Genomic DNA, 57671 nt, shown 5'->3' on the forward strand with positions numbered 1-57671 from the left:
ACAAGGGGCGAACATTGAAATTGGGAAATTGCAAAAGCTGAAAGAGTTTGATTTATCCAGCAAAGAAGTACAAGCCATTTTAAAAGAACGCTACGGAGACAACATTCCATCCGAAGAAATTGTAATATCTCCGCAAAGCATTTTTGAAAGTGATTTACTAGAAACAGTTAAGGATACTTACTAACACCTTTCTTTATTACTTTATTACTTTATCCCTTAGTTACTTAGTTTTTTCTTCCCTTTCTCCTCAATCCACTTCGACATGTACTTTGTACTACCTAAAGTATGATGCATCAACATGGCTCCAGTGAAATTTTTCAACCGATGCTGTTGGAGATTTTTTTGCAGAAATAGTATTTGTTCAATCAATTTCGCTCCGTGAAATTCTTTTGAATAAAAATTATTGATGATTTTAATTCCATTGTCCTGAGATTTCTGCCAAAGCGCTTTCTCTGTATATAATTTCACTGCTGCAGCCGCAAATTCTTGTGGGGTATTTGCAACGATTCCGTTCCATTCAAAAGACCCATGCATTCCTTCTGCTCCAATTTCCGTTGTTACACTTGGCGTTCCGCACTGCATCGCTTCTACTAATTTCCCTTTTATTCCTGCACCGAATCGTAAAGGAGCCAAACACACCTTTGCTTCTTTCACTACCTGCATTGCATCTTCTGCTCTGCCTTTAATCATGAAGCCTTCTTTTACATTATTTAATTCATTTACCTTTTGAGAAGCGTATGCACCGTAAACATTTAACTGAGCTCCTGGCAACTGCTTTCGTATCAACGGCCAAATTTCTTCTTTTAGATATTGAACTGCATTCCAATTGGGTTCGTGAATAAAATTTCCGATGGTGATAAAATGATTTCTTTCTTCAAACAACGGCCACTTTTTTTGTGTCACCTCATCAATTTTATTTAACAAAAAAGGAACATAATGTAAAAGCGAAAGATCAACTTTAAAATAATCTTGCAAGAGTTTCATTTCGAAATCGGAAATAATCAACGAAGTGTCAGAACGAAGAATACTAGCAATTTCGCGCTTGGCTGTATCGGAAAACAAATCTTCAGTGGTAAATGGTCGTTTTTCTTTGAATGCCAATTGGCGGGCTTGGCGGAGACAATGTAAATCAATCGTATCTAAAACTCTCAGGGCATCTGGAGCATTTTCTGCTACCCGCCAACCAAATTGTTCTTCAATCATAAATCGATCAAAAATCACAATGCTTGGATGTAGTTTCAAAATAAACTCATCAAAACTTTTGTTATTCAACTCGATTTTCACTTTTTCTATTCCCAACGTTTGAACATCAAAAGCATATTCACTATCACTTGAAGCTGAAGCGAACGTGATTTTATAATTTTGTTTTTGAAACAATTCGATTAATTGCAACGTTCGACTACCTGCCGCAGAAGAATTTGGCTCAGGCCAAACGGTTCCTATAATTAAAATTTGCTGAGATTGAACCATAAATCATGTTGAATTCATTAAAAAGCTGAACAAATCTAAAAAAAATGCCTGAATACCATTTTTATGAAGTATTTAAAGCCAATAAACTTCATTATCAGCTCAAATGTTTTATATTCGTTAAAACATACAACAAGATGTTAAAAGCCGTCACTTCCATTCTACTTTTTTTTAGCATTACCAATGCTTTAGGACAAACCAAATGGACAAACAAACACTTGTTTGAACAAAAGAATTTTATTGAAAACAAAAGCCAGTTTGACGACAAAAAACTCCCTAACAACGAACTGGTTCGTTTCTCTGCCCATATAGATGGGGTAGAATTTTGTTTTACCAACAGTGGGTATACAATCATAAAAATAGAGCGAATCAAAAAAAACACACAAGAAAAATCCGGAACAGGAAAAGACATAACCACTGAGGAAAAAGAAAAAAAAGAGCTTCAACAACAAATTAATGAATTATTTTATGAATTAAAGTTTATTGACATTAATCCTAATTCAATGATTATTGCTGAAAACAGAGTAAGCAATTACTACTCATATTCTGATCTTAAAAGTGAAGGCAAAAAAGGAACAATCATAGCGAATGCCTTTACTAAACTAACTTACCGGGACATCTATCCTTTTACGGATATTGTTTTTGAATTTCCAAAAGATTCGAGTGGAATTAAATACAGCATATATCTTCATCCAGGAGCTGATGTTGAAAGAGTAAAAATGCTTTTACCAGAAAACTCCAAAGCAAAAATCATAAAACATAACTTAGAAATAAACTCCCCTATTGGAAAAATTATAGATCATAAACCCATTTCTTTTTCAGCCAAAACAAAATCATTCATAAAAAGTAAATTCACTTTGTCGGGTAATCAAATCGGATTTAAAATTGACAACAGCAACAAAAGTGAAACAATTGTAATTGATCCATGGACCGTGACTCCTGTCTTTGCCAGCTCAAATGACGCATATGATATTGACTACGACAATGCAGGAAATGTTTATGTGCACGGTGGAATATTTGCAGGAAATCCCATTTTGTTGAAATACAATCCAAGCGGTGTATTGGTTTGGACCTATACAGCTACATTATTTAATTCGGGATACGACTATGGTGATTTTGCTGTTGACAGAAGTTCAAACAGCATTTATGTTGTGCAAGGTTTTAGATCAAGTGGCGCTCAAGTTGTAAAAATGAACTCAAGCGCTCTTGTCATGGCCGTGTATAGCGGACATGCATTGTTTTCAGAAATGTGGAGAATATCATTTAGCAGATGTAATCAACAAGCTGTAATTGCTGGAGGAGGAATAACGAGTCCCACTTATCAAACTTGCTATTTAGATACTAATTTAACTAGTCTATCAATGGTACAATATGTTCCAACATTAAATGCAGGCCATGATGTAAATATGCTCGCACTCGACAACTATGGTAATTGTTATCAAATAACAAACAAAGCAGGTATTTCAGATGGAATATTTGAAAACCAATTAGTTAAACTTCCACTACCAACTCTAATGCCCACAACTTATAACGTAAGTACTAATTATGCACTTTTTGAAGGCGCATCCAATATGTTCTATGGAGGAAGTCTTTTCAATGCAAACGGATATAATGGATTAACAACTTCTAACACCATTGTGTATTCATATGATAGTTATGTATTAAAAAAATGGGATGGTCCAACTGGAAATTTATTGGTTTACAAACGAATTAGCTTTCCTCCTGGTGGTGATTCTATGAAAGTATTTTGGGGAGGTCTTTCAGCAGATGATTGCGGAAATTTATTTTTGGCAGATAACGATACTGTTCATCAATATGATGCTACATTGACATTGATAAATTCATATCCTATGTCGGGTGTTATAACCGATGTTGTATTAAACAACAGTGGCGAATTATATGTTTGCGGTTTAGGGTTTGCTACAACACTAACCCCAACTGGACTCATTAATTGTACAAGTGGTGGCACCTTGGGGCTAACCACAACAACAACCGATGCCACCTGCATATCGCCTGGTTCTGCAACAGCGACTGTTACAGGTGGAAGTCCTCCTTACAACATTGTTTGGAATACTTCTCCTCCTCAATATGGAACAACCATTACTGGTGTTCCTCCAGGAACGTATATCGTTACAATAACTGAAAGTTCATGTTTTTCTGAAACTTTAACTGATACAGTTACAATTGGGGCAACAGGTGGTGCATTTTTTTCTACGCCATTCATTACTGAAGGTTGTGTTGGCTTAGTCAATAATGGTGCAATTACCGTTACTCCAACTGGCGGGGTTTTGCCATACACTTATAGTTGGTCAACGGGTCCAGGCGACACAACAAATACAGTTACTGGATTATCTCCTGGGACATACACTTTAACAATTACAGACAGCGCTGGATGTACGAATACGTATCCCGCTTTGGTTGTTGACACTGCTTCAGGAGTAAATATTTCTTTTGGTGGCGCAATCAATTGCAACAGCGACACAACAACTTTATCAATTATTTTATCGGGAGGTTCTCCTCCATACGGAGTGAATTGGACAACACCTGTTTCAACGGGAACAACTATATTTGGTGTTACAGCGGGGAATTTTGCTGGAACTGTAACCGATGCTAGTGGATGCGTTCAACCTTTTACACATACACTTACAGAGCCACCACCTTTTATTGCCAGCTCTACGTCTTCTTTTAATTGTGCTGTTCCAAACTCAGGAATAATCACTGTAACTGCATCAGGAGGAAGCAATCCTCCTTACACTTATTCGTGGACAGGTTTTCCGCTTAACACAACAAACACAAACACAAATTTACCACCAGGAACATATACAGTAACTGTGACTGATAGTAACATGTGTGTAATTACTTTGGTTGACACAATTGAAAATTATTCTCCATTAATTATTAATGGAACAACAGTGAATGCATGTTATGGTGGATCAAATGGCTCTATAACTGCAATTCCTTCTGGTGGGATAGGAGGCTCTTATTCCTATACTTGGTCAGTACTCCCAGTTGTGAATACAAGTACACTTTCACCCGTAACTTCAGGAACATATTCTGTTACCGTTACGAGTGGTTCTTGTTCTGCATTAGCATCCTTCTTTGTTGACATGGATCCAATTGTTGACACCTTAAGAATGATTACAAGTTATTGCAAAGGCGAAACAACAGCCAATATAACAATAGGAGGAACTACTCAAGAACCTTACAATTGGATGACTTTACCAGGCATCAATATACCTGGGGCAACACAAAACAACTTTACCGGAAATGTAAGCATGCTTAATACATATCTTGTAATGTGGTGGCTAAATGGATGTAGATATCTTACCACGAATATTGATAGCACCGTATTCCCATTCTTATTTGCTACAACTCCGACAAATGTATTTAGCCCAAACAATGATGCAAATAACGATTTGTTTTTCCCTTTCGTTGAACTGACCAATTCTGCTGGAGTGAATTATTATGAAGAGTATCATCTTCAAATTTTCGATCGTTGGGGTAAAAAAGTTTTTGAAACAAATTCATCAGAAAAAGGGTGGAATGGAATAACTATCAAAAATAAAAAGCAGATGCTGGTGTTTATTTTTGGATTGTAACCGGGAAAACCAACTGCCACAGCAAGGAATTTGAAGAGAAAGGATTTGTGGAATTGGTAAGATAAAAACAAAACGCGCCAAGTCATTTCGCTTCGAGTTTTTTGTTCACAAACTTAATTTTGTGTGAATATTGAATCAAATGGTAAACGAAAATCGCAACCCGTTTTATATTCACTACAACCATAAGCTGCTTTGCCTTTAAGCAATGTCCCCTTTTTGCACTTCGGACAAATACCAGGCTTCGTTTCAGCAACAGTAGCCTTTTTAGCTTTGGGTACTTTAGCTTGTGCTTCTTCGAATTCTACATTAAAAGAATCTGTCAGTTTTAATATTCCATCTTTTTTTATGCCCCCAGCGGTGAAGCCTTTTATCACTGCTGTTTTCTTCTTTTCCAAAAGCGATTTTATTTGCGCTTCTGTTAATTTTTTTCCCATCAACTCAAAAGGCACTTTCATGTCGCAACCATTTTTATAGTTACTGCAACCAAAAGCGGTCTTCCCTTTTAACATCGTGCCGGATTTACATTTCGGACATTCAATTTTTTCATCCTTCTCCAACACAGCGGCATGTGATGCAATGGTAATACGTTGTGCAGATTCACTTCTTACTTGCACCACCAAATCGCTCACCATTTGTTTCATTTCTGTTAAAAATGCTTCTGCTTGGTATTCTCCTTTTTCAATCTGACGCAATTTAAACTCCCACTTACCCGTCATCTCAGCCGACTTCAAAATTTCATTGTTAATCACACGAATCAATTCCATTCCTGTGATGGTTGGAACAATATTTTTTCGTTCGCGCTTGATATAATTTCTGCGAAACAACGTTTCAATAATTGCAGCACGCGTGGAAGGACGACCAATCCCATTGTCTTTCATCAAGTCGCGCAACTCTTCATCTTCCACTTGCTTTCCTGCTGTTTCCATCGCTCTCAGCAATGTTGCTTCAGTATATGCTTTTGGCGGAGATGTTTTTCCTTCTGATAAAAACACTTCATGTGCTCCTGATTCACCTTGAACAAACTCAGGAAGAATTTGTGTTTTTTCCTCCTCCTCTTCACCTACCGATTCTTTTCCGTAAACAGTTCTCCAACCGTCAAACAAAATTTGTTTCCCGGTGGCTTTAAATTCAACCTCCTTCACTTTTCCTAATACCGTTGTATTCGACACTTCGCAATCCGGATAAAATGCAGAGAGAAATCTTTTGGCAATTGTATCATACACCAATGCCTCATTCCCCATCAATCCTTGCGCTTTCACATCGGTTGGTATAATCGCATGATGGTCAGTAACTTTTTTATCGTCAAATACTTTTGTAGACTTTCGAATTTCGCTTCCCAGCAATGGTTTTACTAAGGCTTGATAATTGACCATACTGTTCAAGATTCCCGGAATCTTCGGATACATGTCATTGGGTAAGTAAGTAGTATCAACACGAGGATACGTCACTAATTTTTTCTCGTATAAATTCTGAATAATTTTCAACGTATCATCCGCGGAGTAACCAAATTTTTTATTGCATTCCACTTGCAAGGATGTTAAATCAAACAAACGAGGAGAAGTTTCTTTTCCCTTTTTAATTTCTACGGAAGTAATTTCAAAAGGAGTTTCTTTGATGGACGCTAAAAGACTTTCACCTTTCTGTTTTTCGTCTCCTTGAAAACGATCCAATTGTGCATTAAAAATAACCTCTCGGTATTTTGTTTTTAGCTCAAAAAAAACAGCCGATTTAAAAGCATTTATTTCCAACTGACGACTCACAATCATTGCCAAGGTTGGCGTTTGAACACGACCGATTGAAAGCACTTGTTTCCCGTTTCCGTATTTTACTGTAAACAAACGAGTCGCATTCATCCCTAACAACCAATCAGCAGCAGCACGTGAATAACCAGCAAAATATAAATTCTCGTATTCCTTTCCTTCTTTTAATTTTGTAAACCCTTCACGTATAGCTTCTTCTGTCAAGGAAGAAATCCACAGGCGCTTTAAAGGCTTTTTACAATTTGCTTTAGAAAATATCCAGCGTTGAATCAATTCTCCCTCTTGCCCGGCATCACCACAGTTAATCACTTCGGAAGCATTTTCAAAAAGTGTGGAGATGGTATTGAATTGTTTTTCAATTCCTTTGTCGTTTTTTACTTTTATTCCAAATTTTTGAGGAAGAATGGGAAGCATATTTAAATTCCATTCCCGATAAGCAGAATCATACTCGTGTGGTTCTTTCAATTCACATAAGTGTCCGAAACTCCAAGTTACCTGATAACCATTCCCTTCATAATAGCCGTCTTTGCGCTGTTTAGCGCCCAATATTTCTGCTATTTCTTTTGCTACACTTGGTTTCTCTGCAATACACACTTTCATCGGAACTCACCCCAACCCTCTCCTTGGAAAAGGAGAGGGAGATGGATTTTTTTATTTTCATCAAAAATAACAAGTGCTTTGATTTTATTCAGAAAATGATGTGACGTTTTATTAACAAAACTTTTGGTTTAAGATTTGTTATGCTATTTTTACAATTGATAAAAAACCTCACCATGACCTCTTCTTAAAAAGTTGAGGGAGAAAAAAATGAAGATTATGAAAAAATTACTTTTAGCATTTACATTATTACTTGTTGCAACTGCCGGTTTTGCAAAAAAAGATAAAAAACCAAAATTGGAGCCGGGTTTATATGCCGAAATCACAACCAACAAAGGTGTTATTCTACTTGCATTAGAATTTGAAAAAACACCACTCACTGTAGCCAATTTTGTCGGCTTAGCAGAAGGAAAAATCAAAAACACTGCTAAAAAAGAAGGAGTTCCCTACTATGATAGTTTAAAATTTCACCGAGTGATCCCAAACTTTATGATACAAGGTGGAGATCCTGCCGGCAACGGAACTGGTGGCCCAGGCTATAAATTTAAAGATGAAATACATCCCGACTTAAAACACACAGGACCCGGAATCCTTTCCATGGCGAATGCTGGCCCAGGAACAAATGGCTCACAATTTTTTATTACCCATGTACAAACAACTTGGCTAGATGGAAGACATACTGTATTCGGACATGTTGTAACCGGTCAAGATGTTGTTAATTCTATTAAACAAGGAGATATGATTATCAAAGTAAAAATAATACGCAAAGGCAAAACTGCAAAAAAATTCAAGGCAGATAAAGTATTTGCAGAACTCAACAAATAAAATGATTGCTACCATTGAAATCAGTATGTATGCCTTAACCGATGGTTATGAGCAAAAAGTAATTGACTTTATACAACGTGTAAAACAAAATAAAAATATCCGCGTTGAAGTAGGCGGATTAAGTACAATGCTTTATGGAGAGTACGAAGTTTTGATGCAGGTTGTAAAAGATGAAATGAAATACGATTTCGAAAATGGAAAAGCAGTATTTCTATTAAAAATTGCAGGTAGTGAATTAACGAAAGAAAAACTCCCTACTATTTTGAAATAAAATTGTTCAAAAAAAATAAAAAACATGAATAGAAAAATCATTTTATCCATCCTAGCAATTGCGACAATCTCAATTGCATTTATACCAAAAGCAGGGGTTATTGGCACAGTATTTCCTGCAATGGAATGCGAAGACTATAATGGTAAAGCAGTAAACTTACCTGTTGATACCAAAGGAAAATACACCTTACTTTGCATTGCGTTCAGCACAGCTGCTGAGCCCGATTTAAAAACTTGGATTAATCCGATTTACAATAAGTTTATTGGAAAAGTAGATGCATCAAAAGCAGATGTCTTTGATGTGCATGTTGATTATGATGTGAATTTATATTTTGTTCCAATGTTTACAGGATTTAATAAACTGGCAAGCAGCAGCTCAAAAGACAAAATAAAATCGAAGACAGATAAAGAACTTTGGCCATATTTGCTTTTTTATGATGGAGGAAAAACATACAAAGACGAATTGGACTTCAAAAAAAGAGATATTCCGTATTTCTTCGTTTTAGATAAAACAGGGAAAGTGGTTTATACCACTTCCGGTAAATATGATGACAATAAGTTGGAGAAAATTGTCGATATATTCGAAGAAAATTAAATTAAAACAAATTCAGAAAACACTCTTACTTCTAAGAGTGTTTTTTTTATGCTCATTTTCTAGAAAAAAAACAAAATCTTATTTCCTTTTGTTTAGTAGCACATTTTCAAATTCGACAGGTGTTTGAAGAGCTTTTCAAGGCTAATAAAAGCACCTTTGGCAAGTACATAAAACTCCCAATATTCCTTACTCATCGGTTTGATTGCATAATTCATCGATTTTATTGCTATTTATTGAGATAATCTTCTATATTTGAATGCGATACAATTATATGGAAAAACAACTACCTACTCATTTTTTGTTTTTTTCGTTTTTATTCAAATTTCAGCCATCTTTAAATAGAATTGGATGCACATTTTTGTTCCCTAAATTTTATTCAAACGGTTTCCAGAATATATATCTACCATTAACAATTTACTATTGCTTGATTATTTATGCTAATTAAGAGATTAGGACTTTTTATTGGTTTCTTTTTATTCATAGGGCTTTCCTACGGACAGCTTCCCGGCTATTCCTTTTATAAAATTCTTACAATCAATGCAGCACAAGTTGGAGCGGGGGGCCCTTTTATAGACTTTCCTGTTTTAGTTAGTCGTACAGATTTAGATTTAAGAGTAGTTGCAAGTGGTGGAGATGTGCGCAACGCAAATGGCTACGATATAAAATTTACAGCAGCAGATGGAATCACACCTCTGGACCATCAGCTGGAATTGTACGTTCCTACAACAGGTGAATTAGTGGCGTGGGTGCGCGTACCTTCCGTTGCAGGTGGTACTGTCATTCGTATGTATTATGGAAATACGGCTATTGTTGCCGACCAATCTGTTACAACCACTTGGAATGCACAATACAATGCCGTGTGGCACTTACACAACGATGTTCCTTCAGCCTTGGATGCCACAGCCAATACGCATACCATGACGAATGTGGGCTCTGCAAATTTAACTGGAGCTACACGAAAAATTGCTGACGGTCAAACTTTTGTTGCCGGTAATTCTCTAACACGTCCGCCTGATCCAACGTTGGTCATACCAGGAAATGTAACATTAGAAGGTTGGGTTAGAATGACTACAATACAAGCAGGCATAAAAGAAAATGTAATTTTCGCTTGTGGAGGAGGAACAGAAACTGCGGTAGATAATTATTCCTATTACTTTTCAATTGATGCCACAACATTAAGACTTCGAACCTACTGGGAATATGGTGCAGGAACAGACAAAGATATCATTTCAACTGTTTCTTCTGGCGTTGCCACTGGAACATGGAGACATATTGCAATGGTTAGGGACGTAACAGCCAATAGTGTTCGTTTTTATGTTAACGGAGTTCTTAGTGGCGCTGCTGTTGCCTATTTAGGAACGGAAGACCCTACTGGTGGTGGATCCAATACCTTTAGAATTGCACAAGATCCAAATACAACTGCACAAGATTTTATTGGTTCTTTGGACGAACTCCGAATTTCAAATGATGCAAAACCAGCTGGTTGGTTGCTAACCAATTACAACACCATGAATACGCCAGCAACCTTTTTTGCGGTAGGTGCTGAAATTTGTGTTAATCCAACCACTTCAGCAGCTGGTCCTGACCAATCCATTTGTGCATTAACAACGGCAACACTTGCAGGGAATGCACCAACAGTTGGCGCTGGCGTATGGTCAGTAATTGCCGGGGGGGCAACTGTAACCACTCCCACATCTCCAACTTCCGGTGTCACTGGATTAGCTTTAGGAGCAAATACTTTTAGATGGACGATTTCAAATAGTTCAGGAACGTGTGTTGCATCAACGGATGATATTACAATTACCGTTTACGCAAACCCTACAGCCTCTGCTGCTGGTCCAAACCAAAGTTTGTGCAACACACCAACAGCTACTTTAGCAGGAAACACACCAATTGTAGGAACTGGAGCATGGTCAGTTATTGCTGGATCTGCAACAGTCACCACACCTACCTCTCCAACCTCAGGTGTTACAGGACTTACAACAGGAGTAAACACTTTCCGTTGGACAATTTCGAATGGAACGTGCGTTGCATCAACAGATGATATTACAATCACAAACTATGCAAATCCTACAACATCCGCTGCTGGTCCTGATCAAGCTGTATGTGGTCCAACAGCAACATTGGCAGGGAATAGCCCTTCTTTTGGAACAGGAGTTTGGACAGTACTTGCAGGATCAGGAATTGTTACAACTCCTAGTTCGCCAACATCCGGAGTCACCGGTTTAAGTCCGGGTGTAAATACATTCCGTTGGACAATTACAAATGGAGTTTGTGCTCCATCTATTGACGACATCACAATTACAAGTGATCCGGTTCCCACAACTGCAGCTGCAGGACCCGACCAATCTGTTTGTGCAACGGCTGTAGCAACACTGGCCGGAAACGCACCTACAACAGGAACAGGTGTTTGGACTGTGGTTACCGGATCAGCAACCGTTACCACGCCTTCTTCACCAACATCCGGTGTTACAGGATTAAGTTATGGAACCAATACATTCCGATGGACCATCTCAAATGGTGTTTGTGCGCCATCAGTAGATGATATTATTATTACGCGCTATGATGTTCCTACCATTGCAGATGCAGGATTCGATCAAACCGTTTGTGCTACTTCTGCAACATTGGCAGGCAATACACCAATTGTTGGCACAGGAGTTTGGACGGTTATCTCCGGAGGTGCAACAATCACAACACCAACATCACCAACATCTGGAGTGACCGGATTGAGCGTTGGTGTTAACACCTTTCGTTGGACGATTTCGAATGGAATATGTACTCCTTCCACTGATGACATTATCATCAATCGATTGGATTTTCCTACAACTGCTGCTGCTGGTCCCGACCAAGTTGTTTGTTCGCCCAATGCCACTCTTGCAGGAAATACACCAACCGTTGGAACAGGTGTCTGGACCGTCATCGCTGGTGGAGCAACCATAACAACACCTACATCACCAACATCAGGAGTAACTGGTTTAAGTATTGGAGTGAATACGTTCCGTTGGACCATCACCAATAGTACCTGTCCAAGCTCTGTGGATGATGTTACAATTAATCGTGATGCCGCTCCAACAACTGCCAATGCGGGAACAGATCAAACCGTTTGCGCAACAACTGCTACTCTTGCAGGGAATCTTCCAGCTATCGGAACAAGGGTTTGGACGGTAATTGCAGGAACCGGAAGTGTAACATTCCCTTCTGCACCAGGTTCACCGGTTACAGGTTTAAGTGTAGGTGTAAATATTTTCCGCTGGACGATTTCGAATGGCGTTTGTCCACCTTCAACTGATGATGTAACCATTACTCGTTTACCATTTCCAACAACTTCGGCAGCCGGACCTAATCAAACATTGTGCACAACCACTGCAACACTTGCCGGTAATTCTCCTACTGTAGGAACCGGAGCATGGACAGTGATTGCTGGCTCCGCAACCGTTACAACTCCGACTTCACCTACTTCCGGAGTGACCGGATTAAGCTTAGGAGTTAATACATTCCGTTGGACCATTTCAAACAGTATTTGTACACCATCTGTTGATGACATCACCATATTCCGTGACACTCCACCAACTGTTGCTGCTGCAGGTCCGAATCAAACAATTTGTGCTTCAACTGCAACACTTGCAGGAAATACACCTACCGTTGGAACCGGCACTTGGACGGTGATTGCCGGTTCTGGTACAGTAACAACGCCTTCATCTCCAACTTCTGGAGTCACTGGTTTGAGCATTGGAGTAAACACCTTCCGATGGACCATTTCAAATGGTACATGCGCCCCGTCTTTTGATGACATTACTATTAATGTTGATCAAAACCCAACCGTTTCAAATGCCGGTGCCGATAATACTTTTTGCAGTGCTTCCTCTTCCTTAAATGGAAACACACCAATTCTTGGAACAGGAATTTGGACCGTTTTTTCTGGGGGTGGATTTGTTACCACACCAAGTTCTCCAACTTCCGGAGTAACAGGATTAACAGTTGGAACAAATACATTTGTTTGGACCATTTCAAACGGAACTTGCCCCTCATCCATTGACTCGGTGAGTCTGATTATTGACCCTTTACCAACTGTTGCCAATGCCGGATTTGATTCTACAATTTGCTCCACTGCTTCCGTTTTAAATGGGAATATCCCAATTATTGGATCCGGAATGTGGACTATCACTGCAGGAACAGGAACACTTACATCCACCACCTCTGCAACACCTGGTGTGAGTGGATTAAGTATTGGAGCGAACACCTTCGTATGGACCATTTCGAATGGAACTTGTCCTCCATCTGCAGACAATGTTACCATCACCGTAGATCCAGTTGCAACAATATCAGCTGCAGGACCTGACCAAACAATTTGTTCGACCACCGCAACACTTGCAGCAAATACACCTCTTGTAGGAACTGGTATATGGTCAGTGATTGCTGGCAGTGCAACAGTTACAACTCCATCTTCACCAACATCAGGTGTTACTGGTTTATCCGTTGGAGTAAACACCTTCCGTTGGACCATTACAAGTGGCGTTTGTACACCTTCCATGGATGATATTACTATTACCCGCGATGCAACTCCGACTGTTTCCGCAGCAGGTGTTGATCAAAATGTTTGTGCAACAACAGCTACACTTGCAGCAAATACACCACTCGTAGGTACTGGTGTATGGACCGTTATTACAGGCGCAGCAACAGTAACCACACCATCTTCACCAACATCAGGGGTTACCGGATTAAGTGTTGGTGTGAATACATTCCGTTGGACCATTTCAAACGGAATATGCGCTTCTTCAACAGATGATATTACAATCAACCGCTTTAACATACCTACCACAGCTGCTGCCGGACCAGATCAAGTTCGTTGTGCGACAACTGCGACACTTGCCGGGAATACTCCAACAGTTGGAACAGGAGCATGGACCGTTATTGCGGGTGGAGCAACGGTTACAACACCTACTTCTCCAACATCCGGAGTTACAGGATTATCAGTGGGTGTCAATACATTCCGATGGACTATTTCAAATGGGGTTTGTACTCCTTCTACTGATGATGTTACAATCACTCGAAATGCTAATCCGACCTTATCTAATGCAGGTCCGGATCAAAGTGTTTGTACATTAACAGCAACACTTGCCGGAAACACACCGGTTGTCGGTACAGGCGCTTGGACAGTTCTTGCCGGTGGCGCAACGGTTACCACCCCTACTTCACCAACGTCTGGAGTTACTGGATTATCCGTTGGAGTTAACACTTTCCGTTGGACAATTTCAAATGGAGTTTGTACTCCATCTACAGATAATATCACAATAACTCGTTTTAATTTCCCGACTGTGGCCACCGCTGGACCTGATCAAACACTTTGTGTAACAACCGCTACTCTTGCAGGAAACACACCTACTGTTGGAACGGGCGCATGGACAGTGATTGCAGGGACTGGTGTTGTGACAACACCTATATCTCCTACATCTGGAGTTACGGGATTAAGCTTTGGTGTAAACACATTTAGATGGACCATCTCTAATGGTGTATGTACACCAACAACTGATGACATCACGATTTTCAGAGATACACCACCAACCACCTCCGCGGCAGGAGTCGATCAAACTGTTTGTGCAACGTCAGCTACTCTTGCTGGAAATAATCCAGTGGTAGGAACAGGCGCATGGACCGTAATCACTGGTAGTGGAGTCGTGACAACACCCTCATCACCATCATCCGGAGTAACAGGATTAAGTGTCGGTGTTAATACATTCCGATGGACCATCTCCAATGGTACCTGTTCACCATCTATTGATGATGTGATTATTAATCGCTTGGATTTCCCTACTGCTGCTGCAGGACCCGATCAAACAATTTGTGCAACTACTGCTATACTTGCTGCTAACACGCCAATCATAGGAACGGGTGCATGGACAGTGATTGCTGGTACTGGAGTGGTGACAACACCAACTTCACCTACTTCCGGTGTGACTGGATTAAGCTTAGGAGTCAATACATTCAGATGGACCATCTCCAATGGAGTGTGTACACCTTCTACTGATGATATTACCATTTTCCAAGATACACCACCTACAACTTCAAATGCAGGAACAGACCAAACCGTTTGTGTTACAACAGCTACACTCAACGGAAATGCTCCGATTGTTGGAACAGGTATTTGGACGGTTGTAGCGGGTAGTGCAACTGTTACTACTCCTACTTCACCTACTTCCGGTGTTACCGGATTAAGTGTTGGTATCAATACATTCCGATGGACAACCACCAATGGAACATGTCCGCCTTCTATTGATGACATTACTATTAATCGCTTGGATTTCCCTACCACTGCAGCTGCAGGACCGGATCAAACATTGTGTACAACCACTGCTACACTCGCAGCAAATACTCCTGCTATTGGAACAGGCGCATGGACGGTGATTGCTGGAACCGGAGTAGTGACAACACCTACATCGCCATCGCCAGGTGTTACTGGGCTTAGCTTAGGAGTGAATACATTCCGTTGGACCATCTCCAATGGTATTTGTACTCCATCCATTGACGATGTAACCATCTTCCGTGATACACCACCTACAACTTCAAATGCGGGAGTAGATCAAACAGTTTGTACAACCACTGCGACACTTGCGGGGAATGCTCCTACGGTCGGAACTGGATTTTGGACAGTGGTAACTGGAACAGGAGTGGTTACCACTCCAACTTCACCTACTTCAGGGGTTACCGGATTAAGCTTTGGAACCAATACTTTCCGATGGACCATCTCCAATGGAACCTGCGCTCCATCAGTGGACGATATTGTTATCGATCGTTTGCTTTTCCCTACTACAGCGGCAGCTGGACCTGATCAAACTTTATGTACAACCACCGCTACACTTGCCGGAAACAATCCAATTGTTGGAACAGGTGTATGGACAGTGATTGCGGGAACTGGAGTGGTGACAACACCTACATCACCTTCTTCAGGTGTTACTGGATTAAGTTTTGGTGCGAATATTTTCCGATGGACCATCTCTAATGGTGTATGTACACCTTCTATTGATGACATTACTATTTTCCGTGATACACCACCTACTGTATCGAATGCAGGAATTGACCAAACGGTTTGTTTAACTTCTGCTACCCTTGCAGGAAATACACCGGTGGTTGGAGCAGGAACATGGACCGTTGTTACCGGTAGTGCAACAGTTACCACCCCATCATCACCATCATCCGGAGTAACAGGATTAAGTGTTGGAGTCAATACTTTTGTTTGGACCATTTCAAATGGAACATGTGCTAATTCATTCGATTCGATTACAATTAATCGTTTGGATTTTCCTACTCCAGCTGCCGCAGGTCCGGATCAAATTGTTTGCAGTGATACTGCAACATTAGCGGCTAATACTCCTATTGTTGGATCAGGATTCTGGACAGTAATTGCTGGATCTGGCGTATTTTCCACTCCTACTTCTCCTACTTCCGGAGTTACAGGAATGATACTTGGGGCGAACACTTTCCGCTGGACAACTTCGAATGGACTTTGTACTCCTTCAACAGATGACATAACCATCAATCGACTTGTAACTCCTACTGTTGCATTAGCCGGACCAGATCAAACAATTTGCTCAACAACAGCAACACTTACCGGAAACACACCGGTTATTGGCTCTGGTGCATGGACAGTGATTGCCGGAACTGGAATTGTTACAACACCTACTTCAGCCACCTCAGGAGTAACAGGAATAAGCTTAGGATTTAATACATTTGTTTGGACCATAACAAGCGGAAGTTGTCCGATAACAACAGACACTGTTGTGTTTTATCGTTTAGATTTCCCTACCGTTGCAACTGCAGGTCCGGATCAAACATTGTGCGCAACAACTGCTACACTTGCTGCAAACACACCTATTGTCGGAACAGGATCATGGACAGTGATTGCAGGAACCGGAGTGGTGACAACACCAACATCTCCAACATCCGGTGTTACCGGATTAAGTTTTGGAGTGAATACGTTCCGATGGACCATCTCCAATGGGGTATGTATACCATCCTCTGACGACATTACTATTTTCCGCGATACACCACCTACAGTTGCTGCAGCTGGAGTGGATCAAACTATTTGTGCAACGAGCACAACACTTGCCGGAAATACACCTGTGGTAGGAACGGGACTTTGGACAATCGTTGCAGGTAGTGCAACCATCACAACTCCTACTTCACCAACATCCACACTTACAGGATTAGGAGTAGGAACAAATATTTTTGTTTGGACCATCTCCAATGGAACATGTGCTAATTCATTCGATTCGGTTACAATTTTCCGTTACGATTTCCCTACCGTTGCAACGGCTGGTCCGGATCAAACCTTATGCGCAACCACTGCTACACTTGCTGCAAACACACCTGTAGTTGGAACAGGTGCATGGACGGTGATTGCTGGAACCGGAGTGGTTACAACACCTTCATCGCCTACATCAGGAGTTACCGGATTAAGTTTTGGAGTGAATACGTTTAGATGGACCATCTCTAATGGTGTGTGTACACCTTCCACTGACGATATTACTATTTTCCGCGATACACCACCTACAGTTGCTGCAGCTGGAGTGGACCAAACCATTTGTGCAACGAGCACAACACTTGCCGGTAATACACCTGTGGTAGGAACGGGACTTTGGACCATCGTTGCAGGTAGTGCAACCATTACCACTCCTACTTCACCAACATCAACACTTATAGGATTAGGAGTAGGAACAAATATTTTTGTTTGGACCATATCCAATGGAACATGTGCTAATTCATTCGATTCTGTTACAATTTTCCGCTTTGATTTCCCTACCGTTGCAACGGCTGGTCCGGATCAAACCTTATGCGCAACCACTGCTACACTTGCTGCAAACACACCTGTAGTTGGAACAGGTGCATGGACGGTGATTGCTGGAACCGGAGTGGTAACAACACCAACATCTCCAACATCCGGTGTTACAGGATTAAGTTTTGGAGTGAACACATTTAGATGGACCATCTCCAATGGGGTATGTACACCATCCACTGACGACATTACTATTTTCCGCGATACACCACCTACTGTTTCTAATGCAGGAGTGAATCAAACCATTTGTGCTACAAGTACTGCACTTGCCGGAAATACACCTGTGGTAGGAACCGGACTTTGGACCATTGTTGCAGGCAGTGCAACCATCACCACTCCTACTTCACCAACATCCACACTTACAGGATTAGGAGTAGGAACAAATATTTTTGTTTGGACCATCTCCAATGGAACATGTGCTAATTCATTCGATTCTGTTACAATTTTCCGTTACGATTTCCCTACCGTTGCAACGGCTGGTCCGGATCAAACATTGTGCGCAACCACTGCTACACTTGCTGCAAACACACCTGTAGTTGGAACAGGAGTATGGAGTGTAATTGCAGGAACTGGAGTTGTAACAACACCATCTTCACCAACATCAGGAGTTACAGGATTAAGTTTTGGAGTGAACGTTTTCCGTTGGACCATTTCCAATGGGGTATGTACACCATCCACTGACGACATTACTATTTTCCGTGATACACCACCTACCGTTTCTAATGCAGGAGTGAATCAAACCATTTGTGCAACAAGCACAACACTTGCCGGAAATACTCCAGTGGTAGGAACCGGACTTTGGACCATCGTTGCAGGTAGTGCAACCATTACCACTCCTACTTCACCAACATCCGGACTTACAGGATTAGGAGTAGGAACAAATATTTTTGTTTGGACCATCTCCAATGGAACCTGTGCAGCATCAGTTGATTCTGTGACGATTTTCCGTTTCAATTTCCCTACACTTTCTGCTGCAGGACCAAACCAAACGGTGTGTTCAACAACAGCAACACTTGCAGGAAACACACCCATTGTTGGAACAGGAGTTTGGACTGTATTAGCAGGAACAGGAGTTGTTACAACACCAACATCTCCAACATCCGGTGTTACCGGTTTGAGTGTAGGCATCAATACATTCCGTTGGACCATCAGCAATGGAGTATGCTCTCCTTCTACCGATGATATTACTATTACACGAGATGCTCCACCTACTGTATCTGCAGCAGGTATCGACCAAACCATTTGTGCCACGAGTGCAACACTTGCTGGAAATACACCTGCTATAGGAACTGGATTGTGGACTGTAATAACTGGCACTGGAGTAGTTACAACGCCAAGTTCACCTACATCAACGGTGAGTGGAATAAGTGTTGGAGTAAATACATTTGTTTGGACGATTTCAAATGGAGTTTGTCCTAGCTCAACAGATACTGTAACAATTTATCGTTTCGATTTTCCTACTATAGCGAATGCCGGATTTGATTCCACTATTTGTTCGTCAGCTTCAACATTAAATGCCAATGCACCAATTGTAGGAACAGGTATATGGTCTGTGATTTCAGGAACAGGAACTGTTACATCACCTACATCAAATTCCTCGACTGTAACTGGAATGAGTATTGGTGTGAATAAATTTGTTTGGACAATCTCAAATGGAGTATGCCTTTCATCAAAAGATACGGTTACAATAAATGTAGATGCATATCCAACAATTGCTAATGCCGGTTCCGATTTTATTATATGTGCATCTTCTGCTACATTAAATGGCAATACACCAATTGTTGGTACTGGTTTATGGACAATCGTTTCAGGTAGTGGTACAATTACCAATCCTACATCACCAACATCATCAATAACCGGTGTAAGTGTGGGCGTAAATGTATTTGTCTGGACCATTTCAAACGGAACCTGTGTACCAACAACAGATACGGTTGTAGCTACAATCAACACCTTTGCTACTCCGGCAAACGCTGGAAGTGATTCAACAATCTGTTCTTCTTTTTCCTCTTTAAATGGAAATATTCCAATTGTCGGAATAGGAACTTGGTCGGTAATTGCTGGTACCGGAATATTAAGTGATTCCAGCAATGTTACTTCAGGTATTTCAGGATTAAGCATTGGCACCAACACATTTGTATGGTCGATTACAAGTGGTGCTTGTCCTGTTTCACACGACACTGTAAATTATTTTGTAGACCCATTACCAACCGTTGCAAACGCAGGTTTTGATTCAACCATCTGCTCTGCAAACTCTACATTAAATGGAAATACACCTGCAATCGGATCAGGAACATGGACGGTTACTGCAGGTGGTGCCTCATTATTCGCAGCCACTTCGCCATCTTGTGGTGTTTCTGGTTTAAGTGTTGGCGTAAATACATTTGTTTGGACAATTGCTAATGGAACTTGTCCTTCTTCTTTCGACACCGTTTCCATTTTTGTTGATCCCTTTCCAACAGCAGCAAATGCAGGATTTGATTCCACTATTTGTTCATCGACATCTTCATTAAATGGGAATGTACCAACAATTGGAACTGGTAACTGGAGTGTTGTTTCTGGAGCGGGAACCATTACCACTCCATCTTCGCCTACGACAGCCATATCAGGATTAAGCATTGGAACCAATACATTTGTCTGGACGATTTCAAATGGTACTTGCAGTGCATCAACAGATACTGTAAATTATTATATTGATCCATTCCCTTCTGCAGCCAATGCAGGTTTTGATTCAACCATCTGTGCGGCAACCTCCACTTTAAATGGAAATACTCCTGCCATAGGAACTGGCCTCTGGACAGCGATTGTGGGAACAGGAACGTTAACGTCTCCATCATCTCCTATTTGTGGCATTACAGGCATGAGCAGCGGCATCAACACATTTGTTTGGACGATATCCAGTGGTACTTGTCCTTCCACAACAGATACAGTAACTATTTTTGTAGATGCCTTTCCGACTGTTGCCAATGCCGGTATCGATTCTGCAATTTGCGCTTTCTCATCAACGCTAAACGGGAATGTTCCAATTGTGGGAACAGGATTCTGGACGCTCATCAGTGGTAGCGGAACGATTGTAAGTCCGGCATCGCCAGTTACATCCGTGACAGGTTTAAGCATCGGCTCTAACATTTTCCGCTGGACAATTTCTGGAGCTACCTGTCCACCTACAATGGATGATGTTGAGATTTGGGTGGATGACATTCCAACCATTGCGAATGCCGGGTTAGACGTTTCAACAAGCTTGAATTTTGTAACATTAAATGCCAACACTCCTATAACCGGAATTGGAACGTGGAGTATTCTTTCAGGAAGTGGACTGTTCACAAACATCAATGATCCGGGAACATATACAGCCAACTTAACTGGTGGACAAAATATCTTTTTATGGACAATTTCAAATGGAGCATGTCCATCCAGCACGGATGAAGTAATGATAACGGTATCAGAAATACAAGTACCAAATGGTTTTTCTCCGAATGGTGATAATATCAATGATTTCTTTGAAATTCCTGGCTTAGGCGACTTTACCAATGTTGAGTTAAATGTATTTAATCGCTGGGGAAATTTGGTATATAGCAATCCTGACTATAAAAATGATTGGGATGGAAATAACAATAGTGGCGGAAGATTATCTGATGACACCTATTATTATATTTTAAAATTGAGTGCCGAAAGAACAATAAATGGCTATGTAGTAATCAAAACAAAATGAAAAAAAGTATAACACTCCTATTTCTTTTTGTTGTTGTGAAAATTTCTTTTTCTCAGCACAACAATCAATACAGCCAATATATGTTTAACGGGCTGGCGATAAACCCTGCCTATGCAGGAGCAAACAAGGCATTAAACATCACACTGCTTCATAGAAATCAGTGGACAGGATTTGATGGTGCTCCAAAAACAACTTCCTTGAGTATCCATACCCCATTACCAAACAACAAACTAAATGTTGGTGTGAATTTTATTTCCGATAGATATGGCGTAACGAACAAAAATATTGTAAATGGTATTTTTGCTTACAAATTAAATTTCTCTAAAAGTTCGCTTAGTTTCGGAATTCTTGGCGGACTTGACATTACTCGAAATAATTGGGATCAAATCAATACAACAACAGCCGGAGATGCTATTTTTGAAGGGCAATCACAAAAAACGGTTACACCATTAGCGGGAGTTGGTATTTACTACTTAGCTAAAAAATATTTTATTGGCTTGTCTTCACCTTCATTAATTCAGTTTGGAAGCTATACCAAGAACACTTACAACCCAATGATATTGAATGGAGGATGTATTTTGAAATATTCCGAATCGATTCTTTTCAAACCTACCGTTTTGGTAAAATACATCAACAATTCACCTATTGAAGTGGATTTAAACCTGAACACATATTACAAAAATTTCGGATTAGGATTTTCTTATAGAACCAATGATGCTGTTGTATTTTTGCTAAACTATTCCATCAACGATCAATTCAACATTGGTTATGCGTTCGACTTAACACTTTCAAAATTAAAAACCTATAACAGAGGATCACATGAAGTGATGTTAAAATATGAGTTTGGGTATAAAGTGAATGCAACAAGTCCACGTTATTTTTAGTTTTATGAGCAAATTGTTTTTGTCTTGTTTCATTTTCTCTATCCTACTCTCCCCTCGTGTATTCGGACAGGAAGCGATGCTATCTGATTCCATTCCCTTTTTTAAAGAAGACACAACACATTACTTTGTTGCACCCATTTCAATCAATTCGGGGAACTCAGAATATGCTCCGGTAATTAATAATGGAAAATTACTCTTTGCATCCGACAGAAATAATTTGGTAGGAGTTGTTTATACGAATGAAAATGAAAAGCCATTGATTGATCTTTTTATTTCAGAAAGAGTAGATTCCCTTTCATTTAAACAGGCAAAACCAATTTCCAGAACAATCAATACAGCATTTAATGATGGACCAGGTTGTTTTAACAAAGACCAATCAACTATCATTTTTAGCACCAATTCTTCATATTCTTCGCACCATTTAAATTTAAAACCTCAAAAATTACGTTAAAAAATCTTCAGCTGTATCAATCCGATTTTAAAAAAAATGCATGGAATAAACCGATAAAATTGTCTTTTTGTAAACCTGAATTTTCATACACACATCCTTATTTTTTAATAGATGGAAAAACGTTAGTGTTTTCTTCCAATATGGCTGGCGGTTATGGTGGTATGGATCTTTACTATTCAATTTATGAAAATGGGAGCTGGTCCAATCCAATAAATCTGGGCGCAAAAATAAACACAGCCTATAATGAAGTGTTCCCATCTGTTTCTCCAATAAATATGTTGTATTTTTCTAGTAATATTCCGGATGGCATTGGCGGATTAGACCTCTATTCTTTCGATTTAACTGACTCAATTAACGCATCCAAACACCTCTTAGAATCACCTATCAATTCTGCTTCAGATGATTTTGGAGCATTTATAGATTCCACAAAGAAACAAGGGTATTTTTCATCCAGTAGAAATGCAATTACCAAAGACGATATTTATTATTTCACCAATAAATATCCAAGCATAAAAAACTGTGTTCCTTATGTTGCCCCTTCTTACTGCTTTACATTTTATGAAGAAAGCACCGTTGGGAATTTATCGGATGACAATCAAACGAAGCTAATCTACGAATGGGATTTAGGAGATGGAACAAAAATTAAAAGTTTGGAAGCAAGACATTGTTTCAAAAAATCAGGCACTTACGTAGTTGAACTTAATATTGTAGAAGAGGAATCAGGCGCCTTGTTTTATAATGAGGCCAGCTACGATTTTGTGGTGGACGATTCAGAGCAAGTATATTTAAATGCTCCTGATACTGCTGCAAAAAACGGCATAATAAATATCAATAGTTATAAGTCAAAAATACCAGGAGCAACAATATTAGGATATTCCTGGAACTTTGGTGATGGAAACTATTCAAGCGGAATTACAGGTAACAGAAAATATGAAAAAGAAGGTGAATACTTTATAAAACTAGGCGTTGAATACAAAAACGATTCAACAGGCAGAATTCATGAACTATGTGTGGAGAAGAAAATTTTTATTGCAAACGAATTATGGAAGAATACAGAGGACACAATTTATACCGCACCACAAAACAAAAAAATCACCTTCACAACAGAAAACGTAGATAGTTTAAACTTCAGAGTTTACCTTGGAAGTTCTGAAAAACAGATCCCTCGAGATGCAGACTTCTTCAAAGGATTAACCGACATCCGGGAATTTATGCTGGATAGTTTATACCTCTATACAGCCGGAAGAAAAGAGAAAATATTGGATTTAAAAGATGAATATCGACAAGCCAGAGCGAACGGACTAAATAGTGCGCGTGTAGTAGCCTACAGCGGTGATTCGTTACTTCAAAGCAACGAAAAGCTTCAAAATGTCAAAATTTTCGATTGGATGGTTAATTTGAAAAATAATAATACTACATTTAAAGAGTTTTCGAGCAATATTTACTTTACGGGATTTGCTGATTCGATTCAGAAAAAATATTTACCTGTATTGGATCTTATTGCAGAAATTTTAAAAATAGAATCCGATTTATCCATTTCGATTTATTCGTTTACGGATACAGTTGGAAGTGCAGAGTTTAATGAGCAAATATTTGAGGAAGCCCGATTAGAGCTTTCTAAAAAGCGCGGAAACGTAATAAAACAATACCTTGAAGAAAAGGGTATCAAAATTGCAAGTATAAAAAACATTCCGAAAAATGAACGTCCGATTGGTGACGAAAACAATTTTCAAAAAAATATATTATATAACAGAAGGGTTACCTTATATATAACAAAAAAGAAACAATGATACTAAACAGATTGATTTTTGTGCTTCTATTTGCAGGCATCGTGTCTAATTCCTACTCCCAATCCGTTCCCTCAACTGATGAAAAATTCCCTTACTTGGGAACATTCGGTAAAAGTTCATTAAAAGAATGGGGAGATGACGATTTTGTCCAAACCTTCTTTTTTGTAATTCCTTTGTCTGAAAAAAATCCCATCTACATTCGAATTTATGACCCGGAAAACAGTGGAACGAATGACGAATTGCATGGACCCGCCTTCAATACAAAAACCAAGTTTTCTGTTTATGGGGGTAAAGGAGCACATACTGATCCTGCAGCAAAAAGCATTGATCCAAAAGGAAATTTCAAAAGCGGAATACAACTCGCGACAAAAACCTTTTCAAATGAAGCAGAATATGACAACAATTGGGTAACACTTGGCCCTTTCAATCCTACGGAAGGAGAAATAGACCCGACATTTAATCAATATGTTTTTAAAATAGTTATTGAAGGGTTAGAAGGTGATGATGGCAACCTTTACCGAATGTTTTTATCATCAAAACCAAACGAAAACAAAAATGTAGAAGGTGGAAACGCATTTGCATACGAATATTCATTCCGACTTTCCGATTCAAAAACCTCAGTAGGTCATGTTTATCCATTCATTGATGCAAAAGTAACTGCAATTGAAATAAATATTTTTGATTATGATGATGACGGAGTGATACGCGTTATATCAGTTGCTAAAAAAGGAACTGGTGATAAATCATCAACCAACAACGTGTGGAAAAAGCATAAATATGAAATTGAAAAGAAGAATTAAACACCTCGATGGATATTCAATTTATAAAACTCAAAGATTCAAACAACAACAATATTGTTGTATACATTCAAAATCAATACGGTGAAAATTTACCCTTTTTCGCCTCACCTATCGGAGGCGTACCAAAATATAAATATAAAATAAAGGTGAAAACAAATTAGTTTTATGCATAAGTGCTCTCGGTTATTTATTGTAGTATTTTTTTTCCTTTCTAAAGCCTCCTTTGGTCAGGTGTATGATTTCAATTTATACACAGAAGATAATGGACTTGCACAAAACTATATCTACACTATTTCACAATCCTCGGATGGTTTTATATACCTATCTACCGGTAACGGATTTGTAGCGTATGAAGGAAATAAATTTAAAACGTACACCACTAACGACAGTCTGAGTGAAAACTTTGTAAACACCCACTACATCGATTCAAGGAAAATCATTTGGATGGGGCATTACCAGAGTGGAATTTCCTATCTAAAAAAAGGTGTCATCAAAAAAATAAAAAAATCGGAAGAACTTGGCTCAAAAATAATTTCATTTGCAGAGGATGCAAAAAAGAATATTTGGTTTGTAGTGCAAGGAAAAGGGGTTTATTATATCGACACAACTTTTACGTTAAAAGGGCCCGTTTTTTCTGAGGACTCCGGAATTAATTGTATTAAATTAGACAATTTCGGAAATCTACTTTGTGGTAGCAACTACGGTCTGAGCTGGTACGACATCCAAAACATAAAAAAACCTAAACTAATTGCAGAAGGAAAAGACTTTAAAGATAAAAATATTACTTCTATCATAAGAGACTATCAAAATGCAAGTATATTTTGGTTAGCCATTCCCGGTGAAGGTGCATATGGTGTAAAACTAAAAAGTAAACGAATTTCAAAAATCTCTGAAATAACAAACGAGTTATCTTCCGATGCCAAAAACATTCTCAGCATTTATTCCGATCACGAGACCAATCTTTGGATCTCACTTGCGAATGAAGGATTAAAAAAAGTTGTATTTCCTCCCGGGAACAACAAAGACAAATTCACAGTGACGACCATTTCCAAAGAGAATGGCTTATCCAGTAATTATATACAAACCATTTTTGAGGACTTTGAATACAACATGTGGTTTGGCACCTTTGGAAACGGTCTGATTGAAATGCCGGTTTACAAATTTAATTTCTACAAACCTGAATTTGCTACTGACATCAAATCCATTTTAGTAGACAGCACAAATTTCATTTGGCTCGGCTCAACAATCGGATTAGTAAAATACTTTCCAGAAAACAAAACCCAATCTGTTTTATTTGATGCAAAAAATGGATTTGTAAAAGACCAAGTAAATGCATTATTAAGAGATAAAAATGGGAAAATATGGATTGGAACAGAATTAAACGGTGTTTTTAAATTCGATGCAACAACAAATCAATTCGAAAATTTTTCAAAAAAGAATAAATTGGCCAGCATTTCAATCAATTGCATTGCACAAACCAAAAGTGGCACCATCATTATCGGAACAAAAGATGGCGTTTATTTTATAGACCAAGAAACAAACAAAACGGATTTATTAACAACCGCAGAAGGTTTACTTCATAATAATGTGCGCTACATTTTTTGTGACTCCAAAAGCCGCATTTGGTTTTGCTCGGATGGTACACCGCCTTACTTTTTACAAAATGACGAAATAACCGTATTAAGAGACATTGCAGAACTAAAAAGTTATTCGATAAATTCAGTTTCTGAAGATTTGAGAGGATTAATTTGGATATCAACCAATGGAGATGGCGTTTTTACATATGATGGCAAAAAAACACAAAATTTCAGAGTTGAGAACGGGTTAATTTCAAATTTCTGTTATTCTGCTGTCGTTAATTACAACAATGATGTTTGGGTGACGCATAAAAATGGAATGTCACGGATTAAAGGAATTAAACATCAGATAACCAGTTATAAGAAAAATGATGGACTTCTATTTACAAATAACAATGTGAATGCAGCTGTTTCCGATTTAAAAGGGAATTTATGGTTCGGGAATGAAGAAGGACTCGTATTATACAATACCAAACGAAATAATATTACAGTAGCAGAGCCTAGGACACAAATCCTTTCTTTATCTTTCAATGGCAAACCATACAACATTAATGAACCCATCCTATTGCCATACAGCACCTACACTGCTAAGCTTGAATACGTTGGAATTTCACTCACCGATGCATCAAAAGTTTTATACAAATATAGACTTGTCGGTCTTGATTCAACCTGGCGAACTACTGATGAGCGAATCTTAGAGTTTCCCAAAATTGCGGATGGTACATATACATTTCAAGTTTTGTCAACCAATAGAGATGGTGTTTGGAACACAAAACCCACAGAAATTGTATTTGAAATTGCACTCCCATTATGGAAACACATCTGGTTTTGGCTGGTATTAATTGTTATTGTTGGTGTATTGGTATACCTTTTTATCAAATCAAGAATTAAAGGCTTACTCAGAATCAAGCAAAAACTAGAAAGTACCGTAAAAGAAAAAACCTACCAATTACAAATAGAAAAAGAGCAACTGGAAAGTATAAAGGTCATTCTCGAAGAAAAAAATAAAGATATTACTGACAGTATCAATTACGCAAAACGAATTCAAGAATCCTTGCTTCCTACGAAAGAAAGCTTCATCTCTTGTTTTCCTAAATCGTTTATATTTTTTAAGCCAAGAGATATCGTTAGCGGAGATTTTTATTGGTTTGCTGAAACAGAAAAATCTTATATCGTTGCTGCAGTCGATTGTACAGGACATGGTATCCCAGGAGCCTTTATGTCAATCATTGGAACAACCATTTTAACCGACATTGTAATCGATAAAAAAATAACATCTCCAAGCGAAATATTAAATCAACTAAACGCTAACATCACAAAATTATTAAAGCAAGATGCTGCCGGTAGCTCTTCAAGAGACGGTATGGATGTTTCCATTTGTACCATCAACAAAGAAAAAACAAAAATGCTTTATTCTTCTGCATCCCGACCAATGTATTACGTGCGTGATGGTGTTTTAAACGAAGTAAACTTACGAAGCTTTTCAATTGGTGGCTCTTACGAAGATTATGAAAAATATTTACGGAAGTTGAATTAGACATCCTTCCTAACGATGTTTATTATCTTTTTACAGACGGCTATGCTGATCAATTTGATAAAAATGATTTGAAAAAATTTAGTGCTAAAAAATTGAAAAACCTATTCACCGAAATTGCGGAAAAAGACAGCCAAACACAATACGATGTTTTAGAACAAACATTATATGACTGGAAAGGCAATTGCAAACAGATTGATGACATTACGGTAATCGGAGTAAAAATCTAAGAACAAATTATTGAAACTATAATTGCTAAATACTGAAAATAAAATTAATTACTGCAACCCATGGAAAACTTTTTTATAGCAGGAACGAGAGAAACCCCTGAAGTTTCTATCAATGTCAATGAAGGTACATTTTCAATAAAGGGACGTACTTTATCTGAAGACTCAGTGGCATTTTTTGCCCCCATTTTTAAGCAAGCAGAAGAATATTTCAAAAACCCTTTGCCAAACACAACATTCATTTTATCCTTTGAATACCTAAATTCCAGTTCACTAAAATTGGTCATCGACTTATTGGTTTTTTCAAAAAAAATGCTTTCAGCAAACCATACAATTTTAGTTAAATGGAATTATGAAGCAGATGATGACGACATTTTGATGCTTGGAGAAGAATCGGCACGATTAACCGGATTACCATTCGAATACCACCCTTATTAAACTTGCAAGAATGCTCTATCGGGCATTGCCCATGCTGGTTCATCAAAAATTAGCTGTTTTGCTGTAATTTCTTATCTTTACAATAGGATTTACTCAAACACATTTCTGATGAAAAAGCTACTACTTTTCTCAACATTTATCTCACTTATTATTTCATGTAAGGCAAACGATATTCTAGCAAATCCTTTTGCTAAATCTTTTGAAAAAGCCTATTCGATGTATCCGGAAGTTCCGAGAGGGATACTTGAAGCCGTTTCATTTTGCAATACACGATTTTCACATATCACACATGCTTCAACCGAATCAGAAAGCTGTACCGGAATACCCAATGCTTATGGATTAATGGGGTTAACGCTGGACGGAAAAAATTACTTTTTCAACAATCTGGTTATTGTCTCCGACCTGTCCATGATTCCTGTTAATGAAATCATTGCTGATCCCGAGAAAAGCATTCTGGCGTATGCTGCTGCTTTTTCAAAAGCAAAAAAATTATTACCTATCAAAAGCGATAAAATAGAAGACCAATTAACCATCTTAACCTTTCTAAGTGAATTACCAAGAAGCACACCCGGACAAATTTATGCGTTAGCAACACAAGAATATGGTTACATCCAATTTTTGATGAATGCAAATTATCAACAAGCCTATCATTTTCCGGATTATAATTTAGATCCCGTAAAACTATTCGGAGCAGATAATTACGCGGTTTTAAGCGCATCCTCAGTTAATTTTTCGGAAAAAAGCATTTCAACGAAGAGTGGCGAAACGTTCGATGCTAAATCAATGCTTTCGGCCGACTACGCTCCTGCACTTTGGACTGCCGCATCAACTTGCAACTATAGCGGTCGCGGTGGAGTTGCTGTTTCTGCTGTAACCATCCATGATGTAGAAGGCAGTTATTCCGGCTGTATTTCGTGGTTTCAGAATTGTGCTGCAAGTGTTTCAGCACATTATGTTTTACGATCAAGTGATGGACAAATCACACAAATGGTTTTAGAATCAAATAAAGCTTGGCATGTAGGAAGTGAAAACCCATATACCATCGGCTTGGAACATGAAGGCTATGCAAGTTCTGGCGCCTGGTATACCAACGCCATGTATACCAGCTCTGCAGCATTGGTAAGAGATATTTGTGCAAGCGGTTATGGTATCAATCCTTTACGAACGTATTCAGGTCCGGGTTGCTCAGGCGGATATACTTCTTGTTTGGAAGGAAGTTGCATCCGAATAAAAGGACATCAAATGTTTCCGATGCAATCACACAGTGATCCCGGTCCATATTGGAATTGGGCAAAATATTATTTATTAATCAATAACAGTCCAAGCATCTCAACCGTAACCTCCTCCACCGGTAATTTTTATGATAGCGGAGGGCCATCGGGAAGTTACGCTGACGATGAACGACTATTAACATTAATTCAACCTGCTGGAGCAACGTCTATCACTTTAAATTTTACAGCATTTAATACCGAATTAAACTGGGACTATCTCTATATTTATGATGGCGCCACAACTGCAGCACCCTTAATAGGCCAATATACCGGCACCACTTCCCCTGGAACAATTGTTTCAAGTGGTGGATCATTACTGATTGAATTTCGCTCCGATTGCTCCACCATTGCATCTGGATGGATTGCAAATTGGACGAGCACTTCAGGCATTGCAACCACAACAGACAGTATTGCTCCCACAACTTCCGTTGCTACTCCAGGAGCATGGGAAACAGCAAATTTTACTGCTACTTTCACGGATGCTGATAATGTTGGCGGAAGTGGTTTAGAAAAAAGCTATTATCAAGTGATTGATTTTAATGGAACCGAATGGAGAGCCAATGCTAACAACGGATTTTTTGCTGACAATTTTGATGTGGCCATTCATCCCGACTGGACCAGTGCAGTTGGCTCATGGTCGATCAATGCAGGAGCCTTGTATCAAAGTGATGAAACAAACGGCAACACAAACATTTATGCTTCTTTAAATCAGACCTTATCCAATCGGTATTTATATGATTTTTATGGGAAGATTGATGGCACCGGAACAAACAGACGTGCCGGATTCCATTTCTTCTGTGACAATGCAAGCTTGCCGAACAGAGGTAATTCCTATTTTGTTTGGTTCAGAGTGGATGATGGATTATTACAAATTTATAAAGTCGTAAGTGATGTTTTTGGTGCTCCTGTTGTCGACATACCATTTACAACCGTTGCCGGCCAATGGTATGATTACAAAGTAATTTACGATCGTTTCACTGGCAAAATAAGCATTTACAGAGATAATCAATTCATCACATCTTGGACAGACAGTTCGCCCTACACAACGGGCGGAAATGGTATTTCCTTTAGAAGCGGCAATGCCAATTTTGCAATCAACGAATTAAAAACTTATCGCTCACGAACACCTTTCAGCGCAAACATAAGTGTTGGTGCGGCAACTACCAATGATATCCGTTTTCAAAATCCCAATCCATTAACCTTTGCTGCTAAAGTAAAATCCATTTGTGCAGATTCTGCAGGTAATCTTTCTTCCATCTTTTATCAGAATATCAATATCGATTGGACTGCGCCAAGTGCAGTGGATACAATTAATGATGGATTGGGAGCCGACATATCAATTACAACATCTGCCACCACGTTGTCGGCAAATTGGAGTGCTTCGTCAGATCCACATTCAGGAATCGCCCGTTACTGGTATGCGATTGGAACAACCCCGGGAGCAACGGATGTAGTTAACTGGACAGACAATTGGTATAGTGATAGTGTGACGGTTACCGGATTAAGTTTAGTGAATTTGCAAACCTATTACTTCAGTGTGAAGGCTGAAGATGGAGCGGGATTACTTTCCAGCGTATTTACAAGCAACGGACAAACCGTTCAGTTATTCACAGGAATTGATGAGTTGACAAATGGAGGTGTTAACATTTATCCAAACCCATTTACAAATTCAACAACCATTTCCTATACACTAACTAAAAATACAGATGTTATCATTTCATTGAGTGATGTATTAGGAAAAGAAATTCGTTTATTAAATTCCACTCAAGGTGCCGGGAAACAAGAGCTTTCTATTAACGCGGATAATTTGGAATTAGCAAAGGGTATGTATTTTATCAAGATCCAACTGAACAACGAACAAAAAACAATCAAACTGATTCTTCGCTAGTGAAAAAAATTGCGCTCTATTTCTTTATTTGTGTTTCTAAGCTTGCACTTGCGCAAGTATCTAAAACTGCCAAAACGGTTTCAGTTGAAGCCTTTTATGTAGATGAAAGTGAAATAAACAGTAACGAGTACAAACAATATGTTCCGGAAACAGATACGAGTTCATTAAAAAGAAAATGCGTTAGAGGAAGTCTGCCTTGGAAAAATATCGATTTTTATCTTTCACAAGATACGTCAACAAAGGAATTTGATTTCTCACATTCAGATTTGAAATGCACCGGCAGTGATAATCTTCCAAGCCATACTTTTAAATCCATCCACCAAGAAGAATCAGAAAAATACGCTCATTATAATTTCTCTACAAATGAACAATGGGATAGCTTAAGAACATTTGAAACAGGAATCCAACATCCGATTGCAAAACAAAAAACACTCGGTCGTGCCTGTAATTTAAACAAACGCGTTTACGGTTGGCATCCCTACTGGAGTGCTGGACTAGAAGCAAACTACGACTGGAATGGATTAACAGATCTTTGCTATTTTTCTTACGAAGTAAATTCTGCAAACGGAAATGCAATTACCACCCACAATTGGTCAACCGCCAGTGTAGTTTCAACCGCTCAAGCAAACGGAGTGAATGTAACATTATGCGCCACTTTGTTTAGCGGACACACCACTTTTTTCTCCAGCCCTACCTCACAACAAACCTTAATCACCAACTTAATAAACTTAGTTGCTGCACGGGGAGCAAAAGGAGTCAACATTGATTTCGAAGGAATGGGCGCATCACATCGAACAGCATTTACTGCCTTCATGATTGATTTGTGTAATCAAATGCATACCGCTATTCCCGGCTCCGAAATTAGCATTTGTTTGTATGCTGTTGATTGGAGCAATGTATTTGACATGGCAGCAATGAATCCGTATGTTGATTTTTTTATCATCATGGGATACGATTATTACTATAGCGGTAGCTCAACAGCCGGACCGGAATCTCCTTTGTATAATTTCCAAACATCCTATAATTACACACTCCCAAAATCGTTAACGTTTTATTTAGATCAAGGTACTACTAATTCAAAATTACTTTTAGGATTGCCTTGGTATGGGCGCGAGTGGGCAACAACCTCGGCAAGTATTCCCAGTGCAACGTCTGGCGTAGGAACAAGTTCTGTAACCTACTCAACCATGCGAAACAATGTAAGCGGCAATTATTCTACCCGCGCCTGGGATCCGATTAGTTTTTCTACTTATTTTCCATCTGTTCGTGGTGGTAACAATTGGCAGGCATTTATTGATGACAAAACAGCATTCGATTATAAATTCGATTTGGTGAATCAACGCAACATTGGCGGAATAGGAATCTGGGCATTGGGATACGACAATGGTTACAACGACCTCTGGAATTTAATACAAGATAAATTTACTAATTGTGCGATCATTCCTTGTACCGATACCATTTATGATATGGGAGGACCAAGCAGAAATTATTACGACAAAGAAGATTACACCTTCACCATTGCACCCACTGGTGCAACCGGATTAACATTAAACTTCTCATCATTCAACACTGAACTAAATTACGATACACTTTGGATTTACAACGGACCATCAACAGCATCACCGCTCATCGGATTCTATCATGGGACAGCGAGTCCGGGTTTAATTACCGCAAGTGGCAATTCATTAACCTTGCGATACAAATCTGATGTATCAACAGTTGCATCGGGATTTCAAGCGATATGGAATTGCAGTGTCGATTTAATTGCTCCCACAACAACAGTTTCTGTTCCTTCCGGATGGGTTACCACAAATTTTACCGCAAACTTTACGGATACTGATAATGTGGGCGGTTCAGGAATTGAAAAAAGTTTTTATCAGGTGTTGGAAAACAATGGTACCGAATGGAGAGCCAATAACGGAAATGGATTTTTTAGTGATAATTTTGATGCTGCCATTCATCCGGATTGGACTGTAGAAAGCGGAGTATGGAGTATCACTGGTGGTTATCTTAATCAAACCGACCAAACCAATGCGAATACAAACATATGGGCGCCACTCACACAAAACTTATCGAATAGATATTTATACAACTGGCAAGGAAAAATTGACGGAACAGGCACAAATAGACGAGCCGGATTACATTTCTTTTGTGATGATGCAACACTTAGCAACAGAGGAAATTCTTATTTCGTATGGTTCAGAGTTGAAACCGGTGCTTGTGAATTTTACAAAGTGGTGAGTAATGTTTTCAGCTTAGTACATTCCGTTCCAATGACTGTAAATGCGGGGCAATGGTATGATTACAAAGTTTTGTATGATCGCATCTCAGGAAAAATGGATGTTTATCAGGATAATAATTTTGTTGGCAGCTGGACGGATTCAACTCCTTTTTCTACCGGCAATGCTATTTCGTTTCGCAATGGAAATTCCGATTACATGATCAATGATTTAAAAGTATACCGCTCACGACTTCCTTCTGTGACAGTAAGTGTGGGAGCTGCCGCAACAAATGATGTTCGTTTTCAAAATGCAAATCCGAGTTCACCATCATGCAGAGTTAAGTCCATTACAAAAGATGCTGCCGGTAATTTATCCGCTATTAGTTCACAGGATGTAAATGTTGATTGGACAAACCCATCCAATGTATCTATCGAAGATGGAACGTCCACTGATATTGACACAACTTACTCACTCACGCAACTTTCAGCGAACTGGACAAACAGCACTGACCCTCATTCAGGAATTACGGAATATTGGTATGCGATCGGAACAAGTCCGGGCGCTACCGATATTGTCAACTGGACAAGCAATGCATTGTCTATATCTAAAACACATTCAGGCTTATCTTTAACACCAGGACAATATTATTACTTTAGTGTGCAATCTGAAGACGGTGCAGGTTTGCGATCTAGCATCCTAAGCTCTGACGGACAACTTGCTTTATTGTCCACAGAAATCACGAACATATCCAAGGATTTGAATTTTATTGCTTATCCAAATCCCTTTTCTGAAACAACAACTATCGCCTACCAACTAAATGACGCTTCTGAAATTGAAATTTCGCTAATAGATGTTCTTGGCAAACAAATTGTATTGCTGCAGAAACAAAATCAACCTAGTGGCCAACACCAACTCATCATTGATAAAACCAAGTTGAATTTATCAAAAGGAATTTATCTTTTAAAATTGGATGTTGAGGAACAAGAGTTAATCATGCGCTTGATTATACAATAAATGTGTGTTTTATGAATAGATTATTGCTCGCTACTCTTTTACTGTTTTCTTTTTCAATTGTTGCTCAAGAAGACCTTGACCCATTTGATAAATATGGCCCTCCGGGAGCAATGACCTATACAAATATAAAAGAAGCTTTAAAAGAACCCAAAGTCGTTTACAAGTTAAAATTAGATAACCAACCCATCGATCCGAAATTGTTTCCAAAAATTGGAAAGTTTGAACAACTACAAGTATTGCAATTAAACGGAAATGGACTTACACAACTGCCCGCTGAATTAAAAGACCTCAGCAATCTGGTTTATTTCGCCTGTTTTGAAAATCCTATCACGACATTACCAAAAGACATTGGCAATTTATCCATGTTAAATGAAATTCATTTCCACGGCTCGCAGCTGGATTCATTACCTTACGAAATTGCATACTTAGGAAAATTAAAAGTGCTAGAAATTCAAAATAACAAAGCCGATACTTTTTATTTCCCTAATTCAATTGGATATCTGAGTAATCTGAGTAGTATCTTGCTTTACAATACAAAACTCGATACGCTTCCACAGAGTTTTGCAGAATTTAAAAAATTAAAAAGCATTACGATGACACGATGTGGAATAAAAGAGATTCCAAAAACTGTTGCAAAAATAAGCACCTTGGAAATATTGATTTTAGATGACAACCAATTGACGGAACTAAATAAACGGGTATTCAAATTAAAAAACTTAAAATATTTGTCGGTGCAGAACAACCAACTGACGTTTATTTCAGAGAATATTAGTGTGATGCAAAACTTGGAAGTGCTTGATTTGAGAGGCAATACATTTAAAGAGTTTGACATAGCTGTATTAAAGGCATTATTGCCAAAGTGCAGAATCATGTATTGATAAACCTGAGATGGCAAAGACAAAAAAGCTTTTTCACAATCTTCAAATACAAGCAGGATGCTTTCTGATTACGCTTGTATTGTTAGCTTGTAACAATACAAGTGAATCCAACAGCCAGAATGGCAATGCAGATTCCGCATCAACTCCTTCAAAAGAAAAACAAGCCAAATCAATTGCTACAATTACCAAAAATGATAGTACCTCTATTTGGATATACGACTATGCTACTTCAACACCGATAAAAAACCAAGAAGCAAAGCCTGAACTTTTAACACCCCAAAAGATAATCGAATTTATAAATTCTAACAATTCTTCCGTGCATCTTGACCTCAGAAAGATTTCAAATGATACCATCTTCGTTAAAATAAAAGAAAGTACGTTTTTAACACAACAAATGGGAAGCACAGGAGCGGATGAATATATGTCGGTAACAACATTTACACTTACAGAGTTAAAAGGAATGAAATATGTGAATTATGATTTTGAAGAAGGGGATCATGCAAATCCGGGAACTTACTCCAGAAAATATTATTTGGAAAGAAACAATTAATCTATACTTCGGAAATTAGAAAACCGGTGCGTTACCTTTTCTTTTTCTTCTTCACCTCTTTCTCTTCTGGTTCTTCATATTTCAATACGCCTCCCCATAAATTCATTTGATTCATGACCCAATTTTTTCTTCCTTGAATATATCCACTCGGCTTGCCTGCATTAAACTTTCGCGGATTGGGCAATACTGCGGCAATGGTTGCACATTCGGATTTGCTCATATACTTTGCATCCTTTTTGAAAAAGGTTTTAGATGCAGCTTGAGCTCCGTAAACACCATTCCCCATTTCAATTACATTTAGGTAAACTTCCATGATGCGTTCTTTACTCCAGAATGTTTCAATTAAAAAAGTAAAATAGACTTCAAATCCTTTTCGAATGTAACTTCTGCCTGGCCAAAGAAAAACATTTTTTGCAGTTTGCTGACTAATCGTACTTGCGCCCCGTGTTTTTTTATGCGTTTCGTTATAATCCATCGCCTTTTCGATTGCTTCGAAATCAAAGCCATTGTGCTTGATGAAATTTTGATCTTCCGAACACACAACCGCTAATTGCAAACTTGGTGAAATCTCATCAAGGGAAACCCAATCTTTTTCAAGTTTCATTTCTTTACCATCCATTTTTTGTTCTACACATCGAATCAACATCAAGGGAGTAACAGGAATTGGCACCCATCTAAAAAATACAACGGAAACGATGCTGACAATCAAAAACCACATTGCAGCTTTCCAGGTAAAACGCCAGAGTTTTTTTAAAAATTCTTTCACAGTTAAAAATCAAAATCAAATTTAGGACAATCTGCTGCTCCATTCGGTTTATCATACCCTTCGCTACTCATAACAGGAGTCATCCCCATCATAAACTCAGTAGAATTAGCATTTGCCGAGCGAAATTGAGAAATCGTATAATCATATGCAAATCCAATCACCACATTTTTTAACACCCGAATCTGAATCATTGCAGAAACAGCATCGTGCATGCGATAGGTCACTCCTACTCCAATACGTTGACGGTAATAGGTCATAAAATTAAATTGGGAAGAAGGGATTCCAATAAAATTGGATTGAATATTAATTCCCGGTACGAATACAAAATCGTACCCTGCCGATTTAAATTTTTTACTAGCTGTAAATACCGCTGTTGGTAGCAACCTACTTCCTGTTCCGATTTCTTTACTCCCTTGACGTAATGTGTTTTTATACAGATTTCTTATAGAAATTCCGATTGAAACTTTTTTTGAGTAAAGATATAATCCCGGAATAATATCCGGCAACAGTACTTTCGGTCCGTTTTGCGACAAAGCAGGGTCAAATTCATTAAAAACAGTATTTGTAAGCCCGACACTTTTAATGCCAGCTGCTACACCAAAACTTAAATAATATTTCGATGATAATTTTAAATGGATGGCATACGATCCGTATGCAGCTTTATTTGTAAAAATCCCAAATTTATCTTGCTCTACATACGCTCCTACTCCATGCCAATAATATTTGTATCCTTTTTTACCCCAGGCTTTTGTTATACTAGCAAAATTTGTTTCAGGTGCTAAAGAAAATCCACGCCATTGCGTTCTTCTTCCAACCATTATATATAAACCTTTACCAGAACCCGCAACAGCCGGATTTAGCCCATACTCATTCATCATGAATTGTGAGTACTGAGCCGACTGCTGTGCGACTCCTGAAAAAGGAATCAATAATAATAGGATATAGAGTTTATATTTTTTCATTTTACAATTGAAACACATCCTTTTATAATTGAACTTTCATCCGATTGATCGTGATAAATCACATAATAATAACTGGCATCAGGAAGTGCAACTCCTAACAAATCTTTACCATCCCAAAGTTGATATAACCCATTTTGCTCAAACACTTTTTGTCCTAGGCGATTGAATACCATAAACCGTGCTTTTGAAAAGTAGTTCGCATTTAAAATAAACCAGGTATCATTGATTCCATCATTATTTGGTGTAAAAACAATTTCAGGAGCCATCTCACATTGAGATACTTTAATTTCAATCGATACACTTGTATCATTTCCTACATCATCTGTAATCAAAACCGTATATACTCCTTCGTTCAAATTCTGCAGGGTACTGGTTGTATCACCGGTATTCCAATTAAAAGAATAGGGTCCTAAAGAAGAAGTCACCAAAATTTCCAATTCACCTAAAACGGTACGGTTACACTTTACATCTTGCTTTGATACACTAAAAGAAATCTGTGCAAACGAAACATTGCAAAGGAATAAAAATAAACTAAATGTAATTTGTCTAATCATGGATTACAGAGTTTAGTAACTAACTCATCAGCCATGATGCTTCCTTTTTCTGCTGCTGTTTTTAACAACTCGCAAGCCGGACCTTTATCACCGTGCTGATACAAGGTAGTTGCAAGTCCGATATATGCTTCACGATAGTTTGGATCTAATTCCAAAACTTTTTTATAATCCGCAACAGCTCCGGTATAATCTCCGGAAATATCTTTCCAAAATGCACGACTGTAAAATGCATTAGAATAATTGGAATCAAAGGAAATCGACTTATCCAAATCTTTAATTGCAGCATCGTAATCGTCCAAATGTGCTTTTGCTAAAGCACGATTGTAATATGTTTTTGATTTTGTTGGATTTAGTTCGATTGCCTTATTAAAATCTTTTATTGCCCCGATGTAATCTTTAATTTGTGCTTTTACAATGCCTCTGCCGTTGATGGCATCAAAATAGTTGGGATTTAATTTGATGGCTTTATCCAGAAGTTTAATGGCAATTTTATATTCGCCCATTTTATAATTGATAAAACCTTGCAAACAATAAGCACTATCATAATTGGGATTTTGAGAAATGGCATTGTCTAAATCATGCAATGCGGCAGTATAATCTTTTTGAGAGTCGTTAAGAATAGCACTTTTATAAAATTCGAGAGCCGAATTTTGTGAAAACGAAAAAGCAAAACAAAATATAAAAAGAAATGAGAGTAGCGTTTTCTTCATTGATTCACTTTGTTAATACGCCATTGTAAGATCTTCAACAAAACTCACAATGGCGCACCAAATATAGTTGGATTAAATAGAAATCCTATTTTAACAAATCACCCAAAGCTGTATCAAATACTTGCTTTGCTTCCGCTACAGTTCCAAATGATTGATCATCCACAATCATCTCTTTCCCTTTCACATCGCCAAGGTATTCAAACTCTGCTTTTGAAGCCATCATCAAATCAATGAACTTATCTTCATCTGATTTTTTAACGGAGACAATAACACGGCTTTGTGCTTCACCGAATAAGAAGGCATCTTTACGAACTTCTTCGTCAGAGCTAATATCAAATCCTAATCCATTTGGCATTGCACTTTCAAGTAGTGTAATGAACAAACCGCCATCAGCACAATCGTGCGCTGATTGAACTACTTTATTGGTGATTAACGATTTTACCGCTTTTTGCACTTCATATTCCTCATCCAAATTAAAGAATGGAGCTGGAGTGTTTTTTATTTTATGATAGGAGTATAAATATTCAGAAGAAGAAATACAATTTTTAGAACTACCGATTAAATAAATAGAATCCCCTTCGTTTTTAAAATTCAATGTCATGCGGTTTGATTTATCCTTCATCACACCTAACATACCAATTGTTGGAGTAGGAAAAACAGGACCTTCATACGATGATTGATTGTAAAAACTAACATTACCACCGGTTACAGGTGTTTCAAATTTAATGCAGGCACTACCCATTCCTTTAATCACATTCACAAATTGCCAATACACTTCCGGATTGTATGGATTACCAAAGTTTAAGCAATTGGTTATGGCAGAAGGTTCTGCTCCGCTGCAAACAATATTTCTAGCTGCTTCAGAAACAGCTATGGCACATCCAACTTCCGGATCAGCATTTACATAACGTGAATTACAATCCACTTTTAAGGCAATTGCTTTGTTGGTTCCTTTAATATTAACGATGGCTGCATCCGAAGGAGCATTCGTGCTCATATTCGCTGTCCCCACCATCGAATCGTATTGATTGTAAATCCATTGTTTGGAAGCAATGTTTGGATGAGCAATTAAAAATTTAGATACCGCTTTTAGATCTTTCGGAATTTCAACTGAATCGATGTTGAATTTTTTGGACTCTTTAAAGTAAGCAGGTTCTTTATAATCGCGGTGATACACCGGGGCGCCACCACCTAATACTAAATCATGAGCAGGAACATCCGCAACTAAATCGTCACCAACATAAAACTTAATACGTTTGGTATCGGTTACTGTGCCAATCATCGCACAATTCAAATCCCATTTATCAAATACTTTTTGTACTTCTTTTTCTCTGCCTTTTTTCACCACAATCAACATTCGTTCTTGTGATTCGGAAAGTAAAATTTCAAAAGGCTGCATATTCGCTTGGCGTGTAGGTACTCGATCCAACCATATGTCCATTCCATGCTCACCCTTTGCACTCATTTCGGAAGTAGAACAAGTAATTCCGGCTGCCCCCATATCTTGCATTCCAATTACTGCACCGGTTTTAATCACCTCTAAGGTTGCTTCCAACAATAATTTTTCTTGAAAAGGATCACCTACCTGCACTGCTGGTAAATCTTTTGCTGAATCCTCTGTAATATCCGCTGAAGCGAAAGTCGCTCCATGAATTCCATCTTTTCCGGTTGCTGACCCAACAATGAATACAGGATTTCCAACACCGTAAGAAGTAGCAGAAACAGTTTCCCCTGATTTCACAATTCCGGCACTGAATGCATTCACCAAAGGATTAACATTGTAGCAATCATCAAAAAACACTTCACCGCCAACGGTTGGAATTCCAAAAGCATTTCCGTAATCACCAATTCCTTTCACCACACCTTTTACTAACCATTTCGTTTTATCCAACTTGATATCTCCAAAACGTAAAGAATTCATTTGTGCAATTGGTCGGGCACCCATCGTGAAAATATCACGATTAATTCCACCTACACCGGTAGCCGCTCCTTGATAAGGCTCCAATGCGCTCGGATGATTATGTGATTCGATTTTAAAAGCACAACCCAAGCCATCACCAATATCCACCAAACCGGCATTTTCTGCTCCTGCTTCTGCCAAGATATAAGGCCCTTTTTTAGGGAGCTTTTTTAACCAAACGATAGAATTTTTATAAGAACAATGCTCACTCCACATCACCGAAAAGATACTTAACTCCGTAAAATTGGGCGTTCTTCCAAGTATTGCTTTAATTTTTTCAAATTCATCTTCTAACAAACCTAATTTCTTAGCTGTTTCTACCGTAGTTAATTGATCTTGCGCTGTTGTTGACATATAAATAAGTTGTTGAATTTTTGATTTTTGTTGATTTTTTGAATCCTCTCAGAAAGTATTGGAAAAAGTCAATGAATTCGATGCTCAAACTCCTTTTGATTCACGCACTAACTCTAAAATTCTTAAATCAATTCTTTCCTTTTTAAGGAGCTCAAATTTACTTAAAACCACCCTACCGGAAGGAATAATTTATTTAGAGTTTTCAACAGTTTTTGAATTGCTATATTTGGGGATAAATTGAGCAAAATAGCATCTTGGAAATTATAGTAACTCTTGCATATTCAGCCCTTTTCATCTTTATTATCAACAAGATGAGCTTCTTTGACGTGGATGGAATCTCCAAACGTATGTTCTCCCTCTTGTTCATTTTGAAGGTAATTTTTGGAGTTTCACTCTGGGCCATCTATACTTTTTATTATACCGACCGGGCTACTGCTGACATTTATAAATACTTTGACGACAGCGAAGTCATTTTTAACACCTTAAAAACAAATCCGATTGATTACTTTAAATTGTTATTTGGAATCGGAAACAATACACCTGCTTTCGACCACTATTATACAGAAATGAATTATTGGGCCCGAAAAGTTGACAGCAGTATTTATAACGACAGCCATACCATCATTCGCTTCAATGCATTGGTGCGTCTTTTTTCATTTGGCTATTATAACGTTCACACTGTTGTGATTTGTTTTCTTTCATTAATAGGACTGACAGCCATCTATAAAACATTTGTCAATCAACTCCTGGACAAAAAACGAGAATTGCTTTTTGCCGTTTTTCTTTTGCCTTCGGTTCTATTTTGGGGTTCAGGCGTTTTAAAAGAAGGGTTAATCCTTTTTGCGCTAGGGTTACTCATCTATTATTCCGATAAATTATTCAGTAAAAAAGCAATCCTGATTTGCATCGCCACAGCTTTATTGTTGGCCTTTTCAAAATTCTATGTTTGGTTAGCCATTTTTCCAAGCATTGCTTTATTGGTATGGTCCAACAAAGCAACAACACCTCCCGCATTTATAAAATTAGTAATCATCCTTAGTATAATTGGGGTTCTTGGATTAAACATCGATTCATTTACATCTATCCAAAATCCATTGGTCACGCTTTCACAAAAACAATATGAATTCAACTTATTGGCAACAGGGCAACTCACCGATTCAAATCACAATCCAATTCCAACAGCAAACAGCCTTATAGAAATCAATCGACTGGATCCAACCTTCTCCTCTTTTCTAAAAAACGGTCCGCAAGCCCTCACCAACACTTTCCTTCGTCCATTTATTTGGGAGCTCAAATCACCGCTAATGTTGTTATCCGGACTCGAAACAATTTTTATACTCTTTATATTTATTACAAGTCTCCTTTTTCTAAAACCGTTCAAAGAAATTTGTTGGCAACTCTTTTTATTTTGCATCTCATTTGTATTCATTCAATTTTTAATCATTGGTGAAACAACGCCCATCCTTGGCGCAATTGCTCGTTACAAAACTATTGCATTACCTTTTTTCCTAATTGCTTTATTGTTCATTTTAGACAAAAAAAAATTAGTGAACAAATTACCTTTTCTGAAAAAAATACTGAATTAATAAATTAGTTTAAATTTGTTCAATAACACTAAAAAAATATCTATGAGTTTTAAAAGTTTATTTCGAAAAAAGTCGGTGCATGATATTTTAAAACAAGTTGCAAAAGATGGAGAAGCAGATGGGCATGCCTTGGGTAAACATTTAGGAGTTCGAGATTTGGCAGCCTTTGGTATTGCTGCAATTATTGGAGCAGGAATTTTTAGCACCATCGGAAAAGCAAGTGCAGATGGTGGTCCGGCTGTTATTTTTCTATTTTTATTTACTGCAATTGCCTGCGGATTTGCAGCATTTGCGTATGCTGAATTCGCATCCATGGTTCCTGTATCCGGAAGTGCTTACACCTATTCTTATGTTGCATTTGGGGAATTAATTGCATGGATTATCGGATGGGCGTTGATTATGGAATATGGTATTGGAAACATTACCGTTGCAATCTCCTGGAGCGATTATTTTACCGGACTTTTAAACAGCGGTGGTATTCATCTCCCGCAATGGATTCAAATGGATTACCTGACTGCGTCAAAAGGCTATGAAGATGCAATTGCGTTAATGCAGAGCGGAAAAACATTTGAAAATCTAAGCAGTGCAACACAGGCTGCTCATATTGCCTGGACTACTGCACCAACACTTGGACCACTTCACTTGATTGCCGATTTACCTGCATTAATGATTATCATTTTTATCACGTGGTTAGTTTATCGCGGTATGAAAGAATCACGCAATGCCAGCAACTTAATGGTAGTCATCAAACTTTGCATCATCTTGTTGGTAATTGCGGTTGGTGTATTTTATGTTGATACGAATAATTGGGATCCATTTGCTCCAAACGGATTAGGAGGAATTTTAAAAGGTGTCTCAGCGGTTTTCTTTGCTTACATCGGCTTTGATGCGATTTCTACAACAGCAGAAGAATGTAAAGACCCACAACGAGATTTACCAAGAGGGATGATGTGGGCAATTATCATTTGTACTATTTTATACATCATCATTGCATTAGTGCTTACCGGAATGGTAAGTTATTCTGAACTAAACGTTGGCGACCCACTTGCTTTCGTATTTGAAAAATTGAATTTAAAATGGATGTCCGGAATTATTGCCGTGAGTGCTGTTGTTGCAATGGCAAGCGTTTTATTGGTATTCCAAATGGGACAACCTCGTATCTGGATGAGTATGAGTCGCGATGGATTACTACCTAAAAAGTTCTCTAAAATTCATCCGAAATACAAAACACCTTCGTTTGCAACTATCGTTGTTGGATTTGTTGTTGCTGTTCCTGCATTATTCATGAACCTCACCATGGTAACCGATTTATGCAGCATTGGAACACTCTTCGCATTTGTGTTAGTATGTGCAGGAGTGTTGGTCCTTCAAAATAAAAAGGATATTCCGCGAGGAAAATTTAAAACACCGTATATCAATGCAAAATTTATTATGCCGGTTCTGGTTATCTTAGCAGTTGTTCTTTCTTTCACCTATAATAAAGAAGCAACAGTTGCTTTTATCACCAATGAAAAACAAATGAATGATGCTACAACAATTGTTACTTCATTAAATACAAATCAGATTACGGACATCAAAACACATTTAGTTTACACCGACAGCTTACAATTCGCTGCAAACAACAATGATGTTGAAACCTATATGAGCAGTTTAGATGAAACTGCTTACGCAAATCTCATTCAAGGGCTACCAATTTCTGACGAGTTAAAATTTGAATCCGGATTCAGTTTGTTTAAACATAAAATACCGATGTGGATATTTATTCTTATTTCATTCGCTTTGGTTGTTTGGGCTTTTGTAGAAAACCTTTCACTCATTCCATTGCTTGGACTCACCAGCTGCTTATATATGATGGCAGAATTAGGCTTGTCCAATTGGATTGATTTGGAATCTGGTTATTGATTGGGTTGTTAATTTATTTTGGCTACAGCAAAAAGCACAGTAAACTAAATACTACATCCTAATTCGATTCATAAAATTTACATAAAAAGCAGTGGCATTTACCACTGCTTTTTTGTTGGGAAAAACAAAAATGTAAATCGTATATTTGTGAAGGAACATCCACAACACAAAACTTGAATACAACAAGCACACAATGAATAAAAAAATCGCATTTATCACAGGAGCAACAGCAGGAATAGGAAAAGCATCTGCAGAGCAATTCGCAAAAAACGGATACAACATCATTATTACAGGTAGAAGAAAAGAACGCCTGGATGAATTTTCAAAACAATTGAAATCAAACTACAACATTGATGTACTTGCTTTGAATTTTGATGTGCGCGATTTAAAAGAAGTTGAAACTGCAATCCTTTCAATTCCAGAAAACTGGAAACAAATACATGTATTGCTGAACAATGCCGGATTGGCTGCCGGTTTAAACACGATACAAGAAGGCAACATTGATGACTGGGAACGCATGATTGATACCAATATCAAAGGATTGTTATACATGACACGCACCATTGCACCCATCATGGTAAAAAACGGATTCGGTCACATTATAAATATTGGCTCTATTGCAGGCAAGGAAGTATATGCAAACGGGAATGTGTATTGCGCAACCAAACATGCTGTTGACGCATTAAACAAAGGCATGCGCATCGACTTACTGCCTCACAACATAAAAGTTACAGCCATCAATCCGGGAATGGTTGAAACCGAGTTTTCTATTGTCCGTTTTAATGGTGATGAAGATCGTGCAAAAAATGTATACAAAGGATTACAACCCTTATTACCCGAAGATATTGCAGAAACGGTGTATTGGGTGGCAAGCCGACCAGCACATGTGAATATCAACGACATCATTATTATGCCAACAGTTCAGGCAAATGCGACAACTACACTTCGTAAATAGAATCAAGATGCAAAACAAAAGAATCAAGATTAAAATTTTCAGTGATTTCTACATTCTCAATTTTTTATTACTGGTTCTATTTTTGAATTCCTGTTCTTCTAAACAGCAAGTTGATTTAATCGTTCACAATGCAATCGTATACACCGTAGATTCAACATTTTCTAATGCAGAAAGTTTTGCAATCAAAGATGGAAAATTTGTTGCTGTTGGAAAAAACGAAGACATTCTGAATAAATACGAAGCTAAAGAAACACTTGATGCAGAAGGTAAAGCAGTATACCCGGGATTCATCGATTCACATTGTCATTTTTATGGTTATGGTGAAGGCTTGCAAGAGTTGGATTTAGTGGGAACAAAATCTTTTGAAGAAGTAATTGAAAAAGTTGTTGAATATGCAAAAACAAATCAGTCGGAATGGATTGTTGGCCGTGGTTGGGATCAAAACGACTGGGATGTAAAAGAATATCCTGACCGTTTTAAACTCGACAGCTTATTCCCAAACACTCCTATCTTCATAGAACGAATTGATGGACATGCAGCGCTTGCTAATGCCACGGCATTAAGAACTGCCAATATTAATAAATGGGAGATGATGGAAGGAGGCAGAATGGGAGTTACAAAAAAAGTTGCCTTCTCCGAAATGGTTGAAGTACCATTCGATGGATTATCAGGTATACTGATTGACAATGCTGTTGATTTAGTAAAAAAAGTAATTCCAAAACCTACAAAAGCTGCCATCAAAAATTCATTATTAGCTGCTCAAAAAAATTGTTTTGCAGTAGGATTAACTACAGTGGATGATGCAGGATTAGAAAAAATAATTATCGATAACATCGATGAACTTCAAAAAAGTGGTGAACTAAAAATGCGCATCTATGCAATGTTGACAGACAACAAAGAAAATGCAGACTATTACTTAAAAGCGGGACCCTACAAAACCGAGCGATTGAATGTTCGTTCTTTTAAATTTTATGCCGATGGTGCTTTAGGGTCAAGAGGTGCTTGTTTATTGCAACCATATTCTGATAAACCAGAAGGACAAGGATTTTTGTTGAGTCATCCACAACATTATGACAGTGCAGCAACCCTTATCCGCAATAAAGGATTTCAAATGAATACACATTGTATAGGCGATTCCGCAGCACGATTGATTTCACAGACGTATTTAAAAACACTAATATCCAATAGTACCGCAAGCCCGGCTCCAATTAGTTATCGCTGGAGAATTGAACATGCACAAGTCATTGACAAAGATGATTTTGAATATTATTCCGGCATGATCCCTTCTGTTCAGCCTACACATGCAACTTCTGACATGTATTGGGCAAAAGACCGATTAGGAGATGAGCGCGTAAAATATGCTTATGCTTATAATGAATTATTAAAAAAAGCTGGACTACTTGCATTGGGAACAGACTTCCCGGTAGAAAATATTAATCCAATGTATACGTTTTATGCTGCAGTAGCTCGAAAAGATTTAAAAGGATTCCCTGAAGGCGGCTTTCAAATGGAGAATGCCTTATCAAGAGAAAACACCTTGCGTGGAATGACTATTTGGGGAGCATTCGCTAACTTTGAAGAAAAAGAAAAAGGAAGTATTGAAATCGGAAAGTTTGCGGATTTTGTAATTCTGGAAGAGGATATTATGAAATGTAACATGGATGAGGTTCCAAAAACGAAAGTGATTTTTACTTTTGTGAATGGTGAAAAGGTTTATGAGAAGCCTTATTGATTTATACCACTAAGGCACTTAGAACATGAAGAAACACTAAGAAGAAGAAGAAGAAGAAGAAACAAATATTTATGAGTACACAGCAAGAGGTGAATGATATTTCTTATAAAATTGTTGGTTGCGCGATAGAAGTACACAAACATTTGGGACCAGGCTTATTAGAATCAATTTATGAAGAATGTTTAATTGAAGAATTAAAAGCAAACAGTTTGATTGTAAATTGCCAAACCTTAGTTCCTATAATCTACAAAGGAAAAAAATTAGGCAATCCCTTAAAGTTAGATTTACTGGTAAACGATTTAGTTATTGTTGAATTAAAATCAGTCGATTTTGTTTTGCCAGTTTTTAAGGCTCAACTACTTTCGTATCTAAAACTAACTGGAAAACCAAAAGGGTTATTGATTAACTTTAATTGTGATAACATTACAAAAGAACTTGTACCTTTAGTAACCGATGAATTCTCGAAACTACCTAAATTTTAGTGAATCTAAGTGGACTAAGTGTCTTAGTGGTAATTTATTTTTACTACTCATTCTCTTACCTCTACTTACTTTTTCACAAGACGGTATGCCTTACCGCAAAGGGAAAGTCAAGCACCGTTTAAGTGTCGGGCCGGTGAAATCGTTTTATAAAAACCATCCAGAGCATACCCTAAACACAAAAGCAAAGCTCGGAGTTAGCGTTTCGTATAAATCTGAAATTCTTTTAGGAAGGCGTACCAATATTTTGTTGGGATTAGATTATTTGAACCAAGCATTCACCTTTAAAGGCTATTACAAAGCACCTGGGTACACCTATGTATTTGACGAAACATTCGCTTACCTGCATGAAATAAGAGTGAATCAGGTTGAATTGCCGTTGATGCTGAAGATTTCATTTATCTCAGAAAAAGCGCATCTATACTCATCTTACTTTCTTGGAGGGATTGGAGCACGTTATATTTTTTCCTCTTATACCGTCATTTCTAACGATTCTACCGGAATTACCGTTTATGATGGAAAGGACAATATTGATTATGAAAACCAGCGCGTCACAAAGGGATTGAATGCATTTTATCAGGGAGGTTTGGGTATTCAATACAACATGCGTAACACCGGTAGAGCCGTCTTTTTTGAATTTACCTATCGTTATGGCATTTCAAGATTGCATTACGATGGAAATAACCAAACCAACAATTTAAATATCAAAGCCAACCATTTGGTTTTCATGTTGGGTTTCCGACTCTGATGTGCTACTTCTTTTTCTTGAATGCACTTTCATACTTTGCAATCCAATCTTTTGGTGTCATTTTACCCATTAGCTCACCAAACAATTTGAACGGAATTTTTTCCGGCTTCTTAAAACGAATACAGCTTTTACCCATATCCAATTTTGCATCCGTATGTTTTGGATATTCTTTTGTAAACCATTCCAACAATTTAGGATCAGAATAGATGCCCATGTGATAAAAGGCAATAAAATTCTTTTGACTAGCAACTGATACAAATGGTAAGGGATCAGCAGGCTTACAATGATAACCATCCGGATAAAGTGAATGCGGTACTACATAGGTTATCATTCCATATCCCATTGTTTCCTGAAATCCTTTCGGAAGATTTTTCAAAATTTCTTTCCGCAATTTCGTCATTGCTTCAATTCGGTCTTCCGGCAATTCAGCCATGTATTGATCTACAGTTGTCGCTTTTGATTGCATAAGTATTTTTTATTTTCTTTTTTTAATGAGTTGTAAAATAAAATATAAAAACGTGAGTGAAAGAAACCCAATATTTATAATGCGAGCAAAGGGAGGTACACCTTCAGGCCATATTTGACCTAAAAGCACAACGCTATTTAAAATCAACAATGCAATTAAGAGTATTTTCTTGCTCATCTGAATTTAAGTTAAAGAATATTATCCACCAATTTTAAATCCTAAACTGCTTCCTTTAGCACGTTGAGTTGCACCAATTTCAAATTCTTTCACATCACTCAACGTTAGCATACTTAAATGTGCCGGAGTTCGCTCAGCGGCCGGCATTTCTGCCAAACGGAGATGTTGGTTTTTAATTGCTTCTGCAGCCACATTTCGAGCTGTTCGTGCATTCCCAAAATGTTTATCACGATTGTTATGTAAATGTGTATAATACGCTTTTAAATGCGCTTCCGCTTCTGCATCTGGTGTTACTTTTTCTTTTGCTAAAATTGCAAGTGTGATGGTATACAAATCTTCTGCTGAATAATCTGTAAAATTAAAGGTACGGTCGAAACGCGATTTCAACCCAGGATTGGATTCAATAAACTCGTGCATATTATCCGTATAACCGGCAACGATTACACCAAATTGTCCACGCAAATCTTCCATCCGCTTTAAAATCACTTGAATGGCTTCTTGTCCGAAATCATGACCTGTTGCACCATTCGCCAAAGCGTAGGCCTCATCAATAAACAAGATTCCACCTTGTGCTTCTTCAATTTTTTCCGCAGTTTTTGTAGCGGTTTGCCCGACCCATCCTGCAACCAGGCCCTCTCTATCAACTTCCACAATATGTCCGCGCTCTAACAAACCTAAGCCTTTATAAATTTTTGCAACGATGCGAGCTACTGTTGTTTTTCCGGTTCCGGGATTTCCGGTAAAGATGCTATGCAATGAAAACTTGTTCAATACATCTCTTCCGGTTTCTTTATAGAAGCGAACCAATTTTACTAATTCGTTGATTTCTTCTTTTACAGAATTCATTCCGGTTAATGCATTTAACTCTGCCAAGCCTTCTTTCAACAATTTTTCGTTCACTTCCAAGCTCAGTTTCTTTTTCCCTTGGGCAGCAAATACTTTTTGCATGTCTGCTAATTCAATGGTAGAAAGCACTTCGTTGGTCAGCTCATTTACATTTGGATGATTCATCAGTCGCAATCCTAAATTCATTTTCGCTTCATCCACCAATGAATAAACATAACGAGCATTTCCGAAGGAATTGTCGCGGGTACGATATACTTCCACCAGCATCTCTTCCATAAATGTTTTCGCTTCAGCAGTGATGGTTACTCCTTTTTTCTTCGCAGCTAACTCAGCAATTGCGAACATTTCTTCCGGCATATAATCTTCAAAATGGAAGTAATGACTAAAACGAGATTTCAATCCTGGATTTGAATCCACAAAATTGGTCATCTCTTTCGGATAGCCGGCACACATAATAGCAATATCGCCTGTTCCATCGCTCATCTCTTTGATTAATATTTCCAAGACTTCATGTCCGAAGTCATTTGAATCTTCTTTCGCTCGCGTTAAAGAATAAGCTTCATCAATGAATAAAATTCCACCTTTAGCTTCTTCAATCATCTTTTTTACCTTCGGAGCGGTTTGACCGATATATTGTGCTACTAAATCAGAGCGATCCACTTCTTTCACATGCCCTTTCGACAACAAACCCATTTTTTTATAGATTTTTCCAAGCATGTTCACGACTGTTGTTTTTCCCGTACCGGGATTTCCGGTAAACACGCTGTGCAAATTAATTTTACCGGAATCTTCAAATCCTTTTTCTTTACGAAGTTTAATGAAGTTAATATAGTTGATATGATCCTTGATATTCTTTTTCACTTCATCCATTCCAACTAACTCGTCAATTTTTGCAAGCAATTGTTCAATGGTTTCTTCTTCCACCGGTGTAGTGGTAACGGCAGCAACCGTTTGCAACGATTGTTCTGCAGCAACCAATGGAGTCATTTCACCTTCTTCTGCAACATCCCCCATTTCAAAAGGGATAAGTGCAACAAGCGTATCCATAAAAACGATTTCAACAGTATATTTATCATCTTTCCATGAGCCGGCCGATTCACTTCCCCAACCTGCATCGATAGCAAATACAGTATCTTGTTTTCCTTTTTCAATTACTCCAGTACGCATACTTTGTCCTTTCGGTTGACCAGCATCGTCATAAAAATTGAAAAAGAATTCGTAATTCCAATCGGTGGTTGGTTTTGTTTTCATTTTAAACTCTACCCATAAGTATGGCGTTTTGCTTCTGTCGAGTTTTTTATAGTAGGTTCTATTGGTAATGTTCCAGCCATCAAACGGACCCGAAAACAACTTTACAGATTCTACACTGAAATATGGATTATAGGAAGCTGATACTTTCCCAACATCTTCCACAAAGAATTTTTTAGACCCGACTAATTCATTGTCGATATAAGCTTCCCATAAATAATCACCTTTGAACCAAAATGTTCCTTCGTTAGGTGTTCCCCAGCCATCACGAACGTAAACAATGTTTTCGTCCATCTTAATTGTGATGGTTGAATCAATAGAACACAATTCTTTACGAGTAGCTCCATCCAGCGAAATCGCTTTCAATGTAATTTTTGCATTCCATTCTGCTTCATCAAATAACTTGTTGTAAAACGAGAATTCTGTTCTTAAATAAGTCGTTTCCATTTTGTCAAAAACGGTACGATACTTCTTAGTTGCGTTCGCCATCCATTCATCAGACGAATAGACTTTTACATCCTTTAACTTATAATTTTTAGCCATAATTATGTTTGGTTTAATCTTCTCTAAAAATAAAATAAAAAAGGGAAAAACAGAAGATTGTTAGAAAATTATTTAGGCATCTTCAAAAATTTAGAGTCGTTCTTAATTTTAGTATCTTTACAATACAATGAAATCAAAATATATTTTTTTAATACTCGCCTTTATTGGCTTGAGTTTTATTGCAAAAAGTCAGTCTCCTACTTTTTTATGGGCAAATAATTCAGGAGGAAACAAAGATGATGCAACAATTAGTGTGGCAACAGATGCAAACGGGAATGTTTTTGCTGGAGGTGAAATTACGAGTGCTTCTGTTACTTATGGAACTACAATACTTTACAATAGCGACACTTCTGCCACTTATCCCGATATTTCCATTGTAAAATATGATTCAGCAGGGAATGTTCTATGGGCTAGGTCAGCTGGAAACAATTTTTGGGATGAGATATCTTGCATTGCAACAGATATAAGCGGAAATGTTATTGTCACGGGATACTTCACTGGTCCTACTATTACTTTTGGAGCATTTACACTTACAAATTTTAATACATCCCCTCTTCCATTAAGCACAACAGAGATATTTATAGTCAAATATGATTATAATGGCAATGTCCTTTGGGCCAGAAGTGCAGGTGGCTTGAACGATGACTATGGGCAATCAGTTTCAACCGACCCTTCCGGAAACGTATTTCTTACTGGAGGTTACGCAAGTGCCTCCATTACATTTGACACTACAACATTTTATAATGCTGATGGTGGATCTGGTCATTCTGACATGTACCTGGTTTGCTATGATTCACTTGGAAATTATAGTTGGGGATTCAGCCCATCAACACCTAATAGTGATTTTGGCTTAAGTGTTTCAGCAGATCAAACTGGCAATCTAACAATCGGAGGCTTTTTCTCAGGTGGGTATATCACATTTGGCTCCACAACGCTTACAAATGCGGGCGGTGGAACACAAGATTTTTTCCTGGTAAAATATTTAGCAGATGGCTCTTTCAGTTGGGCTAGAAGTTCAGGAGGTCCAGACCATGAAATTATCAGAAATGTTACGACCGATTTTGATGCAAATGCCTTTGTAACAGGTTATTTTTCAAGTCCTTCAATAACAATTGGAGGAACTACATTAACAAATGCAGGTGCTGCTGGAACGAATGATTCATTTATTGCCAAATACGATAGCTATGGAAACCCTTTGTGGGCAAAATCCATGAGCGGCACTGGTGATGATTCTGGAAAACGACTTGCGGCAGATGCAAGTGGAAATGTAATTGTAATAGGTCATTTTTCAAGTACAACAATTGCTTTTGACACTTCATCTTTTACAAATGCAGGAACTGGTACAGAAGACGTTTTTCTTTCCAAATATACTTCAGCGGGTGATCGTTTGTGGACACATAGTGCTGGTGGTACAGGTAACGATTACGGGTTTGCAATCTCAACAAATGCTATGAACGAAACTTTTGTCGCTGGATTTTTTTATAGTTCAAATATTACTTTTGGAACAACCACATTATTAAACAATAATGTTTCTGGAAGCACAGCTGATTGTTTTTTAACAAAATTGGGCTCAACACCTCCATGCTTTGCAAGCTACACAACTACCTATGACTCTACCTACAATGAATTTAATATCTTAGTTGATTCCATTACAGCAACTACAGCTGTTTCCTATTTATGGGACTTTGGTGATGGAGCGACTTCAACTTTATCTAATCCATCTCATACATATTTGACAGATTCCGTTTACAATGTATGCATGTTCATTCAGAATATTTACGGAGACTCTTGTTCCTTTTGTCATTTAATTGGAATAGATACTGCAGGAAACATTATTCGGACAGGAGGATTCACTATTAACATTCATCTACCAACACTTTCTAATATATCTATACATAGCAACCTTGAAACAAACACAATTATTTATCCAAATCCTTCAACTGGAATTTTCAAAATAGCTTCTGACAATTCTTTTTCTTCAGTAGAAGTAATAGATATGATGGGAAAAGAAATTTTAAAATTGGAAACACCCGATAAGCAAGTAAATGAATTAGACCTTTCAAATCAGCCAAACGGAATTTATATTGTAAAGCTACATTCCAAAAACAAAACAATCACAAAGAGAATTTCCATCATTAAATAAAGAAAAAACCCGCTACATTTCTGTAACGGGTCTTCCTAATTAGACAAAATCTCTCTAAACTAAATCTAATTATTAAAAATTGCCTTTGGCAACAGCGCTTTGTCCAGGTGCGGAAACTGAATGCTCAGCTTTTAACACACCATTAACAAATAATTGAACTTGTACAACATCTGTAGATGGCATCAAGTTATATGCAGTAACGGAAAATGCATTTCCGCTTGAATAATTAAAACTAATTGATTGCTCTGTACGATTCACGTCCATGTGTTGAACTTGTAATGTTCCGTTTGCATTTGGAGCGATGTAATCTACACCAACATGTCCGGATGCATTGCTAATTCTATATTCGATACTTAATGTTGCTGCAGTTACAGGAGTTGTTTGAGGTTTTACTTCGTTCTCTTTTGAGCAAGAAACCGTTAAAACACTTACCAATAAAGCAACACAGATAAATAAATTTTTCATTTTTTTGTTTCAGTTTGTTATTTCCGAGTGCAAAAGTACTCTTTTTCTGATACAAAACAAATATTTGTCGTTATATTTACATTATTTAACGATAAATCTATTAACAAAATCGACAAATGCCTGTTTAAAAGTGCTGAAATTCAAGCCTGTATTGAAATTTCATTTTTGGGGAAGATTCGATGATTTCGATGAAATATAGGATAATGAGCTTTTGTCAGGCGGCACTGATTTATAATTCCAGATGAAATTTGGCTTGATTTGAATATTTGGTCATGCTACTGAAGCGGAAAGCTATTGGGATAAATCAGCAACTTTACGGAAAGCCTCCATTGCTTCTTGTTTCATCCTTTTAATAATTTCCCCACATGGCAAAATATCATTGATCAACTCTACACTTTGCCCGGCACACCACAAGGTTTGGTAATTTCCCGGTTTAACGGATTGTTCCAGTTTTTTCATGCCACTAATCTGAACCCACATCTTAAAGTACTTTTTGGTTCTGGAGTTATTCGACAATAATTTCTCAAACCAATTTTGTTTGTATCCTATCTTTTTAGCAAAAGGTGTATTAATGATAGTACAAGGTGTACCTGATATTTTTTCAGTCAACACAATATCTGTCATCTTAGAACTCACCACCGCATTTTTATAGTCTTGACTCACCCCAGCCTCAGTGCTGGCAATAAAACGCGTTCCAACAGAAACACCAGCAGCACCAATTGCGAGCATCGACACCACTCCTGCTCCATCTGCAATTCCTCCGGCAGCAATCACCGGAATATTCGGGAACTTCCGCTGTAAAGCAGGAACAATAATTTGCAGGGGATTTGGACCCGCATGTCCACCTGCACCTTGTCCAACAGCAATAAAACCATCACAACCTAAATCCGCACACTTTTGAGCATGCTCCAAATTGGTTACGTCACAAAACACTTTCGCCCCGTAACTATGCGCTTGCTCAATCACTTGTTTCGGACTACCAAGAGAGGTAATATAAAAAGGAACTTTCTTGGCAACACATATTTTCAAGTGTTTTTCGTACAACGGATTTGTTTTTTGAACGATTAAATTCACCCCATAGGTTCCTTTTACTACTAATCCTGCTTTTGCATTATTCAAATGCTCCAACACCTGCTCCAATTCTCCTTCGTTCCTGTAGTTGAGCGTAGGAAAGGCTGCAGCAATCCCACCCTTCATTCCTTCCACAATCATAGCTTCATTGCTTACTAAAAACATGGGAGCCATAATCATTGGAAAATCAATTGAAAGTAATTGCGTGAGTTTCGTTTGCATTTGAATCTATTTTATATTGATTAATCGACAAAAAATTATATTTTTGGAGAAACAAAATTAGTCAATTAAAACTTCCAAATATGGCAATTACTCGAATATTTGATATCCTACCCCAACTTAAGGAGAAATACAACAAACCCAATGCGTTGGCAGCGAAAGAAAATGGGAAATGGAGAACCTATTCCACTCAGGAATTTATTGATTATGTTAACAATCTTAGCTATGGCTTGTATAATTTAGGACTGGAACGTGAAGATAAAATTGCCATCATTGCAAATAACCGTCCCGAATGGAATTTTGCAGATTTTGCCATTCAGCAATCCGGAGCAGTAAGTGTGCCTATCTATCCGACCATCAGTGAACATGATTTAACATTCATTTTAAATGATGCAAAATTAAATATGTTTTTGTTTCGAATGCAGAGATGGTTGCAAAAGTAAAAGCAGCATCTTCAAACGTACCTTCGATTAAAGGAGTGTATGCCTTCGATAAAGTAGATGGAGCAAAAAGCTGGATGGAATTAGTGAATGATGGAAAACAAAATCCAAAAGTAAACGAAATTGAAGCCATCAAAAACAGCATTCAACCGAACGACCTTTTTTCAAT

At 38.0% G+C, this 57671-nt stretch carries 36 protein-coding genes and 1 pseudogene (2 of these 37 only partly in view); 26 read left to right on the top strand and 11 right to left on the bottom strand.

Features of this window, described 5'->3' with window-relative positions; genetic code table 11:
* Window positions 1–184: the 3' end of a YiiX family permuted papain-like enzyme gene (locus tag IPP64_12430; protein MBL0330194.1), read on the top strand. 455 nt of this gene lie to the left of the window's left edge; 184 of the gene's 639 nt are visible here — the last part of the coding sequence; the start codon falls outside the window, past its left edge; it ends in the stop codon at window positions 182–184.
* 32 nt (window positions 185–216) lie between these two features.
* Here IPP64_12430 and IPP64_12435 read toward each other — a convergent pair whose 3' ends face one another.
* Window positions 217–1470, bottom strand: coding sequence for a glycosyltransferase family 4 protein (locus tag IPP64_12435; protein ID MBL0330195.1), 1254 nt, complete (start codon window positions 1468–1470; stop codon window positions 217–219).
* Between the two features lie 134 nt (window positions 1471–1604).
* Between IPP64_12435 and IPP64_12440 the strand changes: the two genes are divergently transcribed.
* On the top strand, window positions 1605–5066 hold the full coding sequence (locus tag IPP64_12440; protein MBL0330196.1) for a gliding motility-associated C-terminal domain-containing protein: 3462 nt from the start codon (window positions 1605–1607) through the stop codon (window positions 5064–5066).
* 113 nt (window positions 5067–5179) lie between these two features.
* Here IPP64_12440 and IPP64_12445 read toward each other — a convergent pair whose 3' ends face one another.
* Window positions 5180–7426 carry a DNA topoisomerase 3 gene (locus IPP64_12445; GenBank protein ID MBL0330197.1) on the bottom strand — a complete coding sequence of 749 codons (2247 nt, stop codon included), beginning with the start codon at window positions 7424–7426 and terminating at the stop codon, window positions 5180–5182.
* Between the two features lie 294 nt (window positions 7427–7720).
* On the opposite strand from IPP64_12445, the gene IPP64_12450 reads away from it, so the two are divergent.
* The 15 genes from IPP64_12450 (at window position 7721) to IPP64_12520 (ending at window position 37176) form a co-directional block, all read left to right on the top strand.
* Window positions 7721–8248: a peptidylprolyl isomerase gene (locus tag IPP64_12450; protein MBL0330198.1), complete on the top strand. Its 528-nt coding sequence runs from the start codon at window positions 7721–7723 to the stop codon at window positions 8246–8248.
* A 1-nt stretch (window position 8249) separates the two neighbouring features.
* Window positions 8250–8519: a hypothetical protein gene (locus tag IPP64_12455; protein ID MBL0330199.1), complete on the top strand. Its 270-nt coding sequence runs from the start codon at window positions 8250–8252 to the stop codon at window positions 8517–8519.
* Window positions 8520–8543: 24 nt separating this feature from the next.
* Window positions 8544–9113: a hypothetical protein gene (locus IPP64_12460; GenBank protein ID MBL0330200.1), complete on the top strand. Its 570-nt coding sequence runs from the start codon at window positions 8544–8546 to the stop codon at window positions 9111–9113.
* Window positions 9114–9547: 434 nt separating this feature from the next.
* Entirely contained in the window at window positions 9548–21652 is a 12105-nt protein-coding gene (locus IPP64_12465; GenBank protein MBL0330201.1) for a DUF2341 domain-containing protein, read from the top strand.
* A complete protein-coding gene (locus tag IPP64_12470) occupies window positions 21649–22536 on the top strand; it encodes a type IX secretion system membrane protein PorP/SprF (GenBank protein MBL0330202.1) in 888 nt (295 codons plus the stop codon). Before IPP64_12465 ends, IPP64_12470 begins: the two co-directional genes overlap by 4 nt.
* A gap of 4 nt (window positions 22537–22540) precedes the next feature.
* Window positions 22541–22987, top strand: coding sequence for a hypothetical protein (locus tag IPP64_12475; protein ID MBL0330203.1), 447 nt, complete (start codon window positions 22541–22543; stop codon window positions 22985–22987).
* Window positions 22988–23046: 59 nt separating this feature from the next.
* Window positions 23047–24777 (top strand): OmpA family protein, encoded by a 1731-nt coding sequence (locus IPP64_12480; protein MBL0330204.1) that lies wholly within the window; start codon window positions 23047–23049, stop codon window positions 24775–24777.
* Entirely contained in the window at window positions 24774–25577 is an 804-nt protein-coding gene (locus tag IPP64_12485; GenBank protein MBL0330205.1) for a hypothetical protein, read from the top strand. Before IPP64_12480 ends, IPP64_12485 begins: the two co-directional genes overlap by 4 nt.
* A gap of 165 nt (window positions 25578–25742) precedes the next feature.
* Window positions 25743–28691 carry a SpoIIE family protein phosphatase gene (locus IPP64_12490; GenBank protein ID MBL0330206.1) on the top strand — a complete coding sequence of 983 codons (2949 nt, stop codon included), beginning with the start codon at window positions 25743–25745 and terminating at the stop codon, window positions 28689–28691.
* Window positions 28670–28918: a SpoIIE family protein phosphatase gene (locus tag IPP64_12495; protein MBL0330207.1), complete on the top strand. Its 249-nt coding sequence runs from the start codon at window positions 28670–28672 to the stop codon at window positions 28916–28918. Before IPP64_12490 ends, IPP64_12495 begins: the two co-directional genes overlap by 22 nt.
* A 60-nt stretch (window positions 28919–28978) precedes the next feature.
* Window positions 28979–29353, top strand: coding sequence for a DUF1987 domain-containing protein (locus tag IPP64_12500; GenBank protein MBL0330208.1), 375 nt, complete (start codon window positions 28979–28981; stop codon window positions 29351–29353).
* A 108-nt stretch (window positions 29354–29461) separates the two neighbouring features.
* Window positions 29462–32512 (top strand): N-acetylmuramoyl-L-alanine amidase, encoded by a 3051-nt coding sequence (locus IPP64_12505; GenBank protein ID MBL0330209.1) that lies wholly within the window; start codon window positions 29462–29464, stop codon window positions 32510–32512.
* The gene (locus IPP64_12510; GenBank protein MBL0330210.1) at window positions 32512–35748 is read left to right on the top strand and encodes a T9SS type A sorting domain-containing protein; all 3237 of its coding nucleotides are present in this window, start codon (window positions 32512–32514) and stop codon (window positions 35746–35748) included. Before IPP64_12505 ends, IPP64_12510 begins: the two co-directional genes overlap by 1 nt.
* 11 nt (window positions 35749–35759) lie before the next feature.
* Window positions 35760–36626, top strand: a complete 867-nt coding sequence (locus tag IPP64_12515) for a leucine-rich repeat domain-containing protein (protein ID MBL0330211.1) — start codon at window positions 35760–35762, stop codon at window positions 36624–36626.
* A gap of 10 nt (window positions 36627–36636) precedes the next feature.
* Window positions 36637–37176 carry a hypothetical protein gene (locus tag IPP64_12520; protein MBL0330212.1) on the top strand — a complete coding sequence of 180 codons (540 nt, stop codon included), beginning with the start codon at window positions 36637–36639 and terminating at the stop codon, window positions 37174–37176.
* Between the two features lie 31 nt (window positions 37177–37207).
* Here IPP64_12520 and mtgA read toward each other — a convergent pair whose 3' ends face one another.
* The 5 genes from mtgA to purL all read right to left on the bottom strand — a co-directional run bounded on the left by mtgA (window position 37208) and on the right by purL (window position 42482).
* Complete coding sequence (gene mtgA / locus IPP64_12525) at window positions 37208–37894, bottom strand: monofunctional biosynthetic peptidoglycan transglycosylase (protein MBL0330213.1); 687 nt, start codon at window positions 37892–37894, stop codon at window positions 37208–37210.
* A 50-nt stretch (window positions 37895–37944) separates the two neighbouring features.
* Window positions 37945–38904, bottom strand: a complete 960-nt coding sequence (locus IPP64_12530; protein MBL0330214.1) for a type IX secretion system membrane protein PorP/SprF — start codon at window positions 38902–38904, stop codon at window positions 37945–37947.
* The gene (locus IPP64_12535) at window positions 38901–39458 is read right to left on the bottom strand and encodes a gliding motility-associated C-terminal domain-containing protein (protein MBL0330215.1); all 558 of its coding nucleotides are present in this window, start codon (window positions 39456–39458) and stop codon (window positions 38901–38903) included. Before IPP64_12535 ends, IPP64_12530 begins: the two co-directional genes overlap by 4 nt.
* A complete protein-coding gene (locus IPP64_12540; protein MBL0330216.1) occupies window positions 39455–40168 on the bottom strand; it encodes a tetratricopeptide repeat protein in 714 nt (237 codons plus the stop codon). Before IPP64_12540 ends, IPP64_12535 begins: the two co-directional genes overlap by 4 nt.
* 85 nt (window positions 40169–40253) lie before the next feature.
* Complete coding sequence (gene purL, locus IPP64_12545; protein ID MBL0330217.1) at window positions 40254–42482, bottom strand: phosphoribosylformylglycinamidine synthase subunit PurL; 2229 nt, start codon at window positions 42480–42482, stop codon at window positions 40254–40256.
* A 311-nt stretch (window positions 42483–42793) separates the two neighbouring features.
* On the opposite strand from purL, the gene IPP64_12550 reads away from it, so the two are divergent.
* From IPP64_12550 to IPP64_12575, 6 genes and pseudogenes are all read left to right on the top strand, one after another.
* A complete protein-coding gene (locus IPP64_12550; GenBank protein ID MBL0330218.1) occupies window positions 42794–44068 on the top strand; it encodes a hypothetical protein in 1275 nt (424 codons plus the stop codon).
* Between the two features lie 42 nt (window positions 44069–44110).
* A pseudogene (locus IPP64_12555) lies at window positions 44111–46032 on the top strand (amino acid permease).
* Between the two features lie 131 nt (window positions 46033–46163).
* Complete coding sequence (locus tag IPP64_12560) at window positions 46164–46925, top strand: SDR family oxidoreductase (GenBank protein ID MBL0330219.1); 762 nt, start codon at window positions 46164–46166, stop codon at window positions 46923–46925.
* 7 nt (window positions 46926–46932) lie between these two features.
* Complete coding sequence (locus IPP64_12565; GenBank protein ID MBL0330220.1) at window positions 46933–48657, top strand: amidohydrolase; 1725 nt, start codon at window positions 46933–46935, stop codon at window positions 48655–48657.
* 71 nt (window positions 48658–48728) lie between these two features.
* The gene (locus IPP64_12570) at window positions 48729–49139 is read left to right on the top strand and encodes a GxxExxY protein (protein MBL0330221.1); all 411 of its coding nucleotides are present in this window, start codon (window positions 48729–48731) and stop codon (window positions 49137–49139) included.
* Between the two features lie 85 nt (window positions 49140–49224).
* Complete coding sequence (locus IPP64_12575) at window positions 49225–49884, top strand: PorT family protein (GenBank protein MBL0330222.1); 660 nt, start codon at window positions 49225–49227, stop codon at window positions 49882–49884.
* A 4-nt stretch (window positions 49885–49888) separates the two neighbouring features.
* Here IPP64_12575 and IPP64_12580 read toward each other — a convergent pair whose 3' ends face one another.
* Together IPP64_12580 and IPP64_12585 are read right to left on the bottom strand one after the other, a co-directional pair.
* Window positions 49889–50350, bottom strand: a complete 462-nt coding sequence (locus tag IPP64_12580; GenBank protein MBL0330223.1) for a DUF1801 domain-containing protein — start codon at window positions 50348–50350, stop codon at window positions 49889–49891.
* Window positions 50351–50548: 198 nt separating this feature from the next.
* Complete coding sequence (locus IPP64_12585) at window positions 50549–53164, bottom strand: AAA family ATPase (GenBank protein ID MBL0330224.1); 2616 nt, start codon at window positions 53162–53164, stop codon at window positions 50549–50551.
* A 127-nt stretch (window positions 53165–53291) separates the two neighbouring features.
* Here IPP64_12585 and IPP64_12590 point away from each other — a divergent pair, with 127 nt between their 5' ends.
* Entirely contained in the window at window positions 53292–55307 is a 2016-nt protein-coding gene (locus IPP64_12590; GenBank protein ID MBL0330225.1) for a T9SS type A sorting domain-containing protein, read from the top strand.
* A gap of 72 nt (window positions 55308–55379) precedes the next feature.
* Here the strand turns inward: IPP64_12590 and IPP64_12595 are convergent, their stop codons facing one another.
* Window positions 55380–55772: a hypothetical protein gene (locus IPP64_12595; GenBank protein ID MBL0330226.1), complete on the bottom strand. Its 393-nt coding sequence runs from the start codon at window positions 55770–55772 to the stop codon at window positions 55380–55382.
* Window positions 55773–56063: 291 nt separating this feature from the next.
* The gene (locus IPP64_12600) at window positions 56064–57065 is read right to left on the bottom strand and encodes a nitronate monooxygenase (GenBank protein ID MBL0330227.1); all 1002 of its coding nucleotides are present in this window, start codon (window positions 57063–57065) and stop codon (window positions 56064–56066) included.
* Between the two features lie 80 nt (window positions 57066–57145).
* Between IPP64_12600 and IPP64_12605 the strand changes: the two genes are divergently transcribed.
* The gene (locus IPP64_12605; protein ID MBL0330228.1) at window positions 57146–57505 is read left to right on the top strand and encodes an AMP-binding protein; all 360 of its coding nucleotides are present in this window, start codon (window positions 57146–57148) and stop codon (window positions 57503–57505) included.
* A protein-coding gene (locus tag IPP64_12610) for an AMP-binding protein (GenBank protein ID MBL0330229.1) crosses the window boundary here: on the top strand, window positions 57490–57671 show its 5' end (the start). The gene runs 1243 nt beyond the window's last position; 182 of the gene's 1425 nt are visible here — the first part of the coding sequence; its start codon is at window positions 57490–57492; the stop codon falls past the right edge of the window. The genes IPP64_12605 and IPP64_12610 overlap by 16 nt, the downstream gene beginning before the upstream one ends.

It is taken from the genome of Bacteroidota bacterium, assembly GCA_016722565.1.
In the GTDB taxonomy this organism is placed as follows: Bacteria; Bacteroidota; Bacteroidia; order 2-12-FULL-35-15; family 2-12-FULL-35-15; genus 2-12-FULL-35-15.

Excerpts from the sequence above, each read along its gene's own strand:
- IPP64_12435 (MBL0330195.1), bottom strand. The coding sequence starts at position 1,470 with ATGGTTCAATCTCAGCAAATTTTAATTATAGGAACCGTTTGGCCTGAG.
- IPP64_12440 (MBL0330196.1), top strand. The coding sequence starts at position 1,605 with ATGTTAAAAGCCGTCACTTCCATTCTACTTTTTTTTAGCATTACCAAT.
- IPP64_12445 (MBL0330197.1), bottom strand. The coding sequence starts at position 7,426 with ATGAAAGTGTGTATTGCAGAGAAACCAAGTGTAGCAAAAGAAATAGCA.
- IPP64_12455 (MBL0330199.1), top strand. The coding sequence starts at position 8,250 with ATGATTGCTACCATTGAAATCAGTATGTATGCCTTAACCGATGGTTAT.
- IPP64_12460 (MBL0330200.1), top strand. The coding sequence starts at position 8,544 with ATGAATAGAAAAATCATTTTATCCATCCTAGCAATTGCGACAATCTCA.
- IPP64_12465 (MBL0330201.1), top strand. The coding sequence starts at position 9,548 with ATGCTAATTAAGAGATTAGGACTTTTTATTGGTTTCTTTTTATTCATA.
- IPP64_12470 (MBL0330202.1), top strand. The coding sequence starts at position 21,649 with ATGAAAAAAAGTATAACACTCCTATTTCTTTTTGTTGTTGTGAAAATT.
- IPP64_12475 (MBL0330203.1), top strand. The coding sequence starts at position 22,541 with ATGAGCAAATTGTTTTTGTCTTGTTTCATTTTCTCTATCCTACTCTCC.
- IPP64_12485 (MBL0330205.1), top strand. The coding sequence starts at position 24,774 with ATGATACTAAACAGATTGATTTTTGTGCTTCTATTTGCAGGCATCGTG.
- IPP64_12490 (MBL0330206.1), top strand. The coding sequence starts at position 25,743 with ATGCATAAGTGCTCTCGGTTATTTATTGTAGTATTTTTTTTCCTTTCT.
- IPP64_12500 (MBL0330208.1), top strand. The coding sequence starts at position 28,979 with ATGGAAAACTTTTTTATAGCAGGAACGAGAGAAACCCCTGAAGTTTCT.
- IPP64_12505 (MBL0330209.1), top strand. The coding sequence starts at position 29,462 with ATGAAAAAGCTACTACTTTTCTCAACATTTATCTCACTTATTATTTCA.
- IPP64_12515 (MBL0330211.1), top strand. The coding sequence starts at position 35,760 with ATGAATAGATTATTGCTCGCTACTCTTTTACTGTTTTCTTTTTCAATT.
- IPP64_12520 (MBL0330212.1), top strand. The coding sequence starts at position 36,637 with ATGGCAAAGACAAAAAAGCTTTTTCACAATCTTCAAATACAAGCAGGA.
- mtgA (MBL0330213.1), bottom strand. The coding sequence starts at position 37,894 with ATGTGGTTTTTGATTGTCAGCATCGTTTCCGTTGTATTTTTTAGATGG.
- IPP64_12530 (MBL0330214.1), bottom strand. The coding sequence starts at position 38,904 with ATGAAAAAATATAAACTCTATATCCTATTATTATTGATTCCTTTTTCA.
- IPP64_12535 (MBL0330215.1), bottom strand. The coding sequence starts at position 39,458 with ATGATTAGACAAATTACATTTAGTTTATTTTTATTCCTTTGCAATGTT.
- IPP64_12540 (MBL0330216.1), bottom strand. The coding sequence starts at position 40,168 with ATGAAGAAAACGCTACTCTCATTTCTTTTTATATTTTGTTTTGCTTTT.
- purL (MBL0330217.1), bottom strand. The coding sequence starts at position 42,482 with ATGTCAACAACAGCGCAAGATCAATTAACTACGGTAGAAACAGCTAAG.
- IPP64_12550 (MBL0330218.1), top strand. The coding sequence starts at position 42,794 with ATGAGCTTCTTTGACGTGGATGGAATCTCCAAACGTATGTTCTCCCTC.
- IPP64_12560 (MBL0330219.1), top strand. The coding sequence starts at position 46,164 with ATGAATAAAAAAATCGCATTTATCACAGGAGCAACAGCAGGAATAGGA.
- IPP64_12565 (MBL0330220.1), top strand. The coding sequence starts at position 46,933 with ATGCAAAACAAAAGAATCAAGATTAAAATTTTCAGTGATTTCTACATT.
- IPP64_12570 (MBL0330221.1), top strand. The coding sequence starts at position 48,729 with ATGAGTACACAGCAAGAGGTGAATGATATTTCTTATAAAATTGTTGGT.
- IPP64_12575 (MBL0330222.1), top strand. The coding sequence starts at position 49,225 with ATGCCTTACCGCAAAGGGAAAGTCAAGCACCGTTTAAGTGTCGGGCCG.
- IPP64_12580 (MBL0330223.1), bottom strand. The coding sequence starts at position 50,350 with ATGCAATCAAAAGCGACAACTGTAGATCAATACATGGCTGAATTGCCG.
- IPP64_12585 (MBL0330224.1), bottom strand. The coding sequence starts at position 53,164 with ATGGCTAAAAATTATAAGTTAAAGGATGTAAAAGTCTATTCGTCTGAT.
- IPP64_12590 (MBL0330225.1), top strand. The coding sequence starts at position 53,292 with ATGAAATCAAAATATATTTTTTTAATACTCGCCTTTATTGGCTTGAGT.
- IPP64_12595 (MBL0330226.1), bottom strand. The coding sequence starts at position 55,772 with ATGAAAAATTTATTTATCTGTGTTGCTTTATTGGTAAGTGTTTTAACG.
- IPP64_12600 (MBL0330227.1), bottom strand. The coding sequence starts at position 57,065 with ATGCAAACGAAACTCACGCAATTACTTTCAATTGATTTTCCAATGATT.
- IPP64_12605 (MBL0330228.1), top strand. The coding sequence starts at position 57,146 with ATGGCAATTACTCGAATATTTGATATCCTACCCCAACTTAAGGAGAAA.